The organism is Pseudarthrobacter sp. MEB009, assembly GCF_030208875.1.
In the GTDB taxonomy this organism is placed as follows: domain Bacteria; phylum Actinomycetota; class Actinomycetes; order Actinomycetales; family Micrococcaceae; genus Arthrobacter.
In genome coordinates, this window is sequence record NZ_JARVTC010000016.1 from 1 (window position 1) to 56,181 (window position 56,181).

The 56,181-nt window shown below is 67.1% G+C and carries 57 protein-coding genes (1 of these 57 only partly in view); 37 read left to right on the forward strand and 20 right to left on the reverse strand.

The genetic code is table 11. The features are described 5' to 3' along the window. Positions 1-88: 88 nt before the first annotated feature. From QRN07_RS16640 to QRN07_RS16665, 6 genes are all read right to left on the reverse strand, one after another. Positions 89-1,075 carry a sensor histidine kinase gene (locus tag QRN07_RS16640; RefSeq protein WP_285241657.1) on the reverse strand — a complete coding sequence of 329 codons (987 nt, stop codon included), beginning with the start codon at positions 1,073-1,075 and terminating at the stop codon, positions 89-91. After that, entirely contained in the window at positions 1,068-1,745 is a 678-nt protein-coding gene (locus QRN07_RS16645; RefSeq protein ID WP_285241658.1) for a response regulator transcription factor, read from the reverse strand. The genes QRN07_RS16640 and QRN07_RS16645 overlap by 8 nt, the downstream gene beginning before the upstream one ends. Before the next feature lie 4 nt (positions 1,746-1,749). Next, positions 1,750-2,418: a DedA family protein gene (locus QRN07_RS16650; protein ID WP_285241659.1), complete on the reverse strand. Its 669-nt coding sequence runs from the start codon at positions 2,416-2,418 to the stop codon at positions 1,750-1,752. A gap of 11 nt (positions 2,419-2,429) precedes the next feature. After that, positions 2,430-3,143: a phosphatase PAP2 family protein gene (locus QRN07_RS16655; protein WP_285241660.1), complete on the reverse strand. Its 714-nt coding sequence runs from the start codon at positions 3,141-3,143 to the stop codon at positions 2,430-2,432. 185 nt (positions 3,144-3,328) lie between these two features. Further along, entirely contained in the window at positions 3,329-5,743 is a 2,415-nt protein-coding gene (locus QRN07_RS16660; protein WP_285241661.1) for an Ig-like domain-containing protein, read from the reverse strand. Between the two features lie 96 nt (positions 5,744-5,839). Beyond that, the gene (locus QRN07_RS16665) at positions 5,840-6,466 is read right to left on the reverse strand and encodes a hypothetical protein (RefSeq protein ID WP_050683495.1); all 627 of its coding nucleotides are present in this window, start codon (positions 6,464-6,466) and stop codon (positions 5,840-5,842) included. Between the two features lie 246 nt (positions 6,467-6,712). Between QRN07_RS16665 and QRN07_RS16670 the strand changes: the two genes are divergently transcribed. Both QRN07_RS16670 and QRN07_RS16675 read left to right on the forward strand, forming a co-directional pair. Then, positions 6,713-7,099, forward strand: a complete 387-nt coding sequence (locus QRN07_RS16670; protein WP_285241662.1) for a PadR family transcriptional regulator — start codon at positions 6,713-6,715, stop codon at positions 7,097-7,099. After that, a complete protein-coding gene (locus QRN07_RS16675; RefSeq protein WP_285241663.1) occupies positions 7,096-7,812 on the forward strand; it encodes a hypothetical protein in 717 nt (238 codons plus the stop codon). Before QRN07_RS16670 ends, QRN07_RS16675 begins: the two co-directional genes overlap by 4 nt. A 29-nt stretch (positions 7,813-7,841) precedes the next feature. Here the strand turns inward: QRN07_RS16675 and aztA are convergent, their stop codons facing one another. Continuing rightward, on the reverse strand, positions 7,842-8,546 hold the full coding sequence (gene aztA / locus QRN07_RS16680) for a zinc ABC transporter ATP-binding protein AztA (RefSeq protein WP_285241664.1): 705 nt from the start codon (positions 8,544-8,546) through the stop codon (positions 7,842-7,844). Positions 8,547-8,603: 57 nt separating this feature from the next. Here aztA and aztB point away from each other — a divergent pair, with 57 nt between their 5' ends. From aztB to QRN07_RS16730, 10 genes are all read left to right on the forward strand, one after another. After that, positions 8,604-9,491, forward strand: coding sequence for a zinc ABC transporter permease AztB (gene aztB, locus QRN07_RS16685; protein WP_285241665.1), 888 nt, complete (start codon positions 8,604-8,606; stop codon positions 9,489-9,491). Beyond that, positions 9,484-10,689, forward strand: coding sequence for a hypothetical protein (locus QRN07_RS16690; protein ID WP_285241666.1), 1,206 nt, complete (start codon positions 9,484-9,486; stop codon positions 10,687-10,689). The genes aztB and QRN07_RS16690 overlap by 8 nt, the downstream gene beginning before the upstream one ends. 5 nt (positions 10,690-10,694) lie before the next feature. Then, positions 10,695-11,591 carry a zinc ABC transporter substrate-binding protein AztC gene (gene aztC / locus QRN07_RS16695; protein ID WP_285241702.1) on the forward strand — a complete coding sequence of 299 codons (897 nt, stop codon included), beginning with the start codon at positions 10,695-10,697 and terminating at the stop codon, positions 11,589-11,591. Between the two features lie 43 nt (positions 11,592-11,634). Then, positions 11,635-12,867, forward strand: coding sequence for a zinc metallochaperone AztD (aztD, locus tag QRN07_RS16700; protein ID WP_285241667.1), 1,233 nt, complete (start codon positions 11,635-11,637; stop codon positions 12,865-12,867). 76 nt (positions 12,868-12,943) lie between these two features. Next, entirely contained in the window at positions 12,944-13,585 is a 642-nt protein-coding gene (locus QRN07_RS16705) for a hypothetical protein (RefSeq protein ID WP_285241668.1), read from the forward strand. Between the two features lie 170 nt (positions 13,586-13,755). After that, positions 13,756-14,100, forward strand: a complete 345-nt coding sequence (locus QRN07_RS16710; RefSeq protein WP_157370887.1) for a hypothetical protein — start codon at positions 13,756-13,758, stop codon at positions 14,098-14,100. A 196-nt stretch (positions 14,101-14,296) separates the two neighbouring features. Further along, the gene (locus tag QRN07_RS16715; protein ID WP_285241669.1) at positions 14,297-15,274 is read left to right on the forward strand and encodes a patatin-like phospholipase family protein; all 978 of its coding nucleotides are present in this window, start codon (positions 14,297-14,299) and stop codon (positions 15,272-15,274) included. A 137-nt stretch (positions 15,275-15,411) separates the two neighbouring features. Beyond that, entirely contained in the window at positions 15,412-15,753 is a 342-nt protein-coding gene (locus tag QRN07_RS16720; protein WP_050683505.1) for a YciI family protein, read from the forward strand. Between the two features lie 490 nt (positions 15,754-16,243). Next, entirely contained in the window at positions 16,244-18,289 is a 2,046-nt protein-coding gene (locus tag QRN07_RS16725; protein ID WP_285241703.1) for a DEAD/DEAH box helicase, read from the forward strand. 100 nt (positions 18,290-18,389) lie between these two features. Next, complete coding sequence (locus tag QRN07_RS16730; RefSeq protein ID WP_056596761.1) at positions 18,390-18,623, forward strand: hypothetical protein; 234 nt, start codon at positions 18,390-18,392, stop codon at positions 18,621-18,623. A gap of 1 nt (position 18,624) precedes the next feature. Here QRN07_RS16730 and QRN07_RS16735 read toward each other — a convergent pair whose 3' ends face one another. Beyond that, the gene (locus tag QRN07_RS16735) at positions 18,625-19,446 is read right to left on the reverse strand and encodes a hypothetical protein (protein WP_050683508.1); all 822 of its coding nucleotides are present in this window, start codon (positions 19,444-19,446) and stop codon (positions 18,625-18,627) included. A gap of 81 nt (positions 19,447-19,527) precedes the next feature. Here QRN07_RS16735 and QRN07_RS16740 point away from each other — a divergent pair, with 81 nt between their 5' ends. After that, positions 19,528-20,061 carry a GNAT family N-acetyltransferase gene (locus QRN07_RS16740; RefSeq protein ID WP_285241670.1) on the forward strand — a complete coding sequence of 178 codons (534 nt, stop codon included), beginning with the start codon at positions 19,528-19,530 and terminating at the stop codon, positions 20,059-20,061. Here QRN07_RS16740 and QRN07_RS16745 read toward each other — a convergent pair. The 3 genes from QRN07_RS16745 to arsB are packed head-to-tail and all read right to left on the reverse strand — an operon-like array spanning position 20,036 to position 22,965. Next, positions 20,036-21,403, reverse strand: a complete 1,368-nt coding sequence (locus QRN07_RS16745; RefSeq protein WP_285241671.1) for an FAD-dependent oxidoreductase — start codon at positions 21,401-21,403, stop codon at positions 20,036-20,038. The two genes, QRN07_RS16740 and QRN07_RS16745, sit on opposite strands and share 26 nt — an antisense overlap. Before the next feature lie 15 nt (positions 21,404-21,418). Next, positions 21,419-21,841 carry an arsenate reductase ArsC gene (locus QRN07_RS16750; RefSeq protein WP_050683510.1) on the reverse strand — a complete coding sequence of 141 codons (423 nt, stop codon included), beginning with the start codon at positions 21,839-21,841 and terminating at the stop codon, positions 21,419-21,421. Then, positions 21,838-22,965 carry an ACR3 family arsenite efflux transporter gene (gene arsB, locus QRN07_RS16755; RefSeq protein ID WP_285241672.1) on the reverse strand — a complete coding sequence of 376 codons (1,128 nt, stop codon included), beginning with the start codon at positions 22,963-22,965 and terminating at the stop codon, positions 21,838-21,840. The genes QRN07_RS16750 and arsB overlap by 4 nt, the downstream gene beginning before the upstream one ends. A gap of 98 nt (positions 22,966-23,063) precedes the next feature. Between arsB and QRN07_RS16760 the strand changes: the two genes are divergently transcribed. Continuing rightward, complete coding sequence (locus tag QRN07_RS16760; protein WP_050683512.1) at positions 23,064-23,414, forward strand: ArsR/SmtB family transcription factor; 351 nt, start codon at positions 23,064-23,066, stop codon at positions 23,412-23,414. Between the two features lie 485 nt (positions 23,415-23,899). Here QRN07_RS16760 and QRN07_RS16770 read toward each other — a convergent pair whose 3' ends face one another. Further along, positions 23,900-24,217, reverse strand: coding sequence for a hypothetical protein (locus tag QRN07_RS16770; protein WP_056597433.1), 318 nt, complete (start codon positions 24,215-24,217; stop codon positions 23,900-23,902). A 209-nt stretch (positions 24,218-24,426) separates the two neighbouring features. Between QRN07_RS16770 and QRN07_RS16775 the strand changes: the two genes are divergently transcribed. Continuing rightward, positions 24,427-25,665: an integrase catalytic domain-containing protein gene (locus QRN07_RS16775; RefSeq protein WP_285241673.1), complete on the forward strand. Its 1,239-nt coding sequence runs from the start codon at positions 24,427-24,429 to the stop codon at positions 25,663-25,665. A 63-nt stretch (positions 25,666-25,728) separates the two neighbouring features. Here the strand turns inward: QRN07_RS16775 and QRN07_RS16780 are convergent, their stop codons facing one another. Next, complete coding sequence (locus QRN07_RS16780) at positions 25,729-26,070, reverse strand: thioredoxin domain-containing protein (RefSeq protein ID WP_285241674.1); 342 nt, start codon at positions 26,068-26,070, stop codon at positions 25,729-25,731. A gap of 200 nt (positions 26,071-26,270) precedes the next feature. On the opposite strand from QRN07_RS16780, the gene QRN07_RS16785 reads away from it, so the two are divergent. The 7 genes from QRN07_RS16785 (at position 26,271) to QRN07_RS16815 (ending at position 31,316) form a co-directional block, all read left to right on the forward strand. After that, positions 26,271-26,579, forward strand: coding sequence for a hypothetical protein (locus QRN07_RS16785; protein WP_285241675.1), 309 nt, complete (start codon positions 26,271-26,273; stop codon positions 26,577-26,579). 214 nt (positions 26,580-26,793) lie between these two features. Next, entirely contained in the window at positions 26,794-28,011 is a 1,218-nt protein-coding gene (locus QRN07_RS16790; RefSeq protein WP_050683517.1) for an MFS transporter, read from the forward strand. A 54-nt stretch (positions 28,012-28,065) separates the two neighbouring features. Beyond that, entirely contained in the window at positions 28,066-28,788 is a 723-nt protein-coding gene (locus QRN07_RS16795; protein ID WP_285241676.1) for an esterase/lipase family protein, read from the forward strand. Between the two features lie 184 nt (positions 28,789-28,972). Then, positions 28,973-29,521: an alternate-type signal peptide domain-containing protein gene (locus tag QRN07_RS16800; RefSeq protein WP_056596784.1), complete on the forward strand. Its 549-nt coding sequence runs from the start codon at positions 28,973-28,975 to the stop codon at positions 29,519-29,521. Between the two features lie 70 nt (positions 29,522-29,591). Next, positions 29,592-30,209, forward strand: coding sequence for a hypothetical protein (locus tag QRN07_RS16805; RefSeq protein ID WP_285241677.1), 618 nt, complete (start codon positions 29,592-29,594; stop codon positions 30,207-30,209). 1 nt (position 30,210) lies between these two features. After that, positions 30,211-30,834, forward strand: coding sequence for a signal peptidase I (locus QRN07_RS16810; RefSeq protein WP_285241678.1), 624 nt, complete (start codon positions 30,211-30,213; stop codon positions 30,832-30,834). Further along, complete coding sequence (locus QRN07_RS16815; RefSeq protein WP_285241679.1) at positions 30,831-31,316, forward strand: hypothetical protein; 486 nt, start codon at positions 30,831-30,833, stop codon at positions 31,314-31,316. Before QRN07_RS16810 ends, QRN07_RS16815 begins: the two co-directional genes overlap by 4 nt. A 546-nt stretch (positions 31,317-31,862) precedes the next feature. On the opposite strand, the gene QRN07_RS16820 is transcribed toward QRN07_RS16815, so the two are convergent. Next, complete coding sequence (locus QRN07_RS16820; RefSeq protein WP_050683523.1) at positions 31,863-32,774, reverse strand: phosphatase PAP2 family protein; 912 nt, start codon at positions 32,772-32,774, stop codon at positions 31,863-31,865. A gap of 120 nt (positions 32,775-32,894) precedes the next feature. Between QRN07_RS16820 and QRN07_RS16825 the strand changes: the two genes are divergently transcribed. The 3 genes from QRN07_RS16825 (at position 32,895) to menD (ending at position 38,031) form a co-directional block, all read left to right on the forward strand. Beyond that, positions 32,895-33,938, forward strand: coding sequence for an o-succinylbenzoate synthase (locus tag QRN07_RS16825; RefSeq protein WP_285241680.1), 1,044 nt, complete (start codon positions 32,895-32,897; stop codon positions 33,936-33,938). Between the two features lie 86 nt (positions 33,939-34,024). After that, entirely contained in the window at positions 34,025-36,094 is a 2,070-nt protein-coding gene (locus QRN07_RS16830) for a PhoX family protein (RefSeq protein WP_285241681.1), read from the forward strand. Between the two features lie 194 nt (positions 36,095-36,288). Beyond that, positions 36,289-38,031: a 2-succinyl-5-enolpyruvyl-6-hydroxy-3-cyclohexene-1-carboxylic-acid synthase gene (menD, locus tag QRN07_RS16835; RefSeq protein ID WP_502934796.1), complete on the forward strand. Its 1,743-nt coding sequence runs from the start codon at positions 36,289-36,291 to the stop codon at positions 38,029-38,031. Positions 38,032-38,128: 97 nt separating this feature from the next. On the opposite strand, the gene QRN07_RS16840 is transcribed toward menD, so the two are convergent. From QRN07_RS16840 to QRN07_RS16855, 4 genes are all read right to left on the reverse strand, one after another. Further along, the gene (locus QRN07_RS16840; RefSeq protein WP_285241683.1) at positions 38,129-38,932 is read right to left on the reverse strand and encodes an amino acid ABC transporter ATP-binding protein; all 804 of its coding nucleotides are present in this window, start codon (positions 38,930-38,932) and stop codon (positions 38,129-38,131) included. 12 nt (positions 38,933-38,944) lie between these two features. Continuing rightward, on the reverse strand, positions 38,945-39,736 hold the full coding sequence (locus tag QRN07_RS16845) for an amino acid ABC transporter permease (protein ID WP_050683528.1): 792 nt from the start codon (positions 39,734-39,736) through the stop codon (positions 38,945-38,947). 109 nt (positions 39,737-39,845) lie between these two features. Then, positions 39,846-40,646 carry an ABC transporter substrate-binding protein gene (locus QRN07_RS16850; protein WP_056596807.1) on the reverse strand — a complete coding sequence of 267 codons (801 nt, stop codon included), beginning with the start codon at positions 40,644-40,646 and terminating at the stop codon, positions 39,846-39,848. A gap of 198 nt (positions 40,647-40,844) precedes the next feature. Further along, entirely contained in the window at positions 40,845-42,242 is a 1,398-nt protein-coding gene (locus QRN07_RS16855; RefSeq protein WP_285241684.1) for an isochorismate synthase, read from the reverse strand. Positions 42,243-42,343: 101 nt separating this feature from the next. Here QRN07_RS16855 and QRN07_RS16860 point away from each other — a divergent pair, with 101 nt between their 5' ends. From QRN07_RS16860 to QRN07_RS16870, 3 genes are read left to right on the forward strand one after another with little or no spacing between them, the layout of a single operon-like run. Next, positions 42,344-43,120 (forward strand): demethylmenaquinone methyltransferase, encoded by a 777-nt coding sequence (locus QRN07_RS16860; RefSeq protein WP_082484014.1) that lies wholly within the window; start codon positions 42,344-42,346, stop codon positions 43,118-43,120. Between the two features lie 4 nt (positions 43,121-43,124). Next, positions 43,125-44,456 (forward strand): geranylgeranyl reductase family protein, encoded by a 1,332-nt coding sequence (locus QRN07_RS16865; RefSeq protein WP_056596813.1) that lies wholly within the window; start codon positions 43,125-43,127, stop codon positions 44,454-44,456. Continuing rightward, entirely contained in the window at positions 44,453-45,553 is a 1,101-nt protein-coding gene (locus tag QRN07_RS16870) for a polyprenyl synthetase family protein (protein WP_056596820.1), read from the forward strand. Before QRN07_RS16865 ends, QRN07_RS16870 begins: the two co-directional genes overlap by 4 nt. 280 nt (positions 45,554-45,833) lie before the next feature. Here the strand turns inward: QRN07_RS16870 and QRN07_RS16875 are convergent, their stop codons facing one another. Beyond that, on the reverse strand, positions 45,834-46,259 hold the full coding sequence (locus tag QRN07_RS16875; RefSeq protein ID WP_050683534.1) for a hypothetical protein: 426 nt from the start codon (positions 46,257-46,259) through the stop codon (positions 45,834-45,836). Positions 46,260-46,272: 13 nt separating this feature from the next. After that, positions 46,273-46,941 carry a trimeric intracellular cation channel family protein gene (locus QRN07_RS16880; protein WP_050683535.1) on the reverse strand — a complete coding sequence of 223 codons (669 nt, stop codon included), beginning with the start codon at positions 46,939-46,941 and terminating at the stop codon, positions 46,273-46,275. A gap of 61 nt (positions 46,942-47,002) precedes the next feature. Between QRN07_RS16880 and QRN07_RS16885 the strand changes: the two genes are divergently transcribed. The 9 genes from QRN07_RS16885 to QRN07_RS16925 form a co-directional block, all read left to right on the forward strand. Beyond that, positions 47,003-47,908, forward strand: coding sequence for a sirohydrochlorin chelatase (locus tag QRN07_RS16885; RefSeq protein WP_056596825.1), 906 nt, complete (start codon positions 47,003-47,005; stop codon positions 47,906-47,908). A gap of 55 nt (positions 47,909-47,963) precedes the next feature. Continuing rightward, on the forward strand, positions 47,964-49,709 hold the full coding sequence (locus QRN07_RS16890) for a nitrite/sulfite reductase (protein ID WP_056596827.1): 1,746 nt from the start codon (positions 47,964-47,966) through the stop codon (positions 49,707-49,709). Next, the gene (locus QRN07_RS16895; RefSeq protein WP_050683538.1) at positions 49,706-50,431 is read left to right on the forward strand and encodes a phosphoadenylyl-sulfate reductase; all 726 of its coding nucleotides are present in this window, start codon (positions 49,706-49,708) and stop codon (positions 50,429-50,431) included. Before QRN07_RS16890 ends, QRN07_RS16895 begins: the two co-directional genes overlap by 4 nt. After that, complete coding sequence (cysD, locus tag QRN07_RS16900) at positions 50,428-51,378, forward strand: sulfate adenylyltransferase subunit CysD (protein WP_056596828.1); 951 nt, start codon at positions 50,428-50,430, stop codon at positions 51,376-51,378. Before QRN07_RS16895 ends, cysD begins: the two co-directional genes overlap by 4 nt. Then, positions 51,379-52,788, forward strand: a complete 1,410-nt coding sequence (locus QRN07_RS16905; RefSeq protein WP_285241685.1) for a sulfate adenylyltransferase subunit 1 — start codon at positions 51,379-51,381, stop codon at positions 52,786-52,788. Positions 52,789-52,978: 190 nt separating this feature from the next. Further along, positions 52,979-54,109, forward strand: coding sequence for an ABC transporter substrate-binding protein (locus QRN07_RS16910; RefSeq protein WP_285241704.1), 1,131 nt, complete (start codon positions 52,979-52,981; stop codon positions 54,107-54,109). Positions 54,110-54,136: 27 nt separating this feature from the next. Beyond that, positions 54,137-54,862: an ABC transporter ATP-binding protein gene (locus tag QRN07_RS16915; protein ID WP_050683839.1), complete on the forward strand. Its 726-nt coding sequence runs from the start codon at positions 54,137-54,139 to the stop codon at positions 54,860-54,862. Beyond that, entirely contained in the window at positions 54,852-55,805 is a 954-nt protein-coding gene (locus tag QRN07_RS16920) for an ABC transporter permease (RefSeq protein ID WP_056596832.1), read from the forward strand. The genes QRN07_RS16915 and QRN07_RS16920 overlap by 11 nt, the downstream gene beginning before the upstream one ends. A gap of 80 nt (positions 55,806-55,885) precedes the next feature. Beyond that, a protein-coding gene (locus QRN07_RS16925) for an SRPBCC family protein (protein WP_285241686.1) crosses the window boundary here: on the forward strand, positions 55,886-56,181 show its 5' portion. 151 nt of this gene lie beyond the right edge of the window; only the first 296 of its 447 coding nucleotides appear in the window; it begins with the start codon at positions 55,886-55,888; its stop codon lies beyond the right edge, outside the window.

Consider the following 56,181-nt stretch of genomic DNA (forward strand, 5'->3'; position numbering starts at 1 on the left):
GAAAAGTTCAAGACTCCTTCAAGACCTCAACCCACCATCAACATCCCCGCCAGGAAGCGGCCGGGGGGAGCTCGTCACCGGCCGGCGGTCAGCTTGTTGCCAGGGGGAGGTCGATTCTCATGCCGGTGCCCTCCGGACCGGTGTGCAACACTTCGGCGGTACCGCCTGCAGCGGCCGCGATGTCGCGGACCAGGGACAGCCCGATGCCGAAGCTGCGGGGTTCCTGGCCGTCACGCTGGTGCGTGGTTCGCGCGAACCGGTCAAAGATCCGGTCGCGGTCAATGCCGGTGATGCCGGTTCCCGAGTCGGTGACGGTAATGGTTGCCCGGTTGCCCGTAGTGCTGGCAGCGATGGTGATATGTCCCCCGGGTGGTGTGTGGGCGAGTGCGTTTTCGGCCAGGCCCAGGATGGCGCGGTGCAGTCGTTGGGGCGGAATGTTAGCCCGCGGTTGCCCGCTGCCGGAGTACTCCAGGGTGATGCCCCGCTTTGCTGCCAGTGGCCGGATGTTGTCCATCACGTCTTTGGCGACGCCGGCAACGTCGGCAGGGGATCCGTTCGGTTGGTGTGGTGTCCCGGTGGCGGATTCGAGGAGTTCGTTGACGATTAATGTGAGGGAGGCGGTGTCGGCCCGGATCCGGGCCAGTGCCTGGCCGGTGGGTGTGTCCGGTGTGGTGGTGCGTTGGGCGAGCTGGATCCTGGCGTCAAGGATGGCCAGCGGGGTGCGCATTTCGTGGCTGGCGTCTTGGATGAAGCGTCGCTGCAGGGCCAGCGCTTCGCCGAGGGGACGGATGGCACTGCGTGCGCTGAGCCAGCCGATGCCGCCGGCGAGCAGCGTTCCGGCTACGCCGGCGATGATCATGGCTTTGACCAGGTCGTTGGTGTCCAGGTAGGCGTAGACGGCACCGGTTTCGATCGGTTCCGGGTGGCCGGCCTGGTTGAGCAGGTACAGGGTGGCTGCGGCCAGGAGGCAGAGCACCAGGAGGGCGCAGACAGCACTGATCCGCAGGGCAATTTTCAGGGCGGCTTTCCGCAGGACCTGCTGGTCCTGGTCTGTGGGGTCGGTGCTCCTAATCACGGGCTTCGCCGATCTGGTACCCGAGTCCGTGGACCGTCCGGATGATTGATTTGGAGATTTTCCGGCGGAGGTGGTGGACGTAGGTGTCAATCGCGCCTGAGAGTTCACCTTGGCTGTTCGTGGCGATGAGGAGTTCCTCCCGGGTGAAGACCCTGCCCGGTTCGGCGGCCAGGGCCGCCAGCAGCTCGGACTCCGTGGCGGTCAGGGAGGCATGGAAGCCGTGGATGGACCGGATGGACCTCGTGGCACGGTCCAGTTCCCAGTCACCAATCCCGGTGATCCTCGGCGCCCGTGTGTAGCTGCGGGTGAGTGCACGCAGCCGGGCCCCCAACTCCGTGGCGTCGAAGGGTTTGGTCATGTAGTCGTTCGCGCCCGCATCGAGCCCGCGGACCTTCTCATCGATGGCGCCCAGGGCTGTGAGGATCAGGATGGGTGTGGCAACCCCTTGGGAACGCAGCGAGGCGATCAACGCGATACCGTCCATGCCCGGCAGGCCCCTGTCGATGACCATAACGTCCCACGCCCGGACCCGTGCCTGCTGCAGGCCCCCGGGACCGTCGACGGCAAGATGGACCTGGAAATCGGGCCCGAGGAGCTCGGCGATCAAGGGCCCGAGGGCGGGGTCGTCTTCAACCAGGAGAAGCGACGGTTTGAGGTCAGCGGCGGTCACGGGTCTATTCTTGCGCGCTGTCCGCCCCCGACGTGCGGGCGCGCCTGTGTTTGAGGAACTCGATGCCCCACGGCAGCACGGAGACCAGGACCATAACAACGGCGATCACGTCGATGTTGTTTGCCACGAAATCGTAGTGCCCCAGCCAGGAACCAAGCAGGGTCACGGAAACTGCCCAGAGGACCGCTCCGGTGATGTTCCAGAGCAGAAAGGACTTGTAGTGGTAGCGGGCGATGCCGGCGCTCAGGGGCGCGAAGGTCCGGACCACCGGGACAAAACGGGCCAGGACCAGTGCAGGACCGCCGCGGCGCCGGAAGAACTCCTCGGCCTGCGCCAGGTGCGCGGTTTTCAGGATCCGGGCGTCATCGGAGAACCAGCGGCGTCCGAACCGGCGGCCCAGGAAGTAGCCCACCTGGTCGCCCGCGATCGCGGCAACACTGACCACCGTGATCAGCACGGGCAGTGTCAGGTTCAGTTGCTGGTGCAGGAGCCCGGCGGTGAAGAGCAGCGAGTCCCCTGGCAGGAACGGAAACAGGACACCGGACTCGATGAAGACCATCAGGGCCACGACGCCGAGGGTTGCCGGCCCCAGCCCCTGCAACAGGCTGGCAGGGTCCAGGATGGGCAGGAGTGCTGCCTGGTTCAGCGCCGGTGCGAGGGCAAGGGATTGCATAAGGGCTTCTTTCACTGGGGAGGGGTTGCGGGCCGGGACCGGAGGGCGGCCCCGAGGGCAGGCGCGTGCCGGTTCCAGATCCCGGCCATGATGAGGACAGCGGCAATCGTTGCCGGGAATGAGGCAACAACGTCCAACGGGTAATGGGCCCCGATGTAGACCCGGGACCAGGCGACCACCACCGCTGTCAATGCCCCTGCGATCAGGACCGGTTTGGCCCACCGGGTTCCACGGACCAGGAGGAACAAGGCCAAGGTCAGGGCCACGGCCAGCGACGTGTGTCCGCTGGGAAAGCTGTTGGACACCGGTTCCGGTACGAGCGGATCGAACAGAAGCGCGGGATCGGGCCGGATCCTGCCGATGACGACTTTGAACAGCTGGCAGGTCAACCACCCGCTGGCCACGGTGGCGGCAAACAGGGCAGCGCCCGGCCGGGAGTGCTTGATCAGCAGGAGATACAAGGTGGTGGCAGTGACCATCAGCCCGCCGGAGACCGGCCCGAAAAGCACATTCAGGACCAAGGCCACCCCGGTCAGCACAGGGCTGTGGTTACGGCTGAAATCCTCCACAGCCGCCAGCTCAGCTGTCGTCACCCCCGGGACAAACCGGATCACCAGCCCCGCAGCGATCACCGCTGCCGCGAGCACCAGCCCTATGGACAGGGAGTGTTTGGGCGCAGGGATGGGTTGAACCCGGGCAGGGTGGCGTGTGGACGGCGGAAACATGGGACCCTTCGGCAGGATGTATCGTTCCCTTGATTCTGTGCCGCGGCTTTTAAGAACTCGTTAAGAACCACGTTGTGCGGCGGCCAGGCAGGCTCAAAGGGCATAAAACCAGGCTGGCGGGCGTGGGTATGCCGCATCTTTGGGCAGGCTGTGCAGTTTCTGTGAAGCGAAGGGAAGCCGGACCTTTAGAAGTCGCGGTCCAGCGTTCCTGTCTCCGTGGCTGGTGCCAGGGAGGAGGCGACGCCGGCCGCGTTGGTGACGGCCGCCGTCGGCGTCCACACCATGTTCACCGGGGTGGTGTAGCTGCGCAGGCTGCCGGCGCCGCTTGCCACGGCGCCCACCGTCACGGTGACCACCGTGCGCGGAATTCCGTTCACCGTGACCGTGGCCGCCGTCATGCTGCCGTTCAGGGTGACGGTCTTGCGGTTCTTGACGTAGTTCCCCTTGGTGTTGACGGCCCCGAGGTTCACGGTGCTGCCGGTCCGCTGGATGTCCAGGGTGTCAACAGCGTTGCCCTGGCCCAGCAGGTTGCCGTCCCGCAGCCGGACCGTCACGGGAAGTGCGGCTCCGTTCCAGCCCGGCGTCACGGTGGCCAGGTTGACCTGCTGGCTGTAGCTGAAGCTGATGGTGTCCCCGGCGTCCACCCGGCCCAGCACCCCGCCGTTGGTGGCCTGGATGTCCGCCGCGCGCAGCGGGCTGTTGTCCACCCTGCGGCCGGACACTGTGGCGGAAATGGTTTCCTTGCCGGTGCTTTCAAGCAGGATGGCGCGGACGTCGTAGAGCCCGTCGGCCACGGCGGTGGAATTCCAGGCGCAGGAGTACGGTGCGGTGCCCACCGTGCAGCGGGTGGTCCAGGTGGTGGTTCCGGCCGGGGCCGTCTGGAGGCGCACGTTGGTGATGCCCGCCGTCGAGTTTGCCGCGGCCTGCAGGGCGACGGTTCCGGTGAGGTACGCTCCCGGATCCTCCATGGAGACCGAGCCCACCGTGTTGTCCACGGTCCGAAGAGACGTGGCGGAGGTGGTGGCGGTGTTGCCGGCGTCGTCTGTGGCGATGGCCCGGAAGCTGTACTGGCCGTTGGCCAGCTTGGTGGTGTCGAACCGGCAGGTGTACGGTGACTCCTCCACGGCGCACATGGTCACCCAGGTGCTGGTGCCTGAGCGGAGGTACTGGACTTGCACCTGGGCGACGCCGGACACCGCGTCTGCCGCCGTCGCCGTGAAGTTGGCGGTACCGCGGATGGTGGCGCCCGGGTCCGTCAGGGCCACCGTGGGGGCCTGGCTGTCCACCAGGATGTCCGGCAGGACCGGGGAGTAGGTGGTGGTGCCGCCGGAGACGGCTACCGCGCGGAGGTCATAGGATTCGTTGCTGTACGTGGCCGTTGCCCAGGTGCAGGGGGACGGCGCCACCTGGTTCGGGCATAGCGTTTTCCAGTTGGTGGTACCGGCCGCGGCGTACTCCACCCGCACCGTGTATGTGCCCGGGCCTGCGTTGCTGAGGACGGGGCTTAGGTTGACGTTGCCGCGGACCACTTCGCCGGGGTCGGGCAGGGACACCGCAAACGAGTTGGCCACGGAGGTGCTGATGGGTTCCGTGGTGGTGGTGAGGCCGGATTTATCCGTTGCGGTGGCGCGCAGCAGGTAGGCGCCGTCGGGCACGGCAGCGGTGTTCCAGCCGCATGAATACGGTGCGGACACGGCGGTGCACAGGGTCACGTAGACACCAGTGGCGGCGGGGGCGTACTGGATCACCACATTGCGGATGCCGCTCTCGGCGTCCGAGGCTTCGGCGGTCAGCGCCACGGTCCCCTTCACCGTGGGGCCGGGATTGACCAGGACGGCCGACGGCGGCATCCAGTCCAGTGCCGTGCCGAACGAATTCGCGGCGTTGGCCGTCGTGGCCGTGAACGCGGCCGAGGAGAACACGCTGGCGCCCATCACCACCACGGTGACCAGGACGGCGACGATGCCCATGGCGGTGCCGGCTTTCTGCAGCGGCGAGGGTTCGTCGTCGTCCGTTCCGCCGTCGTCATCCCCACCGCCATCGGGTCCGGAGTCGTCGCCCTCGTCATCAGGGCTGCCGCCGTCATCGCCGTCACCGGGGCGGCTGCGGCCGGTAACGCCGAAAACTGCGGCCACCACGGCCACCAGGGTAATGACGGACCACAGGGCCAGGGCGGAGAGGTTGCCGCTGCCGAGCCACAGCCCGGGCAGGCCCACGGCGGGGATGAGCAGGCGTGCCTGGCCTTTAATCTGGTCGCGGACAATGGGGGTGCTGTCCACGGTGATGTTGGCATCGCCGGCTGTGACAAACGTTCCATCCGTGTTCGCAGCGACGATGCGGTGCAGGCGGGTTTTTGCCACGCCGCCGGGCTCGGCCTCCGCTGGGCTGTGGTACTCCACTACGCCGCCCACGGGCACCGGGTGTTCCGGGTTCAACGCCGCGGCGAGCACCACGTCGCCGGGGGAGATGTGCGGCTCCATGGACCCGCTCTGCACCACGGTGCCGTGCCAGCCGAACAGCGCCGGGAGCACCGCGAACAGGGCAAGGCTCAGCAGCACACCCAGATAAAGCCGCGACGCGATGGATGCGATAAAACGCACCCAGCCGTCAGCGGAGAACAGTCCTGCTCCCCGGGAAAGACCCGGTGCAGACCCGGGCCTTACCCGGTTCACAGCGCTGTATTTGCCAGGCCGGAGTTACGGGGTGGTGGGAGCGTTGTCGGACTGGAGTTCCCATACGAGGTCGATGCTCACGCGGGCACCCTGCAGGGCGTTGACCTCGTCCTGGCTCAGGTTGGTGGTGTCGAAGCGCCAGGTGCCGCGGTAGCTCTGGGTCTCGCCGGGTGTGCCGGTGGTGTCCCACGGAGCCCCGCCGGTGGCGAAGTCGCGGTTGACGGTGGCCAGGGTGGAGAGCGGCAGTTCAGGGACCGTGTTGGCCGTGGGCGTGAACCCGGTGCAGTCGTTGAACGATCCACCCGTGCCCTGCTCCAGGTCGAAGAAGATCCGGTTTTCCAGGCCCTTTGAGGTGACCAGGTTCTGGGTGTAGGCCCGGACTTCGCCGGCCACATTGGACTGGGACGTAACAACGATGCACTTCTGGCCCGTCTGGCCCGGGACGATGTTTTCCACGTGGAACGCCGCAGCGCCGAGGTCATCGTCCGTAAGCACCACGTTGCCGGTGCTCCAGGAGTTGCCGGCGTTGCGGGTGGAGGCCGTAAAGGCAGCCTGCGAACCCTGCCAGACCATGCCGCCGGCAATCAGGAGGGCGACGGGAGCGGAAGCGAACATGGCGATTTTGCGTGTGCGTGATGAGGGTGTGTGCATTTCTGAGACCTTGCCTTGACCGATAGGAGAGACGTTTCCTGCTCGGTCGGCCCGCAAAGCACCCCAGGTGTCCGCGGCCCCCAAGCACTGACACGGTCAGGATACGGGAGTCTGCAAACCAAGACCAGACAACGTGACAGATGTGTCATTGGATTGTCATTTTCTTGAGCCGGGCCTTGCGCGCCTTCTTGATGCGGCAGGTTCCGTGGGCTTTACAGGCTAACTACTTAGAGTGACAATATAGCTATGGATGTTTCCACTTCACCGCCACAGCCGCCCGACGGCGCCGAGTGGCCCAGCGACTGGCTCCGGGCCACGCTCGGCTTTTTTGCCCTCCGTGCGCTGCAGGCTGGGCCCTCCTACGGTTACGCGATCATCAGCGAACTCGAGCAGCACGGGTTCGGCGTCATCAAGGGCGGCACCCTGTACCCGCTCCTTACCCGTTACGAGACGGCCGGCCTGGTTTCCACCGAGTGGAAGGCAGGCGTCAACGGGCCAGGGCGTAAATACTTCGCCCTGACCCCACTGGGCCGGACCGAACTGTCCCGCCTCAGCGCGGACTGGCTGCGCTTCACCCACCTCAGCACCCACTACCTCGACCCCGAGCGCCAAACAAAGGAGTCCACCACATGATGCAGGAAACCGCCGATAGAAAATGGTTTGACGACCTCGCCCTGGAGCTGCGTTTGCGCCAGGTGCACGGCAGCGCCATCGGCGACGCGGTGGCAAGTGCACGCGAACTCCTGGGTGACACCGGCCAGCGGGCCGAGGACGCCTTTGGGCCGGCGCGCGACTATGCTGCCGCCCTGGACCTGCCCGCTGCGCCGGCGCACCACTGGGTGCGCACGGCACTCTGGCCCGCGCTCCTGGGCCTGCTGGCTTTCCTGCTCTTCAATCAGGCCGTAATGGCCTGGGTCAGGTCCGAAACGATGCTGGTCTCGCCCGCGCAGCTGACCCTCCTGGCCCTGCCCGTGGTGCTTATCGCGTTCCTGCCGCTCTACCTCACGGCGGTCATCCGGCGCCTGTGGGTGCTGGCCTGCCTCGCCGCGGTGTGCGCGGCGGCCGGGCTGCTTTCCGCCATCGTGGCGCCGACAGAACGGGTGGACGCGTGGCTGGCCATTGAGCCGCTGCCGTGGGTTGTGGGCACCGCCGTGGTGATGGTGGCCCTGTCGGTCAGGAACACCGTCATCTCCCGCCGTCCCGGTCAGGATGACGACATCGCGGATCCACTGGCCGCTGCCGAGGCAACCGGCGGTGTAGGCGCCAAAGTGGGTGCAGTGATTGCCAACTGGCTGTTCCCGCTCTTCGCCCTGGCCATGCTGGGGCTTGCCCGGACACTCAGCTGAGCCGCTGAGCCAGGCGGCGGTGGAGCCGGCTATGCCGGTGAAGCTGCCGCCTGAAGGCTGCCGGGCGCTCCCTGCCGGCCCCGAACCGCGCCCGCCTTCGCCTTGCCAGCCGTCGCTTTGCCGCCCGCCAGCGTAATGACGCGGTGCGCCAGGGCGATGTCGCCGTCGTCGTGGGTTGCCTCCAGTACCGTCACCCCGCGCGCCAACTCCGAAGCAATGGCTTCCCTGATCAGTGTCCTGGCGTGGCTGTCCAGCCCGGCGGTGGGCTCGTCCAGGATCAGGATGCCGGCCTGCTGCGCCAGGCCCTGGGCAATCAAGGCCCGCTGCCGCTGCCCGCCGGACAATTCGGTCAACTGCCGGCCGGCCAGGTCCGAGATCCCCATCCTCGCCAGGGCCTCCGCCACCACGCGCCGGTCCGACGGGCGCAGCGGGAGCCAGCCCCTGCGGTGCGGCCAGCGGCCCATCTCCACGGCTTGCCGGACTGTGCACGGCATCACCTCCGGGGTGTGCGTGTGCTGGATGACAAACGCCGGCCGCTGCCCTGCGGGAAGCGTGACGGTCCCGGCTGACGGTTTCAGGATGCCGGCCGCCAGGCCCAGGAGGGTGGACTTGCCGGACCCGTTGGTCCCGGTCAGCGCCGTATGGGAGCCGGGCATGATGGCCAGCGAGATGCTGTCCAGTACCGGCCGGTCGGGGTAGGCGAACCCGGCCCCGTCAAAAATGATCCTGGACAATTGCGCTCCGTCGATGTGTTGCGAATGATTCTCATTATTAATGTATCGTGAACGGCGATGGAATGGTTACTTGATCCCCTGAACGCGTCCTTTTTCCAGCGTGCCCTCCTGGGCGGCGCCCTGGTGTCGGTCTTCTGCGCCGTTGTTGGCACCTGGGTGGTGGTGCGCGGCATGGCCTTCCTGGGCGATGCCATGTCCCACGGACTATTGCCGGGTATCGCCGTTGCCTCGCTGCTGGGCGGCAACCTCATCCTTGGTGCTGCCATCAGCGCCGCGGCCACGGCTGCCGGGGTCTCGGCCATCACCCGGAACCGGCGCGTCTCGCAGGACACCGCCATTGGGCTGCTGTTTGTCGTGATGCTCTCGCTCGGTGTGATCATCGTTTCCGCATCCGGGGGTTTCGCGGTGGACCTTACCGGCACGCTCTTCGGGGACGTCCTGGCCGTCCGGACGGAGCACCTGCTGGTGCTGGCCGCCGTCGGACTTGTTGTCCTCACCACCGCCGCGGTGTTCCACCGGTCCTTTATGGCGGCCGCATTCAATCCGCACAAAGCCGCCAGCCTGGGGCTGCGTCCCCGACTGGCCCACTTTGTGCTGCTGTTCCTGATCACCCTGGCCGTGGCCGCGTCCTTCCAGGTGGTGGGCACCCTCCTGGTGTTCGGCCTGCTGATCGCGCCGCCTGCCGCCGCGCTGGTGTGGGCCCGGTCCGTCCGCGGCGTGATGGTCCTGGGCTCGCTGGTGGGCATTGCCAGCGTGGCGGCCGGCCTCTGGATCTCCTGGTTCGCCGGCACAGCCGCCGGTGCCACCATCGCCCTGACCGCGGCCCTGTCCTACTTCGCCTCGGCTGCAGTCCGGTTCCTGGCCCGCCGGAACCGGCCCGCACCCCGCCCCACCGCACCCTCCACAGAAACGGAACCTTTCTCCCGTGCACCGCACCATGCCTAAGCCCGCGCTCCTCCTCGCCGCCCTGCCCCTGCTGCTGGCAGCCTGCGCCGCTCCCACTGCTGCTGAACCGTCCCAGCCGGCCGCCACACCCCACGGCTACGTGGCCGGCGCCCAGGAAAACCCGGAGCCGCAAACCGGCCTGCTCACTGTCGACAGCGCCACGGGGGAGGCCCGGCTGTTGTCGCTGCTCACCGGGGTTACGTCCGACGCCGGCCCGTTCGGCAAAGTGGACGCGCTCCACCAGGACGGCCGCTACGCCCTGGTCACCACGCCGGAGCACGTGGAGGTCTTCGACACCGGCGCCTGGACCGTGGACCACGGCGACCACGCCCACTACTACAGCTCCGAACCACGGACCGTGGGGACTATTGAGGTCCCGGACCCGGGCAGCATCGCCGGGGACGGCAAAGACCTTGCCGTCTTCTCGGACACCGGCGGCTACGCAGCCGTTTTCCGGCACAAGGACCTTGACGCGGGCAGCATCGACGAAGCTTTCCGGATCACCACCTCCGCGCACCGCGGGATGGTGGTTCCGTACGAAGGCCACTTCATTGCCAGCGTGGCGGCTGAGGGTTCAGCCGTGGCTTCCGGCGTGGAAGTGCGCGACGACGCCAATGCCACCGTCCTTGCCCGGCAGGACTGCCAGGATCCCGCTGCCTCCGCCACCACCCGGGTGGGTGTGGTGCTGGCCTGTGCCGACGCCGGCCTGCTGATCACGGAGGAGGACGGCACGTTCGCCGCCGAGCGGATACCGTACCCGGCGGCCAACGCGGGTGTACCGGAAGCCACCTCCCTGGAACACCGGGCGGGGTCCAACGAACTGGCCGGCCCTGCCGGTGACGCCGGCGTCTGGCACCTCGACGTGTCCGCGCGGACGTGGACGTTGCTGCCCACGCCCGCCCGGACCGTGGCCGCATCCGCCGTGGGCGACACACGCAGGGTGCTGGCCCTCGGCGTCGACGGCGTCCTGCGCACCCTGGACCCGCGGACTGGTGCAGTGACGGCGGAAGCTCCGCTGCTGGCGCCGCTCACGGGTTCCGAACCTGCGGTCCCCGCCCTTCGGGTTGATGCCTCCCGTGCCTACCTCAGCGATCCCGCCGGCTCCAGGGTCCTGGAACTCGACTACGCCGATGAGCTGCGCGCGGCCCGCACGTTCGACGTCCCCGCCGCGGACCTGGTCCTGGAGACCGGACTGTGAGGCGCCTGGTGGCCGGCACTCTGGCAGCTGCGTTGGCGGTGCTGGCGCTGGCAGGCTGTTCACCGGCGGCTGCCGCGAAGCCCACCGTGGTGGTGACCACCAACATCCTGGGCGACATCACCCGGAACGTCGTGGGCGACCAGGCCGAGGTGGTGGTGCTGATGGAGGCCAACGCGGACCCGCATTCCTTCGGCATCTCGGCGCAGCAGGCAGCGCGGATCGAAGCCGCGGACCTGATCATCCACAACGGCGGCGGGCTGGAAGAGGGCGTCCTCAACCACGTCGAAGCTGCCGCCGCGGCGGGTGTGCCGACGCTCGCGGCGATGGACGCCGTCGAGCCCCTTGCGTTCAGCCACGGGTCCGGCGCCCAGGACCCGCACTTCTGGACCGACCCCGCCCGCGTCAGCCAGGCCGTGGCGGCCATTGCGGACAGCTTGGAAGGGCACGTGGCCGGGGTGGACGCCGGGGTGATCCAGGCCCAGGCAGACGGCTACACCGCAGAGCTGACGGAGCTGGAAGCAGCCATGGAAGCAGGCTTCGCCGGCATTCCCGCCGCGCACCGCAAGCTCATCACCAACCACCACGTGTTCGGCTACCTGGCCCAGCGTTTCGGGTTCGACGTGATCGGCGCCGTGATCCCCAGCGGCACCACGCTGGCCTCGCCCAGCTCTGCGGACCTGAACGGGCTGACCGGCGCCATCCGCGACGCCGGCGTGGTGGCGATCTTCGCGGACTCCTCGCAGCCCGAGCGGCTGGCGCAGGTCCTGGCCGCCGAAGCCGGGATGGACATCGCCGTGGTCCCGCTGTTCACCGAATCTTTGGGCGCGGACGGCTCCGGCGCCCAGACCTACCTGGACATGATGCGGTCCAACACCCAGCGCATCACCGACGCACTGACCTGATCCTTTATTTTTTGCCATCACCCACCCAGAAAAGGAAGCACCCATGCACCACCGCACTTCACTTGTCCGATCCTCGCCCATCCGGCTGCTCTCGGCGCTCGCCGTCACGGGCCTGCTGCTGACCGGCTGCGGCGGAACCGCCGGCCCGGCCACCGGAACCTCACCTTCGGCGACTGCCGCCGCGACGGTTCCGGAAGCGGCACCGCGCATCGTCACCACGTACGACGGCGGCATCCAGGTCCTGGACGGCGCCTCCTTCAAGGTGCTGGGGGACTACCCCCTGGCCGGCTTCAACCGGGTCAACCCGGCAGGGGACGGGCGGCACGTCATCATCTCCACCACGGAGGGCTTCAAGGTGCTTGATACCGGTGTGTGGACCGACGGCTCCACCCACCATGCGCAGGACCCGGCCATGACGGACATCGTGTTCCCCACGTCCAAGCCCGGCCACGTGGTGCGGCATGACGGGAAGACCATCCTGTTCAGCGACGGGACCGGCGAGATCAGCATCTTCAACTCGGCAGACCTGGCCAAAGGCCAGCCTGAGGTTCAGACCCACCAGGCCGAGGAAGCACACCACGGCGTGGCCGTGGAACTGGCCAACGGCGAACTGGTCCTCACCCTGGGCAACGAAGACAGCCGGCCCGGCATTGTGGTCCTCGACAAGGACGGCAAGGAGATTGCCCGGAACGAGGACTGCCCTGGTGTGCACGGCGAAGCCACTGCCGAGGGTGAGGCCGTGGTGATCGGCTGCCAGACCGGCGTCCTGATCTACTCCGCCGGGACCATCACCAAGGTGGCCAGCCCCACGGAGTACGGCCGGATCGGGAACCAGGCCGGGTCCGATGAGTCCGCCGTGACGCTGGGGGACTACAAGAAGGACAAGGACGCCGAGCTGGAACGTCCGGAGCAGATTTCCCTGATCAACACCAAAACCAAGGAGCTTGCTTTGGTGGACCTGGGGACCAGCTACAGCTTCCGGTCGCTGGCCCGCGGACCGCACGGTGAGGCCCTGGTGCTGGGCACTGACGGTTCCCTGCATGTGATCGACCCCGACACGGCCAAGGTCACCAGCAGCATCCCCGTGGTGGGCGCCTGGGAGGAGCCGCTGCAGTGGCAGCAGCCGCGGCCCACAGTGTTCGTCAACGACCACACCGCCTTTGTGACCGACCCAGCCACCAACACCATTCATGCGGTGGACATCGAGGCCGGCACGGTGACCGGAAGCGGCACCCTGGACCAGACCCCGAACGAGCTCACCGGGGTGACGGGCTAGGTTCCGGTCCTCAGCTTGGCCGCAGATCCGGGCCTTGAAAGGTTAGGATCTGCGGACAAGGGATCGGGGATCTGGGATGAACTGGGACAATGACGACCCGGCGGTCCGGTGGGCGAAGACGGAGCGGGCCGTCATCGGGGTCACGGACGAAGGCGCCGGTCAGGCCGTGTGGAAGTTCTACAGGATTTACCTGCCTGTGGGGGTGGCGGTCCTTCTTGCTGCCGGTTTTGTGGTTGGCCTGTGGATCTACGGGAACGACCCCGACGAGCGGGTGGCCCAGTTGGGCGTTGGCCTCTCCTTCGCGGCTTTGGGCGCGTTGGTGGGTTCCATGGTTTATTCGGCCAAACGGGTCACGCCGCTGGTTCGGCCCAAGCACGCTGGCGGGCTCATCTGGCTGGAGAAACCGGAGCGTAAAGTCTTGATGGACCAGATCGAGGGTAAAAAGCCGACCATCCCCGGGCAAGTACCCGTGCTGAGGGGCACCGCTGCACTGGTGCGTAAAGGCTTGGCCCCCACCCTGCTGATGTTCCCGGGGTTCATGCTCCTTTACGTGTCCCAGTTGCTGACCACTTTCAGCGATGGGTGGACCTGGTTCCAGTGGCTGTGGTGCGCGCTGATCCCTTTTATGGCCGCCTTGTTTGTGGTGACGCTCAGGCAGTTCCGGCGGGCCGGTGATTTCCTGGCACGAACCGGGACAGCGCAGGAGGACAGCCTCTGACTCCATGGGGCCGGGCCCACTTGGCAACCGATCCTCAAGATGGCCCAAAGGTGGTTCAGTGTGTGTCCGATCCATGAGTTACTTGGTCTGTATCCGCTGCGATGCTGCAGCCCCGGACGGATTGGAACATGATGCAACTGTGGCGTGCTGTGAGGAAACTGCCGCAACCGGTGAAGGGCTTGTTTGTCCTCTACATGGTGGTGTTCGCGGTGGCCTTCCTTTCGGTGCCGCTGGCGGCATTCACCGGCCAGGCGCAATCGGCTGAGGTGGTGCCCTGGACGTTCGGCGCTGTAGGCGTTGCCGCGGTGCTGCTGGGGCTGGCCCTCGTCTTCGACGTGCGCGGATCCGCGCAGGCGTACGCCGGCATGGTCAAGGACTTCAAGCCCATGGGCGTTGACTACTCCAACTCGTTTTTCGCCAGGCCGGCCTACATCCGGGCCTTCGGTGGCCTGTTCGCTGTCATCGGGATCATGTTCATTGTGGCAGCCACGGTTTACGCCGGCCGGAACGGGTAGGCATGGGCGCACTTCAGTGATTGTGCGGATTTGTGCGAGGTGCTAGTTTCAAAACAATCGTGAACAACCGGCAGGAGGTGGGACCCGTGAACGCAGTACCAGCACCGGGTGCTCCCCTGGAGTCCACGGACGCGCGGTTTTCCTAGCCGCCACCGGGAGCGCCTTCCATTAGGCATTACGCGAAGAGGCGACTCCCATGAACACAACACATTCTCCAAGCCTGCATTCCGCCCTGGGAGCTGACGCGCCGACGGCCGGCAAACGGGCCCTGGTCCTGGGCGGCGGCGGATCAACCGGCAACGCCTGGCTGATCGGCGTCATCGCCGGTCTGCAGGACGCCGGCGTGAACGCAGCGGCGGCCGACCTCATTGTGGGGACCTCGGCCGGATCAACGGCTGCGGCACAAATCACCGGCGCGGACCCGGCTGACCTGCTGGCCGCCATCCTCGACGCCGGTGCCCCGCCGCCACGGCAGGCGGCCGGCGGTCCCGTCAGTGGCGCGCAAGCCGCGGCGCCGGTGCTCACCCAGATGGAACGGACGGCCGCCGTGATCGCCGCTGCGGCGGATGCTGCCGACATGCGCCGCAGGATGGGCGCGTCCGCGCTCGAGGCCGTGCCGGCGTCGTCCGCTTCAACGCAAGCGCGATGGCGCGCCACCGTCGCCTCCCGGTTGCCCAGCCTGGAGTGGCCGGAAAGGCGGCTGCTCATCACTGCCGTAGATGCGCGCACCGGGGACCCGGTGGTGTTCGACCGCCACAGCGGGGTTGACCTGGTGGACGCTGTTGCCGCGAGCTGTTCGAGCGGCGCCCCGTACAACATCGGCGATGGCCGCTACATCGACGGCGGCTACCGGACCAACGCGGACAATGCCGACCTGGCGGCCGGCTACGCGCACGTGCTGGTGCTGTCACCGTTCAGCGGCCGGTCACGGACACCGGTGGAGTGGGGCCTGCACCTGGCAACGCAGGTGGATGCGCTGCGGGCCGGAGGCAGCACGGTGGAGGCGGTCTTCCCGGACAGCGGATCCGCGCACCTCTTCGGGCCCAATGCCATGGACCTGTCATTGCGCCTGCCCGCTGCCCGGGCCGGATTCAACCAGGGCCGCGCCCTCGCCGGCAGGCTTGCCAGGCCGTTTACTTCAGGGCAGGCAGACCCCACGCAGGCCCCTGGGTGAGAAGGACCAGCCCCAGGACAATCGCCCCTTGATTCCACCGTCAAGATAACAGGCACCGGGAGGCCTGGATCCTTGCGTTGCCGCGCCGCCGTCGGCGAAGATGAACGCACCCAAGCTGCGAAGAAGGAGCCGACGCGATGGGAAAATACTTGATCTCGTTTCCGAGTGCCGCCATGGTGGTGCCGGAAGAGGACATGCCGGCTGTTGTTGATGCATCCCACGCTGTGGTCCAGGAAGCCAAGGACGCCGGAGTCTGGGTCTTCGGCGGCGGTATTGATGAGGGCATCCCACCAGTAATGGTCGACGGCGATGGGTCGGTGCACGAGGGAACCTACCCGCAGACCAGCCAGCTCGAAGGCGGCTATTCGGTGCTGGAGTTGCCTTCCCATGATGCGGCTTTGCAGTGGGCAGCAAAGATCGCTGCGGCGTGCAGGTGCGCCCAGGAAGTGCGCGCTTTCCACTACGACCCCGCCAGCTGAACCCGGCGGCGGTCCCCGGCCGAACGGAGCAAGGGTAAGTTCCCGCCGTCGAAAAAGCAGGAAGTCACGCATCAGCGGTGTGGACGGTACGATAGGGGGAGTACCGGCCCCTGCGCCGTTCCGCCCTTCTCGCCCTGGCTTCAGTCCGGTGCATGGCGGTCACGGCTCCCGGGGTTTTCCGGTCCCATCGCGGGGGCAGCACATCCGCTGCCGCCCCGGTCCCCCCGGGACCGATGGGTCCGGGCCGCGTCACCAAGGTCCTGCAAGGGGCCGATGGCATGCGCCTGATAGTCCCGGCTGTCCACGCCGGGTCCGCCCGTCCGCTCATTGCGGTCCAACGGAGGAGAAGTTTTTGGCTCGAGGCCAACGCCAACCCGGCGCCACCCGCAAGGGTGCCGCTACCGGCGGTGCCGCCCGCACCGGCGGCCAGCGCCGCGGCAGTGCGCAGCAGCGCGCACCCCGACGTGCCCGCGACCTTGACAACGAGGGGATGATCCCGGTCCTGGCCCGGGCCGTCCGGGAAGTCGAGTCCGCCGCGCAGAACGGCAAGGTCCGGCCCTCCGGCCGCACCACCTTCCAGGTGGTGGCCCTGCTGGTCCGCGAGGAGCGGGCCCGCATCAAGGCCGACGCCGACAGTACCGAGGCGCAGCGCAACGAGCAGCTCAAACGCCTGGACGGGGTGGCCACCATCCTGGCCAAGACCGCTGCGAGGGACACCTCTTTGCTGATCCTCCTGCCCGAGGACGCACCTGTCTCCGACGCTGCAGCCAGCCTGAAGCGTGACATGCAGCGTGCCGCAGGCGTGGAAATCACCGCCGCGCCGGAACCCGCACCCGAACCGGATGCAGCCCCGCTGGTTCCGGAACGCAGCGTGGTGCCGCAGTCGGTGGTGTCCCGGCAGCTGTCCAACCCCTTCCTGGCCCCCGATTTTTCGGCAGTGGACCACAAACGTCCCACCGGCCGGCTCAGCAGCTGGGAACTCCTGGGCCCACTGTTCAGGTCCTTCGAATACGGCGGCGCCTCCTCCTGCATGGACCTGCCCAACGACTCCCGTATCAGCGCCCCGGCCGGGCTGGAGCTTATGAAGCACCAGGCGCAGCTCGTGGCCGCCGCCAAGGATGGGCACCGGACATTCCTGCTGGCGGACGAGCCCGGCCTGGGTAAGACCGCACAAGCGCTGCTCGCCGCCGAAGCTGCTGACGCATTCCCGCTGCTGGTGGTGGTGCCCAACGTGGTCAAGACCAACTGGGCCCGCGAAGCCGCGCTGTGGGCGCCGCGACGGACCGCCACCGTGGTCAACGGCAACGGCGACACCATCGACGGGTTCGCCGACATTGTGGTGGTCAACTATGAGGTGCTGGACCGTCACGTGGGATGGCTGGGCAGCTTCGGGTTCCGCGGCATGGTGGTGGACGAGGCCCACTTCATCAAGAACAAAACCTCCCAGCGTTCCCAGCATGTCCTGCAGCTTTCCGAGCAGATCCGGGAGCGAACGGTCCGCCCGCTGCTGATGGCCCTGACCGGAACGCCGCTGATCAATGACATCGAGGATTTCCGGGCCATCTGGCAGTTCCTCGGCTGGATTGACGACAAAAAGCCCCTGGCCAGGCTTATGAGCTCGCTGGAGGATAACGGCCTCACCCCTGCCGACTCCGGTTTTTACACCGCGGCACGGGGCAGCGTGGTGGACCTGGGGATCGTCCGACGGCGGAAAGTGGACGTGGCTGCCGACATCCCGGCCCGGCGGATCGCCGACCTCCCGGTCGAGTTGGACGACGAAGCCGGCCGCTCCATCCGCGCAGCCGAACGCGAGCTGGCCCGCCGGTTGGTGCAGCGCTACGACTCGGCGATCGAAAACCGGAAGTCCAGTGTGCCGGTGGTGGGAATCGACGAGGAGCTTGTGCGCCGCGTGGCCCGCTGGGAACGGGAAGACACCAAGGCTGCCAGCTCCGAAGAGAACGTCTTTGGGGTCATGCGCCGGATCGGCCAGGCCAAGGCCGGGCTCGCGGCGGACTACGCTGCGCAGCTGGCCCGCAACGTGGGCAAGGTGGTGTTCTTCGCCAAGCACATCGACGTGATGGACGTGGCAGAAGAGACGTTCGCCAAGCGCGGCCTGCGCTATTCCTCCATCCGGGGCGACCAGACCGCCAAGCAGCGCCAGGAAAACATCGACGCGTTCATCAACGATCCGGACGTGGCAGTGGTGGTGTGCTCGCTCAGCGCCGCCGGCGTGGGCCTGAACCTGCAGGTTGCCTCCAACGTGGTCCTGGCCGAGCTGTCCTGGACCGACGCGGAGCAGACGCAGGCCATTGACCGCGTGCACCGCATCGGCCAGGAAGAGCCGGTGACCGCCTGGCGCATCATCGCTGCGCAGACCATCGACTCCAAGGTGGCGCAGCTGATCGATTCCAAGGCCGGCCTTGCGGCCCGTGCCCTGGATGGATCGGATGAGGATGTTTCCTCCTCCGAGGACATCCAGCTCGGTGCCCTGATTGCGCTGCTCACCGATGCGCTGGAGGCCCGCGTCGCGGTTTGACCTGCGAAGCCATTCCGGCCGGGCGCCCAGCGGTGCCTGGCCGGGAGTTGGCTGACAAGCAGCTGTGTACCCGATGCCGCATCGGTGGGATGCTGTGTTGATGGATATCCGTGTGTGGTGGCCGCTGCTCGACGCAGAAACCCGCGACTGGCTGATTGAACACAACGGCGAGCCGTTGCCGCCGACAGTGGTTGATGGCATCAAAGCCGCTGCGGGCGGCACCACTGATTCCCAGAGCTGGGCCAACGAATCACCACACGGCCTCCAGCTTTCTGACGGGGCTGTTGATTGGATCGAAACTGTGGCTAACGGCGAGGATCCGTCTGCCAGCTGAGTTACTGCGGCAGCACCAGCAGGTAGCCTGCCGGAAGCTCGCTGCTCCAGCGCCGCGGCTCGCGGACCACAAACTGGGTGGCCAACTCATCGGGGGTCAGCAGGCTGTTCGGGGCGGGCGACGGGCCCCACTGTCCACTGCCGTAGGGATACAGCGGGTCCACCACGCGGATGCCGGTCACCGGGAAATCTGCGAACTGTTGCGGATCGCCAACGGATTCGAACCCGCTCATCACCCAGGCGTGCCGGCCGCTCCACATCACCAGTCCCACTGGCCTGCCGGTCCCGGCGATGGCCCGCGCGGCAGTCCGCAGCGTCTCGCCATAGTCCGCGATGCTGACCACGGTGTACGGCCCCATGCCGCTTTCGGTGAGCACCTGGGCCCAGCCGAACGGGTTGGCGCCGTTGTAGGCATTGGTTGACTTTGCCCGGGCCTGCTCCCACAACGCGCTTTGCTGGGCACGGTCGTTCCACGTGCCGCCGCCGGTGTCGTCAATCAGGTTGTGCGCCATCTGGATGCTCGCGGCCACGCACCAGTCGAAGGTGTACTGCGGCACAAAGTCGCCTTCCTGGTACAGGTTGAGGGCAAATGGCTGGGGGACCGGCGGCGGGGGAGCCGGCGTTGTGCCTGGCAGCGGCTCCGGGGCGGCCGTCGGCGCGGGGGTAGGGACGACGGCGGTTTCCCCCGCGGCTGCAGCGGCGGCGGATGGTGACGGAGCCTGGGCGGTGCTGGGCGCTGTGGTGCCGGTCGCGGGCGTGCAGGCCGCGAGCAGGGTTGCCAAGGCAAAAAGCCCAGCGAAAAGACGGGAACGGGCGCCGGTCATGATGGCCCCATTCTATAGCGGGCCGGCCGGATCGGGGCGGGTGGAAGCCTTGATGCTCCCGGATCGGGCACCATGGAGACCATGACCGTTGAACTGCGCCCGTGGACCACCGATGACGCACCGGCCCTGGTGACTGCCGTTGCCGGCAGTCCGGAACTGGTGGTCCAGTTGGGCGGCGCCGGTCCCGCCACCGTGGGACAGGCCCGGGACATCATCTTGGCCCAGCTTCCGTTCAACGATTCCCGTCGCAACTGGGCCATCACCGTCCACAACGCCGTGGTGGGAAACGTGGGCCTCTCAGCGATCGAACGCCGCCACGGCACCGCCTGGGCATATTACTGGCTGGCCGGTCCGGCCCGCGGTCACGGGTACGCGGCACGGGCGTTGGCCACGATGGCAGGCTGGGCGTTCGACGACGGCCTGTTCCGGCTGGAACTGGGCCACCGCGCCAACAACCCGGCGTCCTGCCGGGTGGCGGCCCGCGCCGGGTTCCTCGCCGAGGGTATCGAACGCGGCAAACTGCTGTACGGATCCGAACGATACGACGTGGAAACCCACGCCCGGCTGCGCACCGACCCGGAACCGGATATTAAGCCGATATCGCTGGCTTCCTGACCTGCCGGAAGCTCGGCCTGGCCGGTTCCGGCGCGGCGCAGCAGCCCCGCTCGGGCGCCTGCGATCCTGTGGTGGCTGCGGCGGGAACCTCGCAGCTGTTACCGGCGTCCGTGGAGCAGACCCCGGTTTCGGGCAGTTCAAGGTGGACGGTGTCCGCCGATTCCTGGTCACCGGCGAGGGCTGCGGCGACGGAGCGGACCTGCTCGTAGCCGGTAGCGAGCAGGAAGGTCGGTGCCCGGCCGTAGGACTTCATCCCGACAATGTAGAAGTCCTTTTCGGGGTGGGCCAGAACCTTCGCTCCGTGTGCTGGGACGGTGCCGCAGGAGTGGAGTTCAGGGTCGATCAGCGGGCCGAGTTCGGTAGGGGCTTCAACAGCGGGGTCCAGGTCCAGGCGCAGTTCGCGCAGGATCTCCAAATCGGGGCGGAAGCCGGTGCAGGGGACGATGACGTCGGCTTCGATGGTGCGACCGTCCACGGCTTCGACCCCCACGTGTGAGTCGAGGTTCTTCAGGGCTGCGATGCCGAATCCAGTGTGCAGTTCGATGATGCCGGCTTCGACGAGGCGGCGGAGGCGGGAGCCGAGTTGGCCACGTGCTGGCAGCCCGTCTGCCTCGCCGCCGCCGTAGACCTTATCGGCGGACGCGCCACGGACGGCCCAGAGGATGCGGGTGCTGGATTCGTCTTTTGCGAGGGCGGCAAGGTTGATCAGGGTGTTTGCTGCCGAGTGGCCGGACCCGACGACGACAACGCGGCGGCCGGCGAAGGCCGAGCGGTCGCGGTCAACAACGTCGGGCAGGGGAGATGAGATCCGGTTCCCTGCGGTGGTCTCGCCGATGGCCGGCAGGCCGGAGGTGCCGACAGGGTTGCGGGTGGACCAGGTGCCGGAGGCGTCGATGACGGCAGCCACGGTGTGGTCCCGTGTTTCGCCGCCGTGGTGTTCGACCCGGACAACGAAGGCAGTGGTGTCGCGGTCCCGGACATGGGTTTTGTCCATGCCCTGCCGGGTCACGGCGATGACCCGGGCGCCGGTCTGAAGCCGGGAAGCGATCTGCGGGGTGGCGGCAAACGGGATGAGGTAGTTATCGATGAGTTCCCCGCCGTTGGGCAGGGCGGTGAGGCGGGGAGACTCCCAGCCAGTGGCTTTTAGGACCCGGACGGCTGCGTCGTCCAGGTTGAACCGCCAGGGGGAGAACAGGCGGATGTGTCGCCATTGCTCAATGGCTGCGCCCGCCGTACGGCCAGCTTCGAAGATGACCGGTTCGAGTCCCCGTTCGAGCAGATGGGCGGCAGCAGCCAGACCAATGGGTCCGGCGCCGATGACCGCGATGGGAAAGGTCTTCACTGGATCGTGGGTGGTTTACTTGGCGGCCGGGACGAGCGAAGCGATCAGGCCCTCGATGCGGGTCCTGATCTCATCACGGATGGGGCGGACGGCGGCCACGCCCTGACCGGCAGGGTCCTCAAGGACCCAGTCCTCGTAGCGTTTGCCGGGGAAGTAGGGGCATTCGTCCCCGCAGCCCATGGTGATCACAACGTCGGATTCCTTGACGGCCTCGGTGGTGAGGATCTTGGGGATTTCAGCGGACATGTCGATGCCGAGCTCGGCCATGGCTTCCACGGCGGCCGGGTTGACCTTCTCGGCGGGCTGGGAGCCGGCTGAGCGGACTTCGATCTCACCCTTGCCAAGAGTGGTCAGGAACGCGGCGGCCATTTGGGAACGTCCGGCGTTGTGGACACAGACGAACAGGACGGAAGGCTTCTTGATGGGTTCGGTGCTCATGGTGTTCTCCAAGTGACGTCGCGGGGGCTAGAGGCAGCGGGTTCGGCGGGGAAGAAGCGTTTGCGGGCCCACAGGGCCGCGTAGACGAGGGCGACCAGGACGGGCACCTCGATCAGGGGACCGACAACCCCGGCGAGAGCCTGGCCGGAAGTGACCCCAAAGGTGCCGATGGCCACGGCGATGGCCAGTTCGAAGTTGTTGCCCGCTGCGGTGAATGCCAGGGTTGTGGTCTTGGCGTACCCGAGGTTGAGCACCCGGCCCAGGACCATTCCCGCGCCGAAGACAACCAGGAAGTAGACCAGCAGGGGCACGGCGATGCGGACCACGTCCAGGGGGCGGGACGTGATGGTGCCGCCCTGCAGGGCGAACAGGAGCGTGATGGTGAAGAGCAGCCCGTAGAGTGCCCAGGGTCCGAGCTTGGGCAGGAACCTGTCCTCGTACCAGTCTCTGCCTTTGGCCTTTTCGCCGAAGGTGCGGGTCAGGAAGCCGGCCAGCAGCGGGATCCCCAGGAAGATCAGCACCGAGGCGGTGATGGCCCAGAAGGAGAAGTCGGCGCTGGTGGTCGGCAGACCCAGCAGCGACGGGAGCCACTGGAGGTAAAACCAGCCCAGGGCACCAAAGGCGACAACCTGGAAGACAGAGTTGATGAACACCAGAACGGCCGCGGATTCGCGGTCACCGCAGGCCAGGTCGTTCCAGATCATCACCATGGCGATGCAACGGGCCAGGCCCACGATGATGAGTCCCGTGCGGTACTCGGGCAGGTCCGGGATGAAGATCCACGCCAGGGCGAACATAAACGCCGGGGCCAGGAGCCAGTTGATGACCAGGGAAGTGATCATCAGCTTCCGGTCAGCCAAAACGCGGTGCGCCTGATCGTAGCGGACCTTCGCCAGCACCGGATACATCATCACCAGCAGTCCCACGGCGATAGGCAGGGACACCTCGCCGACCTTCACTGCCTCCAACGCCGTATTCAAGCCGGGGACCACGCTGCCCAGCAGCAAGCCAAGGGCCATCGCGGCGATGATCCACACCGGCAGGAAACGGTCCAGAGCGGACAGTTTGCCAACGACGGCGGCCTCGTCATGGCGGCGTGGCAGTGTATTGGTCCGGATACTCACGGGTCTCCTGTGCAGTTCAGCAGTAAATTGATGAAGATCAATACAGGAGTATCACCATCTATATCGATGATTGTCAATCTGCATGCATAATGGAACGCATGAACTCCCTGCAAACTCTTGAGCCCGCGGTCGACGCCTCATGCTGCGTCCCCTCCGAAAGGCCGGCACTGAACGCTGAAGAAGCGCAGCAGAAAGCTCTCATCTTCAAGGCCCTGGCCGACCCGAACAGGCTGCGGCTGCTCTCCATTGTCAAAGCAGGCGAGTCAGGTGGGTCCTGCGTCTGCGACCTCACCGAACCGCTCGACCTTGGCCAACCGACCGTTTCCCACCATTTGAAGATCCTGGTCGAGGCCGGTCTGTTGCATCGCGAAAAGCGCGGCACCTGGGCCTATTACTCACTGATCCCAGGGGCGTTGGACGACGTCGCCGGCATCCTGGCCACTCTGTGACTGTGGTGAGCGTTCCCTGCATGACGCGGGCTGACTGGCCGGCCGTCCAGCGGATTTAACAGCTGCTAACACCCGGGGCCTCGGCGTCGGCAAGATCCTCCCGCACGCCCTCATCGGCTCCACCGAGAGCACCGGAATTTGGACCATCCAAGCCAGCGTATTCCCCAAAAACCACTCAAGCCTCCGTCTGCACGAAACGGCGGGGTTCACAATCGTCGGACGCAGAAGCCGCATCGCACTGATGCCACCCGGCCCACACGCGGGACTATGGCGCGACACAGTACTCATCGAACGCCGCTCCTTGGCGATCTGACCACAGCCGGATTCGGTCATCGGTCCGGGCAAAGAGGGTTTCCATGACCCCGGTGCGGCTACCCGTGTATTCAGGTACGGCCGCACTCGCGGGTGATGGAAGCTTTGAAAGATGAAGGTCACGTGGATCCCTGGGGCCCGAAGGGCGGGCGCTGGGGGATTCCTTGCCCTGGCTACGCGGCCAGGGCGCCCGGATGGTACTGGTGCATCGGGGCCAGGACGCTGATGGTGCAGTCGGACTGCTGCGGATCCACCCGGACGGGCAGATGGTGCTGCTGCGACGATGCCTGCAGCATCTCCAGGGCTTCCCGGTCCACACTTGCGTGGGAAACGTCGAGTTCCAGCTGGAGGTTCTGCTTCAGTGCGTTGGCCCGCTTGGCCACCACGTAGATTGCGTTGACGCTGTGGACGGTGACATGGCCTTTGGCGATCACCTGGGCACGGGCGCGGTCCAGATCCACCCGCACCACAATGTTGAGCTTCGAATTCAAAAAAACGGCCTTCCCCTGCCAAAGCTGCGACGCTGCAGCTTTGTGCTTTGGCCTCCTGCATAAGCCTCTACAAGGTTAGGTGGGAAATGTGATCTGCGCAACACCGCGCATTGACTCATAGGAAAGGTCCGTGGAGCGGGATACGTTGCCTCACCTGAAAAGGTCCGGGAATGCCGTGGTGCGGACATCCTTGAGGGATGGGTTTGACGATGAGTCAGCGCAAGGCGGTCACGTTAGTCAAGGCGCGGGCTTATGTCCGGGCGAACCGTGCCGGGAAGGTGCGGATCCTGGATGAGTTGGTGGAGCTGACGGGCTGGAACCGTGATTATGCGCGGAGGGCGTTGCGGCAGGCGCTGGAACTGCGGCCGGTCCGTGCCCGTCCGCCCCGTGCCCCGGTGTACGGGCCGAAAGTTATCGACGCGCTCGTGGTGTGCTGGGCGGTGCTCAGGGCGCCGGCGGGCAAGCGGCTGGCGCCGATGTTGCCGGTGCTGGTGCCGTTGCTGCGGCGGGACGGGGAGTTGGCCTTGACGGATGAGGATGCGGGGCTGCTGATGCGGATGAGTGCGGCCACGATCGACCGGCGGCTGGTGCCGGAGCGGGCGAAGCTGGTGCTGCGGGGACGGTCCCATACCAAGCCTGGGTCGTTGTTGAAGTCCCAGATCCCGGTCCGGACCTGGGCGGACTGGGATGATGCGGTGCCCGGGTTCGTGGAAATCGATCTGGTCGGCCACGAAGGAGGCGTCGCGTCCGGGGAGTTCTGTTTCACCCTGACAGTTACTGATATCGCCACGGGGTGGACGGTCAACAGGTCGGTGCCGAACAAGGCCCAGAAGTGGGTGCTTATGGCGCTGGAGTACGCGCTGGCCCGGTTTCCGTTCCCGGTCGTGGGGATTGATTCGGATAACGGATCCGAGTTCATCAATGACCATCTGCTCGCTTACTGCCACGCCCACCAGATCACGTTCACCCGGTCCCGGCCGGGGAACAAGAACGACGGGGCCCACGTAGAACAGAAGAACTGGGCCAGAGTCCGTGAACTTGTCGGCTACTACCGGTATGACACGACTGCGGAACTGGAGAAACTCAACGCCATCTGGGAACTGGATGCGCTCTTCACGAACTATCTGCTGCCACAGCAGAAGCTCATCTCAAAGGAACGCCACGGCGCAAGGGTGGTCAAGAAGCACGACGCCGCACTCACCCCGCATCAGCGCGCAGGCAGGGACCCGGGCATCCGTAAACGTCCCGTGATTGCCATGAACGCCCAGTTCAAACGCCTCAAACCCGCAACCTTGTCGCGGCAGATCCTGGCCCTGACCGGTCAGCTCGAGACCCTGACCCAAGCCAAAGCCGCACCCCGGGACTACAAGATCAACACCTGGTTCAACCCCTCACTGAACCGGACCATTTCACATGAGGCAACGACTCACCGTTCCCGGACCTATTGACATGAGGCAACAGGCACCGGATATCCGGCCGGTTTCCCGGGGCTGCCCGGTGCCGGGACCGGATCAGATGGTTTGCGGCAACCGGCCGGTCAAGGCAGCCACGGGAACGGCGGACCAGCGCCCGCTCTCCGGCTCGTAGGCGACCACCGTGGCGGACCCCGCGCCGCGCGCCTCGTCGATGGCCAGAAGCAGGGCATCCTCAAGGTGCCGCGCGTATTCCAGCCGCCTGTCCGGGGAACCCGGCAGGTCGCCGTCGTCAATCACCACATGGCCCTTCCCGTCCACGATGACCTTCAAGGAGTAGCCCCGGTCCTCGTGCAGCGAGCCGCGGGTGGACGAGATTTCGGTGACCCGGTCCGCCCGGACCAGTCCGTTTCCCAGCGTACGGATCCACACGTCACCCATGAATTTCCTCCTTCGGCGGTGGGCGCGGAGCAGCGCCCCATATGGCGAACGCTACTCCTCCGGGAGTCTTTTGTGACCCCTCCCGCAGCCCCCTCATGTTCGTCCGCCGGAACAGGTAAAGTTCCCGGCAGGCCGCCCCAAAGGGCCGCCGCCGGGGTTTGGGGGGACTTCCAGCAACATCTCTTGTTGGGGAGTCGGGCATGCGCGCTACACAGCAATCCATCACGGCCACAAAAGTACGACGGCGGCTGGCCAGATTGGCGGCCGCGCTCGCCGCCCTGCTGGCCACGGGGCTGATTGTCGCGGCCCCCGCGGGTGCCCTCGCGCCCGCGGATCCTCGGGCACCGGTGACGATCAACGCCTTCCTGGACGAGCCCAGCTGGGCCTATCTGTACCGGCCCTCGCTGGTGCAGATATCCCTGGTGGTGCCCGGCAGTATGACGCCTGTTCCAACAACGACTACTTTGGCCACGTCGGAGTTGTCCGCGGCTATGCAGCGCTGGCGCTGATCAGCGCGGACGGGTCACGCCAGCTGGCCATGATCGTGGCCCGGGCCCCGCGGCAGGACCCCGCGGGATTTGATGATCCAGAGTCCCTGGAGATGGCGGAGGCGGCGCTGGCGGCGCTCAATTCGGCCTGCTAAGGGGGCCGCGAAGGAGGGCCCGGGACAGGCCGCTGCCGCCCGGTCACGGAGGCCGCCCGGGCCGCCATAGGATCATTCTGATGACAGCTCCGGAAAACCCCCAACCGTTCAGCCTGCGCGGCATTGCCGTGGCGGCCTTTGGCCCCACGCTGCTCTACGGAATAGGCACCGGCGCCATCCTTCCCGTGGTGGCCCTCACGGCCCGCGACCTGGGCGCCTCCGTGGCGGTGGCCGCGCTGATCGTCACCGTGATCGGCCTGGGATCCTGGTTCTTCAACCTCCCGGCCTCGCTGGTGACCCTCAAATACGGCGAACGCTGGTCCATTGTGGGCGCCTCGGTGGCCTCCGCGCTGGCGCTGGCGGCAGCGGGGCTGACTCCCGTGGTCCAGAACGGGCTGTGGCTGCTGGCAGCGGCGATGGCCGTCGTCGGCATGTCCGGCAGCGTGTTTGGGCTGGCCCGCCAGAAGTACCTTACCGAGGCCGTGCCGGTGGAATTCCGGGCCAGGGCCCTGTCAACGCTTGGCGGCGTGAACCGGATCGGCGTTTTCATTGGGCCTTTCCTGGGCGCCCTCGCCATGCAGTTCGGCGGGATGAGCGCTGCCTACTGGGTGGGCGTGGTGGCGCTGGTGGCCGCAGCCCTGCTGTCCCTCACTATTCCGGACCTCGCCGCCGTGGAAAGCACCAAAGGCGCAGACGCCGGCCCGCAGCCCACACTCCGCAGTGTGGCCGTCTCCCACGCGGGCGTGCTGCTGAGCCTGGGCGTGGGCATCCTGCTGCTGAGCGCCCTCCGCTCCTCCCGGCAGGTGGTGATCCCGCTGTGGGCGGACCACCTGGGCATGGACGCCACATCCGCCTCCCTGATCTACGGGCTGTCCGGGGCCATTGACATGCTGGTGTTTTACCCAGCCGGCAAGCTGATGGACCGGAAAGGCCGGCAATGGGTGGCCATTCCCTCCACCCTGATCATGGGTATTGCCTTGCTCCTGATCCCGCTCACCGGATCATTTGTGGGGCTGCTGCTGGCGGCGCTGCTGATCGGCTTCGGCAACGGCATCAGCTCCGGGCTGGTGATGACCCTGGGCGCTGACTTCTCGCCTGACCGGGGCCGGGGCCAGTTCCTGGGGCTGTGGCGTTTTATGGCGGATGCCGGCAGCACCGGCGGCCCGGTCCTGCTCTCCGGGGTGACGGCGCTGGCTTCCCTGGGCGCGGGGATCTCAGCCACCGGCGTCCTGGGCTTTGCCGCGGCGGCCGTGTTCGCCGTCGTGATTCCCCGGCTGCGGCACAGGCGCAATTACTGACGGGTTGGGCGCGCGTTTGGTGGGTAGCCCGGCCCGCGGCGCTATCCTCGACAGATGAGGACACCGGGCCCCGGCCGCCGCATCAGCCCGCTGCAGAAAGCCGTGTGGTGGCTTCAGGACTACGCCTACGCCGCCAGCTGGCAAGTGCGGGGTTTTTTGTCGCGCGTGCAGCCGGGCTCGTTCCATCAGGGGCACCGCAACCCAGTGGTCATCATTCCCGGGGTCTACGAAAACTGGCAGTTTATGCTGCCGCTGATCCAAGCCATCCACGACGCCGGCCATCCCGTCCACGTGGTGACTGTCCTGCAGCGCAACCAGCTTGAAGTACCGGAGGCCGCCCGGCTGGTGGCGCAGCACCTTGAGGAGGCAGGACTCCGCGACGCCGCGCTGGTGGCCCACAGCAAGGGCGGGCTGATCGGCAAATACGCCATGCTGTCGCTGGACCCCGAGCACCGCATCCAGCGCATGGTGGCGGTGTGCACACCTTTTTCCGGTTCAAGCTATGCCCGGTACATGCTGCTGCCCAGCCTGCGGATCTTCTCGCCCCGCAACGCCGTGACGCTGCAGCTGGCCCGCGAGGAAGCCATCAACAGCCGGATCACCTCCCTGTACGGCCCGTTCGACCCCCACATTCCGGAAGGCAGCGTGCTTCCCGGCGCCACCAACATCGAGCTGCCGGTGGCCGGGCATTTCCGGATCCTGGGGGATCCCGGGACGGCGCGGATCATCGTTGAACAGCTGGATCTGCCTGCCGGGCCGGCGGCCACCGGGGCATAGCCGGCCCCGCAGGATTACGGCTTGAATCCTTTCATTCCTTGCTGACCTGCGGCTTTGATCTTTCGCAAATCTTGAGAAACCCTTTCAGCAACCCTGACGGTATCCCCTCCCTGTTCCTGATTTTCCTTGTGCAAAGTAGTCATCAGCAAGACAACAACCACACAAAAACTTTCAAGGGGTCATCATGAAGAACAGCACGCTGATCAAGGGAACCGCAGCCATCGCCGTAGGCGCCGCACTGTTGCTGGGCGGCGGCGGCACCCTGGCCGCTTGGAACGCGGAAGCCACCGCAGCGCCGGGCACCATCGTTGCCGGCGACCTGAACGTGGTCAAGACCGCTGCCGGCGTCTGGAAGGACCGCGCCGGAACCACCATCAACAACATCGGCTCCTACAAGGCGGTTCCCGGCGACAAGCTCACCTTCACGCAGGAAGTTGATGTCACCCTCACCGGCGACAAGATGGCCGCCAGCATCGTGGCCGAGGGCGTGGGCGCTTCCAACGGCTTCAACCCGGCCAGCGTTTCCGTCTCAGCCCCGGCCCTCTCCGTGGGCGGCGTGGCCGTGACCAACAACCTGGGCCCCAACGCCGCCGTCCAGAAGGTCACCGCCACCGTTACCTTCGAATTCCTCTCCACCACCACCGGCCGCACCGATGTGACCAAGTCCTACGACTTCGGCAACGTAAAGTTCACCCTGCAGCAGGTAGTTGCAGGCCAGGCCGGCCTGCTCTAGCCAGGCGCGGCGGGCGGACCATCCGCCGCCCGCCACCTGCCCGGACCGAGGAACAGCAACAGGAGGACGCATGCGCATCAGGCGCACACTGCAGGCGGCAGCCCTCATCGCCGCAGCGGTCCTCCTGGGCCTCCTCACGGTCCAGGGCACCTACGCCCTCTGGAACGCCAGCGCACTCACCGCGCCGGGCACCGTTTCCGCAGCATCCTTCGACGTGGCCATGACCTCCACCCTGGCAGGGCAGGCCACCAGCAACATGACCCTGCCGTCCGGCCAGTCGGCCAACCTGAACCTGGGCCCGACGGCGGCACTCCAACCGGGCGACAGCGTCCAGGCGGGGGTGGTGGTCACCAACAACTCCAATGCGTCCGGGGCCTTCAGCACCGCATTCACCGTGGGCCAGCCCTCGGTGACCGATACGCCAACTGTGGCCGATCCAAAAGCAGGCCTTGCCCACTACCTCACGGTCACGGCAAAAACCGCGGCCACGGCCGCGCAGTGCAATGACACCACCGGCTACGGAGCCGTCACCGGCCTCAGGTCGCCTGCGGTGGCCAAAGGCGGGGCTACAGTCTTTTGCTTCCGTGTCAGCCTAAGCCAGGAACCCGACTCATCCGTGAAAGGAAAAGCTGTGAACATCACGCTTCCCATGACCGCCCGTCAGTGCGGGGTGTCCGGTGACTGCTGACGTGGGTGAGGCACCCTTTGCCGGAACAACCGCTGACGAAACCGCTGCTGGCCCGGCCAAATCTGGAGGTGACGCCAAAAGCGGCGGCGCCTGGGCCGCCGTCGGCCGGATCCTGAGCATGGCCGCCATGCTGGTGGCGATGTTCGCCGCCACCGTACTGATCATTTTGCCCTTCGCTACCGGGTCGCAGACGTACACGGTGCTGACCAAGTCGATGGCACCCAAGTTCCCGCCCGGCACGTTTATGGTGATGAAGCCGGTGGCGTTCGATGCGCTGCAGTACGGCGACGTTGTCACATTCCAGCTGTATTCCGGCCGGCCCGATGTGGAAACGCACCGGATCGTCGGGTTTGGCGCCACGCAGGAAGGCGAAAAGACGCTCATCACACGGGGCGACAACAACGGGGCCAACGATCCCGAGCCGGTCCGCGCCATCCAGGTCAAGGGCAAGCTGTTCTACGCCGTTCCCTACGTCGGCTTCGCTGCCAACGCCCTGGGCAACGCCGACCGCGACACCTGGACCACTGTGGCAGCTGCCGGCCTGATCGGCTACGGCTCCATCCTGGTGTTCAAATCGGTCCGGAAGTCCCGCAAGTCCCGGTCCGACGTACCGGCTGGGCCATGAGCATGAAGCGGCTGCGCAGCCTGCCCGGAGCGGCACTGGCCGTTGGGGCGTTTGTCCTCACAGTGTTGCTGGGGGCGGGCGGCGCTCCGGCGTTGGCGTGGTGGGACCAAAATGGCTCGGTCAGCATGACCGTTACCGCCTCGAATACCTGGACCGGGCCAACCGTGACGCTCGGCTGCGCCGCGGACGGGACCAATGCTAAGAAGGTCAACGTGACCTACACGCTTTCCAGTGCGACGCAGTCGTTGAAGGTCGTGGCAAAAAAGGCCGACGGGAGCACCGGGCCCACCAATACGGAGCTGGCAAAACCCGGCGCCACCGGCAGTATCACTATTGGTGGCGACGATGACTTTGTTACCGCGAACCGGGTGGGTAGCGTGCTGACCCTCCGCGTGATTGCGACCTTCGCGAATCAGCCCCAGGTTACGGCCGACATTGTGCTTTCGCTGGGTGGTAGCAACGGGAAGATCTCCTGCCCCTGACCCGCCGTTTCACCCTTCCGCCGCCAGCCCGGCGGCAGCAGGCGCCGCTGTGCCCCCACACAGCGGCGCCGGCTGCTGCCGGGCTTGCGGCGTTTTAGGTGCATTGGTGAAACGTTGCTGCCGGGTGTCGCCAGCCAGGCCGCACCTGCAAAGGGCCCGCCTGTCCCAGGGCATAAAAAAAGCCGGCGGGATGCGCCGGCTTGAGCTGTGGTGGGGTCAGTGCGGCACTATGTTGGGAGCCGCCGTCGTGCGTCCTGAATTCCCAAAATTAGAAGTCCCGGCGCCGCCATATGGGGGGCAAAGGCGGCGCCGGGACGCTGGGGTAAGGCTGCAGGACCAGCCTCTGCCAAGCCGGTTTTCGGTTATCCCGGCGGCCCCCACTTCTGGAGGCCGCCAGGGCCCTGATGGCTGCACCATCTGTATCGGCCTGACAGGTATAACTATCCTCCGGGTGGCTCAAAATGCCTGCCGGAAATGAGTCAAGTTTCCCTCAAGCTTGCTGGCCCAGCCCCGGGTGCCACGCTTCCGCCACGGGCGGGGACGGAGCTAACGCGCCGGTACCGGCGCGGTCCGGCGCCGTGCGGCAAAAGCGAACAGCGAGGTCATGGCTACGGTCGCGAGGTAGCCGGCAATAACAATCAGGGCGATGCCGGCCCAGAAATAGTGTGTGGTGCTGACTTGCTGCCACGGACCGGGGGCGATCCGGACCAGCGAGTACACGGCCACCGCCGCCCAGGCCAGCCCGATCAGCACCGGCAGGGTCAACCAGATCCTGGCCGAGCCGAGGTGCCCGCCAAACCCGTCCCACGAATTCCACGAGCCGCGGCGAATGATCAGCCAGCCGGCGGGGATCATAAACGCGCCCACCAGGAGGAACGCGGCCACCACGTCCGCAGGCCGGTGCCACTGGTTGATCAGCGTTGACGCCCCGGACGCGATGGCAAACGTACCGCCCACAAAACCGGCCAGGGGCCGCCATTTGGGGGAGGACATCAGGAACAGCGCCGCTGCGGCGGAAGCGGCCAGGGTGGTGTGCCCCGACGGCAGCGAATTCAGTTCGAGCGTGACCACGCCCTTGTCCGGGCGGACCGGCAGGAATTCCTTCAGGATCTGGGTGGCAGCGTTCGCGCCGATGCAGGCCGCCACGGCAATGCCCGCCTCGGTCCAGCGCCGCCGGATCACCGTGACAAACAGGACCACCACAGCCGAGGCCACCAGGGAGATGGCAGGCAGCAGGTCCAGGAACCGGGTGCTGGCCTGGCCGGCCTGGCCGCTGATGTCCGCGGCTTCCACCAGGGCGGACTCGTCGATGAACTGTCCGGTGGTGGTGCGGACAAAGAAGTAGTAGGTGGCGATCAGGCCGGCGATGCACCCGAGGGTAGCCAGGACGAAGAGCAGGCCCGATCCCGGAGCGGGTCGGGCTGCAGTCCTGGAACGTGCGGGGTGTGAGACGGCCATGGCTTAAGGGTGGCACAGAAATCTGGGAGGCGGCTCGACTGTGCCGGCCAGGGCCGCCGCCGGCTTGGGGCGCCAAGGCTGCAGTCTTGTGGGCCGTTGCCGCGCCGGTACAGTGAATGCATGCCTGCTGACGCCGCCCAGCCGTTATTGCCGCCTCTGGAGGAGCTCCTGGCCGGGGCGAAGGTGGTGAGCCTGCCCATGCGCGTCCGGTTCCGCGGGATCCTGGAGCGGGAGACCCTTCTGGTGCAGGGGCCCGCCGGCTGGGGGGAGTTCTGCCCGTTCCCGGAGTACGGCGATGCGGAGGCTTCCCGCTGGCTCGCAGCAACCATTGAGGCCGCCTGGCACGGCTTTCCGGCACCCCTGCGCGGGCGGATCCCCGTCAACGCCACGGTGCCGGCCGTTTCCGCTGACCGGGTGCCGGAGGTGCTGGCACGGTTCGGCCGCGTGGACGCGGTAAAGGTCAAGGTGGCTGAGAAAGGCCAGCCCCTGGCCGACGACGCCGCGCGCCTGGACGCCGTCCGCGCTGCCCTGCCGGACGCCGCGATCCGGGTGGATGCGAACGGGGGCTGGGACGTGCCTGCCGCGGTGGCGGCACTCACCCGGCTCTCCGCCGTCGGACTTGAATACGCCGAGCAGCCCGTGCCCACCATCGAGGGGCTGGCCGAGGTCCGGACCCGGTTGTCCGCTGCGGGCACCCCGGTCCTGGTGGCCGCCGATGAGAGCGTACGGAAGGAAGAGGACCCGCTGAAGGTGGCCCGGGCCGGCGCCGCCGACCTGATTGTGGTCAAGGTGGCGCCGCTGGGCGGGGTCCGCAGGGCCCTGGACCTGGTGGCGCAGGCCGGACTGCCGGCAGTGGTCAGCTCCGCCCTGGACACCTCGGTGGGCATCCGGGCCGGCCTGGCCCTCGCCGCTGCGCTCCCGGACCTTCCCTACGCCTGCGGGCTGGGGACGGTGTCATTGTTCGAATCCGACATCACCCTTGACCCACTGGTGGCCGACGACGGCGCCATCACCCTCCGCGACGCCACCGCGGACGCCGGGCTGCTGGAGCGGTATGCGGCAGCGCCCCACCGCACCGAATGGTGGCTGGCCCGCCTGCGCCGGGTCCACGCAGTCCTGGCCGGCCAGGACACCGCCCGGCGCCTGCACGCCACGGGCGGTTAACCTCGACTTCACCTGCCCGACGGATGTCCGTAGGAACCGGCTGGCAGGGTGGGCCCGTCCCCATGACGACCTTTTGGAAGGCCCCCATGTCTGAAACGACCGCCCGCAAGTTCCCCCTGCTGCCCATGCTGGGCCACACCAAAGGCAAGCGCAGCGCCGTTACCTGCGCGCTGAAGTGCGACAACGCCTGCGCCAGCGAGGTCTGCAACACGAGCGAGAACGGCTACTTCCGCGACATCGCCTCCGCGACCCTGTCCCGCCGTGCCGCCCTGGGCTTCGGCGCCGCCGGTGCGCTCGCCGTCGTCCTCGGTTCAGCCGTGACCTCTGCGGAATCCGCCAGCGCCGCCGGACTGTCCCCGGCCGCCAAGGAGGGCTTCGCCAAGTCCAAGCTCCAGTTCACGCCCATCGCCGCCGTTGACGCCAGCGTGGATGCCGTGACGGTCCCCGACGGCTTCACCTGGCAGCCGGTGATCAGGTGGGGCGACCCGATCTTCGCCGACGCGCCCGCGTTCGACATCGCCAACCAGACGGCTGCCGCGCAGGAAAAGCAGTTCGGCTACAACAACGACTACACGGACATCCTGGAGATCCCGGGCAGCAAGGGCCGCCGCGCGGTGCTGTTTGCCAACCACGAATACACCAACGAGACCATCATGTTCCCGGCCACCATGCCGGCCGGCCAGGTGCGCGCTGTGGGGGCTGCCGCGCACGGGCTGTCGGTGGTGGAGCTGGAACGCAAAAACAAAAACAAGCCGTGGTCCTACGTCAAGGGCGCCGGCCTGAACCGCCGCTTCCTGAACAGCACCGCCTACGAACTCACGGGCCCCGTGGCGGGATCGCCGCTGGTCCGCACCGTCCAGGATCCCGCCGGCCGGACCATCAAAGGCACGCTGGGCAACTGCTCGGGCGGGACCACCCCCTGGGGCACCATCCTTTCCGGCGAGGAGAACTTCAACGGCTACTTCGTGGCGAAGGGCACCTCGGCCGCGGACAAGCGCTACGGCCTGGGCGCCAACCCGACGGTACGCCAGTGGGAGCTCGATGACCCGCGCTGGGATACCCGCAACCCCGGCTACGAAAACGAGGCCAACCGGTTCGGCTGGATCGTGGAGGTTGACCCGTTCGACCCCACCTCCACCCCGAAGAAGCACTCCTCCCTGGGCCGCTTTAAGCACGAGGGCGCCAACGTCATCGTGGCGAAGTCCGGGCACGTGGTGGCTTACTCCGGTGACGACGAGCGCTTCGACTACCTGTACAAGTTCGTCTCCGCCGGGAAGTACATCGAGGGCGACCGCAAGCACAACATGACGCTGCTCTCCGAGGGCAACCTTTACGTGGCCAAGTTCACCGGCAACTCGCCTGCCGCCGAGATCACCGGGGTTGGCAACGTGCCGGCCGACGGTGCCTTCGACGGCATCGGCCAGTGGCTGCCGCTGGTGGTGGACGGTGCGTCCGCGGTGCCGGGCATGTCCGTCGAGGAAGTCCTGGTCTACACGCGCCTGGCCGCCGACAAGGTGGGCCCCACCAAGATGGACCGCTGCGAGGACGTGGAGCCGAGCCTGCTGACCGGCAAGGTCTACGTGGCCTGCACCAACAACTCCAACCGCGGCGTCGGCGCCAACGAGGCCGCCACGGAAATGAACCCGCGCAACCAGAACCGCGACGGGCACATCGTGGAGATCACCGAAACCGGCGACCAGACCTCCACCACGTTCAGCTGGAACCTGCTGATGGTCTGCGGCGATCCCGCGCAGGGCGACGTCACCTACTTCTCCGGCTTCCCGGTGGACAAGGTCTCGCCCATCTCCTGCCCGGACAACCTCGCCTTCGACTCCGTGGGCAACCTCTGGATCTCCACCGACGGCGCCCCCTCCGGCATCGGCAAAGCGGACGGGCTGTTCAAGGTCACCGTGGCCGGCAAAGACCGCGGCAAGGTGGAACAGTTCCTTGCGGTCCCGCGGGACGGCGAAACCTGCGGGCCCATCATCCACGACGACGAGCGCACCGTCTTCGTCTCGGTCCAGCACCCGGGGGAGGACGGCTCCTTCGGCGCGCAGGTCTCGTTCTTCCCCGACTACGTTGCAGAGGGTACGACGCCGGCACCCGGCGCGGTGCGGGCGCCCCGTCCCGCAGTGATCCAGGTTTTCCGCGGCTAACCCGGTCCCTGCCCCGGCCCTTGCCCCTGCCCCTGCCCCGCTCCCTCCTCCCGTTGCGCTATCACCTATGGTCGTCATTTGGGGGTTTTGACGACCATAGGTGATAGGGCAACGCGGGGGGAAGGGCATGGCGCGTCTGGTTGGTGGGGCAACGCGGGGGACGGGCGGGCCGTGCCGGGTGGCAGACTGGGTTGGTGACTTCGCACAACGAACCGGCTCCCCACCCCACCCCTGATCCGACCGGCCTGAGCGCCCTCCAGGCGGCGCGCGCCGCCGTCGAAACCCTGCTCGACGGCGGCGTGCGGCACGTGGTGGTGGCGCCCGGCTCCCGGTCCGCGCCCATGGCCTACGCCCTGGCCGAAGCGTCCGCCGCCGGCCTGGTGGACCTGCTGGTGCGCATTGACGAACGGGCCGCAGGGTTCACGGCCCTGGGCCTGGCACTGTCCACCGGCGCCCCCACCGCCGTGCTCACCACGTCCGGGACCGCTGTGGGAAACCTGCTGCCTGCAGTGATGGAAGCCAACCACGCCGCGGTGCCCCTGATCGTCCTGTCCGCGGACCGGCCGGACGAACTGCGCGGCACCGGCGCCAACCAGACCACCATCCAGCCGGACCTGTTCGGGGAGCACGTCCGGTTTGCTGCTGACATTGCGGCGGGCAGCAACCCGAAACGGGCCATCCGGGCCGGCCTCTCCGCGGCTACCGGCGCCTTCCCGGACATCCCGCCCGGGCCCGTCCAGCTCAACCTGGCGTTCCGGGACCCTCTGGTCCCGGCGGCCGGGGACCGGCTGCCTGCCGCGGTGGACCGGAAGCGGTTCCGGATCGGCACGGACCCCTTGGTGATGAACCTTCCGCCCGCCGCAGACCATCTGCCGGAGCGGCGCACGGTGGTGCTGGCCGGGCACGATGCCGGCCCGGTGGCCGAGGCGTTCGCCCGCGCGCACAACCTGCCGTTGCTCGCCGAACCGTCCTCCAACGCCCGGTTCGGGCCCAACGCCGTGGGACCCTACCGGCTGCTGCTGGAGCATTTCGGAGCCGGATCAGCCATGCCCATCGAGCGCGTTGTGCTGTTTGGCCGGCCCACGCTTTCGCGCCCGGTGGCGGCGCTGCTGGCCCGCGCCGACGTGCCGTCGGCCTTCTACCAGCCCGTTCCGGTGGCCTGGTTCGAACCCGGCCGGCGCACTGAGCTGCCGCTGGACAGCCTGGCGGACCTCGCCGATTTCGCCGGCCGGGGACCCGCCCCGTGGCTGGACAGCTGGCTCCTGGCCGGCTCAGCAGCGCAGCATGCCCTGGACGGCATCCTTGCCGGCGTCCCTGCCGCGACGGGCCCGTCCACGGCGGCGCTGGTCTGGAAGCATGCCCGCGGCCAGCTCCTGCTGGGATCCTCGAACGGGATCCGCGACGCCGACCTGGCCGGCCTGCCCGCACCGGATCCTGCGGCTACCGTCTACGCCAACCGGGGCCTCGCCGGGATCGACGGCACCATCTCCACCGGCACGGGCATCGCCCTGGGCGGCGACCAGGAAACCACCATCCTGCTGGGCGACGTCACGTTCCTGCACGACGCCGGCGGCCTGCTGCTGGGCGCGGGGGAGGAACAGCCGGCGCTGCGGATCGTTGTCCTGAACGATGCCGGCGGTGCCATCTTCGACCTTTTGGAGCACGGGGAAGTAGCGGCCGCCGGAAACTACGGAGACGCCGTCGAGCGCCTGTTCGGTACCCCGCACGCCGTGGACATCGCGGCACTTGCGGCGGCGTACGGCGTCGGCCATTCCCTGGTGAGTACGACGGCGGGACTCGCCGAGGCATTGTCCCGGCCGGTGGCGGGGCGCAGCATTGTGGAGGTGCGCACCGAACGGGCGGGCCTGCGGGCGCTGCATGAGCGGATCAAGGTTGCCGTGGCTGCCGCTGCCGGGGGAGTCCTGGCCGGGCGCTAGGGCCTTCAGGACGCGCAAATCTACCCCCGACGCGCAAATTCCCTGGCGCCCCCCGAATATTAGGGGCGACAGGGAATTTGCGGGTCGAAAAGGCAGGCTACTCCTGGATGTCGATATGCGTGGGATCCAGGACCCGGCGCAGGAACTCCTGGGTGCGCGGCTGAGTGGGAGCGCTGATGACCTGCTCGGCCACGCCTTCCTCCACCACCACGCCGCCGTCCATGAACACCACACGGTCCGCCACTTCGCGGGCAAAGCCCATCTCGTGGGTGACCACCAGCATGGTCATGCCTTCCTTGGCCAGGTTCCGCATGACCGAGAGGACATCGCCCACGGTTTCCGGGTCCAGCGCGGAGGTGGGCTCATCAAACAGCATCAGCTCGGGGTCCATGCTCAGCGCCCGGGCGATGGCCACGCGCTGCTGCTGCCCGCCGGACAGCTGATCGGGGAAACGGTCGGCGAGGTGGCCCAGGCCCACCCGCTCCAGGTTGTGCAGCGAGACCTTGTCCGCTTCCGCCTGCGACCGCTTGAGCACCTTGGTCTGCGCGATCGAGCAGTTGCGCTTGGCGTCCAGGTGCGGGAACAGGTTGAACTGCTGGAACACCATGCCCACTTTGCGGCGCATCTTGTCGATGTCCACATCGGGGTGGGTCGCCTCGAAGCCGCCCACCTGGATGCTGCCCTGGTTGGGCTGCTCCAGCAGGTTGACGCAGCGCAGGAGCGTTGACTTGCCGGAGCCGGAGGGCCCGATCAGGCACACGACCTCGCCCGGTTTCACCTCGAGGCTGATCCCCTTGAGGACCTCGTTGGAGCCGTAGGACTTGCGCAGGTCCTTGATGTCGACCCCTGCTGCGTGGACTTTTGCGGCTCCCCCGCGGGGGCCGTTTACGACGTCGTTCATTGTCTTCCCTGCCTATCGCTTGGTCCGCGCGGAGCGGCTTTCGAACTTCCGGGCCAGGAGGCTCAGCGGGATGGTGATAACGAGGTAGAAGGCGCCGGCCACCAGCAGCGGCGTGAGGCCCGCACCCAGGCTGGAGATGCCATCACGGCCGAACTTGGTGAGCTCGAACTGCGAGGCGGTCAGGCCCAGCACGTAGATCAGCGAGGAGTCCTTGGTCAGCAGGATGACCTCGTTGGTCAGCGGCGGGAGGACGATCTTGAAGGCCTGCGGAATCACGATGGACACCATGGCCCGCCACTGCGGCATACCCAGCGACCGGGCCGCTTCCAGCTGTCCCTTGGGGACGGCCTGCAGGCCGGCGCGGAGCGTCTCGGCGATATATGCCGAAGCCACCATACCGAGGGAAATCATCACGATGATGGTCACGTTCCACTGGACGCCGAACGCCAGCGGGACGCCGTAGCCGAAGGCGATGAACACCAGCAGCGCGGGGATGCCCCGGAAAAACTCGATGTAGCCGGTGGCGATCCAGCGGTACAGCGGGAAGCTGGAGAGCTTCATCAGGGCCAGGAGCAGGCCGCCGCTGAGGCCCACCACAAAGCCCAGGAACGTGTAGATCAGCGTGTTTTTCAGGCCAACCAGGAAGATGTCCGGGAACATGGGCCCGATCTTGCCGAAGTTGAAGACGCTGTTGGCCATGGTCTTCCAGTCCGTCGCCAGGATCAGCGCGGCGATGGCCACCACGAATATTCCGGCCTGGACATACAGGCTTACTTTGGCTCGCTGACGTGCGGTCAATGCCATGGGGTGCTCAATTCGTTGTGCGTGGCGAAGGCCCCGGACGGACGTTCATCCGTCCGGGGCCCCATTACCTGTATCTGCTGACCGGGGCCGCGAGGGCTCCCGATGCTGCTTACTTAGCGGTTTCGCCGAACCAGGCGGTCTGGAACTTGGCCAGGCTGCCATCATCGGTAAGGCGCTTGAGCGTGGTGTTAACCTGCTCCAGCATGGCGGTGTTGCCCTTCTTCACGGCAATGCCCAGCTTCTCGCCCGTGGTGTAGTCCTCCACGCGGGTGAACTCGGTGTTGTCCTTGATGGCGTAGCCCAGGACCGATTGGTTGCCCAGTGCCGCGTCGATGGTGCCGGCTTCGAGGGCCTGGACCAGGAGGCCGGAATCCTCGAACTGCTGCGCTTCGATGCCCTTTTCCTGCGCGTACTTGGCGCCGGTGGTGGCCTGCTGCACGCCAACCTTCTTGCCCTTGGCTGAGTCGACGTTCTCTACGCCGGAGCCTTCCTTCGCCACGAGGGTCAGGTCGTCGTCCATGTAGGGGTCGGAGAAGTCCATGACGTTTTTGCGGACATCCGTGATGGAGACGGAGGAGATGGACACGTCGCAGCCGGTCAGGGCGGTGCCGGTCTCGATGGCCTCGAAGGAGCTGTCAACAATGTTGAGCTCGGCCTTCAGGTCCTTGGCGAGCTCGGTGGCGATGTCGATATCGAAGCCCACCGTCTTGCCGTCCTTCTGGAATTCGAAGGGCTCGTAAGGCACATCCGAGCAGATGGTCAGTTTGCCGGAGTTGATCAGCGAGATGCCGCCTTCGGAAGCTGCCGGGGTTGAACTGCCGCCGCACGCGGTGAGGGTGAGGGCACCCACGGCGAGGACTGCTGCTGCCTTGGCGGTCAATTTGGCCGTGGCCAGGGACTTGAGCTGCATGTTTCTTACCTTTTGTTGCAGGAGTATGCGGTACTAAATCGGTTCATAGTGTAGCGCCGATTATGAGATGTGCATCACAGGAAACTTAGTTTCACTATTGGATAACTAAAGCACAGTCGAAATCAAGGCCCCAGCCCGCGGGAGTGTCTGACATCCCGGACTAAGGTCCGCCACAGCTATAAGAGGGGGCGGCATGGGTCAGGAGCTGATGCCCAGGGACTCCAGCATGGGACGGAACTTGGCCCACGTCTCAGCCAGTTCGGCTTCCGGCTGGGAGCCTTCGACGATGCCGCAGCCGGCATACAGCCTGATGGTGTCCGGCGCTTCAATCACAGCCCCGCGCAGTGCGATGCCCCACTCGCCGTTCCCGGCCGCGTCCAGCCAGCCGACAGGTCCCGCGTAAGGCCCGCGGTCCATGTGTTCGAGCTTGCGGATCAGGGCACCGGCCACCAGCGTGGGGGTGCCGCACACGGCGGCCGTGGGATGCAGCGCGTTGATCAGGGCCAGGCAGGTGGGAACGTGCCCCTCAACCTCGGCCAATTCCGCCTTAACGTCTGACGCCAGGTGCCACACATTGGGCAGTTCCAGGATGAACGGCTCGTCGTGGGCGTTCATGGCTTCGGAAAACGGTGCCAGCTGCGTGGTGAGCGACTGGATGGCGATCTCGTGTTCGTGCCGCTGCTTCTCCGAGCCCGCCAGCACCCGCTCGGCAAATTCCAGCGGCGAGCCGGCCATGCCCTCGGCGTCACGCCGGTCCAGGGTTCCGGCCAGGACGCGGGCCTGCGCGGTCCGGCCTTCCACCTGGATCAGCATCTCGGGGGTGGACCCCACCAGCCCGTCCACGCCGTAGGTCCAGCATTCGCGGTACCGGACCGCCAGCTGCTGCAGGATCGCCGCCGCGTTGACACCCTCCGGAATGGTGGCAACAACGTCACGGGCCAGGACCAGCTTCTCCAGTTTCCCGGCGCGGATCTCTTCGACGCCGGCCGTCACGGCTGCCATCCAGTCGTGCTCGCTGAGCGAACCGGATTCGAGCTTAAGCGCGACGGCGGCAGCAGGTTCCGCCGGCAGCGCGGCGCCGGGACGGCCGGCGTCGCCGTGGCCGGCAGCAGGGGAGCCGGAGCCGGCGGAGTCGGAGCCAGCGGAGTCGGCAGCAGAAGGGGCGTCGGACTCCAGCCACCCCGCAAGCGCGGCGCGCGCGCCCGCTTCGGTGAGTGGGCCGCCGTCGAACGCCATCTGGGTGAGCCAGGCGCGGCCGTCCCGGACGCCCACCACAATCTCCGGCACAATCAGCCGGGAGCGGTGGCTGGAGACCTTGGAGAATGCGAAGGAACCGAACGCCACGGGACCGGTGCCGGGCAGCTCAACGGAGTCCGTGATCTCAGCCTCGAGGACCAGGTGCCGCCACCAGATGTCCGCTTCGAGGAAGCGGTCGGGCCCGCTCGCGGTGAAGCGGGTTATCTCGCCAAAACCCACCAGGCCGGCCTCGCGGCGGGTCCAGCAAAGGACGTCGTCCCGGACCAGAAACGAGGGCAGCCCCCCGGGGAAAGTGGTTCCATCCAGGGGGACTGTCAGGGTGCGGAACGTGCTCGTCATGATGAGACAACAGTACTCCCGCGTACCCCGCCCCCGGTCAGTGCCTGAATTGGGCGCCGAAGGTGGTCCGCAGCCTGCTGAACATTTGAGACAATGGACTGGTGAACCGAGCATCCTTGGATAAGCGTCCGGACGAAGTAGCCACGATGTTTGACGACGTCGCACCGAAATACGACGTCGTCAACGATGTCCTGTCCATGGGACAGACGCGCCGCTGGCGCAAGGTTGTGGTGGACGCGATGGAAGTCTCCAAGGGCCATCGGGTCCTGGACCTCGCCGCCGGCACCGGCACCTCCAGCGAGCCATATGCGGATGCGGGCATAGACGTGGTGGCCTGCGACTTCTCCCTGGGCATGCTCAAGGTGGGCAAGCGCCGCCGCCCGGACATCAACTTCATCGCCGGTGACGCCACCAACCTGCCGTTCGCGGACAACACTTTTGACGCCAGCACCATTTCCTTTGGCCTGCGCAACGTCAACGAGCCGCGCAAGGCCCTGGCCGAGATGCTCCGCGTCACCAAGCCCGGCGGACGCCTGGTCATCGCCGAGTTCTCCTCGCCCGTGGTGCCGCTGTGGCGCACCATGTACACCGAATACCTGATGCGCGCGCTGCCCGCCATCGCCGTCAAGGTGGCCTCCAACCCGGACGCCTACGTCTACCTCGCCGAGTCCATCCGGGCCTGGCCGGACCAGGACCACCTGGCCGCGTGGCTGCAGGAAGAGGGCTGGGAAAACGTGACCTACCGCAACCTGACCGGCGGCATCGTGGCCGTCCACCGCGCCTTTAAGCCCGCAGATTCGGCTCCGGACAGCGCGGCCGCCGCCATCGCCGCGCACAAGGGCCCGGTGGCAAAGCTGCGCCGCAACATCGTCCGCTAAGACTGTGAAGGTACTGATAGTCGGCGCAGGCCCGGCCGGATCCACCGCCGCGTACTACCTGGCCAAGGCCGGCCTGGACGTCACGGTCCTGGAAAAGACCAGCTTCCCCCGCGAGAAGGTCTGCGGCGACGGGCTCACCCCCCGCGCCGTCCGGGAAATCCAGAAGCTTGGCCTGCCGCACCCCGAAGGCGAAGGCTGGCGCCGCAACAAGGGCCTGCGCCTGATCGCCGGCGGCCGCACCGTCGAACTCCCGTGGCCCGAGGTCTCGGACTTCCCGCAGTACGGCCTGATCCGCACCCGCCTGGGCTTCGACGAGGAGCTGGCCCGGCACGCCCAGGCTGCCGGCGCCGAAATCCTGGAACGGCACAGCGTCACCGAAGCCCTCCGCGACGACAGCGGCCGCGTCACCGGCGCCCGCGCCGCGATCCTGGACGGGAACGGACGAAAGACGGGGCAGACGCGCGACTTCAGTGCCGACGTCGTCCTCGCCGCGGACGGCAACTCCACCCGCACCGCCGTCTCCCTGGGCATGCACAAACGCGACGACCGGCCCCTCGGCGTGGCCGTCCGCACCTACTTCACCAGCCCCCGCACCGACGACGACTGGATGGAAGGCTGGCTGGAACTTCCCGGCCGCGACGGCAAGCTCCTTCCCGGTTACGGCTGGGTGTTCGGCGTGGGCGACGGCACCTCCAACGTGGGCCTGGGCATCCTGAACTCCTCCAAGGACTTCGGCAAGCTGGACTACAAGCAGGTGCTCCGCGAATGGACCGCCGGCATGCCCGCCGACTGGGGCTTCACGCCCGAGAACCAGGTGGGCGAAATCCGCGGCGCCGCGCTGCCCATGGGCTTCAACCGCACCCCGCACTACTCGCCGGGCCTGCTCCTGCTGGGCGACGCCGGCGGCATGGTTTCCCCGTTCAACGGCGAAGGCATCTCCTACGCCATGGAATCCGCGCGGTTCGCCGCCGAGTTCATCATCGACGCCTCCTCGCGCACCGCCTCCTCCGGTGGAACGTACGACGCCGATGCGCACCTTTCGCGGTACGCGGACTACGTGCGGGACCAGTGGGGATCCCACTTCACCCTGGGCCGGGCCTTCGCCGCGCTGATCGGCAAACCCGCCATCATGAAACTCGCGCTGCGCACCGGCATGCCCATTCCGGTGCTGATGAAGTTCGTGGTGCGCCTGCTGGCCAACCTCACGGATCCGTCAGCCAAGGGCTTCGAGGACCGGGCCATCCGGCTCCTGGAATCGCTGGTTCCCGCCACATCCAACACCCCGTCTGCTTCGAACCAGCGGTATCCGCAACAAAAAGTTAGGGTTAACCCGTGACCAACGCCGCAGACCACAGCTGGACCCATGCCGGACACGGCAGCACCGACGCTGAGCCGTCCCTGAATACCAGCGCCATCGCCACCGGGCTCCAGCTGCCCGCAGGGTTCGCAGCCATCGCCGAAGATGCCGACCTGGGCCCCGCCATCACCACCAACCTGGCCAAGGTGGAGAAGAAGCTGCGCGAGGCAATCGCCAACTCCGACCCCCTGGCCGACGCCACGTCCCGGCATTTGGTGGAAGCCGGCGGCAAGCGCATCCGGCCGCTGCTGACCCTGCTCTGCGCACACCTCGGTGACGCTTCGCTGCCCGCCGTGGTGCAGGCCGCCGTGGTGGTGGAACTGACCCACCTGGCCACGCTGTACCACGACGACGTGATGGACTCCGCCCCGTTCCGCCGCGGTGCTCCCACCGCCCATGAGGTGTGGGGCAACTCCGTGGCCGTCCTGACCGGGGACCTTATTTTCGCCCGGGCCTCCATCCTGGTGTCCGAGCTCGGTTCCCGGGCGCTGGGCATCCAGGCCCGTACGTTTGAGCGGCTGTGCCTCGGCCAGCTGCACGAGACCGTGGGGCCGCGGCCGGACGAGGATCCGGTGGAGCACTACCTGTCAGTCATTGCGGATAAGACCGGTTCGCTGGTTGCCGCTTCCGGGCAGCTGGGTGCCATCTTTGCCGGCGCCGACGAAGCCTATGAATCCCTGCTGGTGGAGTACGGCGAGAAGGTAGGTGTTGCCTTCCAGCTCGCCGACGACGTTATCGACGTCACCGGGGTCAAGGTCAAGTCCGGGAAGTCCCCCGGAACCGACCTCCGCGAAGGTGTCCCCACGCTGCCCGTCCTGTTCCTCCGGCGCGATGCGGCTGCCGGCGACGAGTCCGCCGTCGAACTCCTGAAGCTCATTGACGGCGACCTGACCTCGGACGAGGCCCTGGCTGCCGCCGTGGCGGGCCTGCGTGGGCACGCCGTGACAGCTGAATCATGGGTGGTGGCACGCCGCTGGGCCGATGAGGCCATCGCCGCGCTGGCGCCGTTGCCCGAAGGTGTGGTCAAGTCCTCGCTGTCCAACTTTGCGCTGGCAGTCGTGGACCGGGCCAGCTGACATTTTGTGTGGAGCCCGGCGCCCGTTACGGGTGCCGGGCTCTTTTTGTCTGTTTGTTATGCGGGGCCTGCGCTAAGGGGCCTGTTAAACGGGACAGCCCCGGTTCGCAGCAAGGGATACGAGCTATCCGTTGCGTAGAACCGAGGCTATCTCTCCGTTCGCATCAGATCCGCCGGAGGCGTTTAGCGGATCCATGAAGAGTCTATGACAGTTTTGTCATATTGCGCAAGAGGTTTGTTATTGGGATTGTCACGAAGAGGTGTGTGCTGAAAGCCCGAGGCTAGGACTCGTCGTCCTCGAAGGCCCACTCGAACATGTCAAAGACGAACTCAGAGAAGGTTCCCTCTTCCGACTTCCACTGCGCGCGGGCATTGTTGCGCCGGTAGACGATGGGATCCGGGACGCCGAGGTCGCCGATCCGGAAGCCCCAGGTGAACTGTTCTTCCTCGTCCTCGAGGAACATCAGGAAGCCTTCGTCATCAACCTCGAGCTCTTCAGGGTCCCAGAAGTAGTGGTAGGCCTCCATGAGGTCCTCGCAGCCGCCGATGGCCAGGTAGAACTCGCGCAGCACCAGGGGAATCTCGAACTGGTGGTCGGCCAGGGCGGTGTCCAGCTCCTCGGCGGTGAGGCCGTCAGCTTCCTGCCATTCATCCTCGAGATACTTCGGAACCAGCGCGCGGAATTTCTCGAGGAACATGTCAGTCATGCTCATATCCTAGCTAATTCCGGGTGCCCGGTTTGCCGCCGCCGGACTGCCGTCGGTGCCGTCCATGGACCGCCATCGGCATGGTCCACGCACGGCGCCAGGCCACAACGCGGAATGCAAAAACCAGGGCGGCGACGCCGAAGGCCGTCAGGCCGTTGAACAACCCGCCCAGCCAGAGCAGGGTGGTCAGGGCGGCGCCGGTGAAAGCCGGGACTGCATAGAGGTCACCGTTGTTGAAAAGCTGGGGCACCTCGTTGGCCGTGACGTCGCGCAACAGACCGCCGCCCACGGCCGTGGTGACACCCAGCAGGATGGCCGAGTACGGGTTCATGCCCAGCGAAAGCGCCTTGAGCGTGCCGGTGATGCAGAACAGTGCCAGCCCGCCGGCATCAAAGAGGACCAGCAGCGAGGTGAAACGCTGGACGCTGGAATACAGCGAGTAGACCAGGAACGTGGCCAGCAGCGGCGGCAGCAGGTACGCCGGATTGGTGAACGCGGCCGGAACCGTGTTGAGGATGATGTCACGGATCACCCCGCCGCCCAGCGACACCAGGGACGCCAGCAGCAGGGAGCCCACTAAATCGAACTGTTTCCGGGCGGCCAGCAGCGACCCGGAGACGGCAAAGAAAAAGACGCCGGCCAGGTCCAGCCAGACCAGGGCGATGTCAAAAGGGAATGTCATTGGAACGTCCCGGTCATTCTCGGAGGGCGGACAAGGCGGCTCCAACGTTACGCTAGCCCGTATGAACAGCCCGATCATGATCGCCTGCGCCCACGGAACGTCCAGCGACATAGGGGGTGCCGAAGTCAACGGCCTCCGCGCCGGAATCTCCGCCCTGCGGCCCGGCCTGGACGTCCGCGAGTCTTACGTGGACGTGCAGGACCCGGACCTGGTGGACGTGATGGCCGGCCTGCCTGAAGGGGAGGCCGCGGTGGTGGTCCCGCTCCTGCTGAGCGTGGGATATCACACAAAAGTCGATATCGCCCGGGCCGTGGGCAGCCGCGCCAACAGCCTGGCCTCAGCGCCGCTGGGGCCGGACCCGCGGCTGGCGGAGGTCCTGGACCAGCGTTTGCGGGAAGCGGGAATCACCGCGGACGACGCCGTGGTGCTGGCCGCCGCCGGATCTTCCAACCCAGCCGCTGCAGTCAGCGTCCAGGAGGTGGCAGCGCACCTGCGGAAACTGCGCGGCAACAGGATTGTGCCGGCGTACGGTGCAGCCGAGAAACCTTCCGTGCCGGACGCCGTGGCCGCGCTCCGGGCCGAATATCCCGGGGGAGAGGGCAAGGGGCGGGTCATCATCGCTTCCTACCTGCTGGCACACGGGTTCTTCCACGACCAGCTGGCCAAAGCCGGGGCCGACGTGGTGGCCGAGCCGCTGCTGCCCTCCGACGTGCTGGCCCAGGTTGCCTTGGACCGCTACGACCACGCCGTCGCCGGCCACACAGCGCCCCAGGCCGGAGCACCTTCAGCGGCAGCGCCCCAGGCCAAAGCACCCCAGGCGACGGCGCCCCATGCTGCAACGCCGGCGGTAGCACCGGCGTCGGCCGCGGCGGAAACCGAGGCGGCGGAGGCACCTGCCGGTCCTGCACAGAAGCGGAGCCTGCCGGGCATCGTGAAGCGTTTCGTGACGAAATATTTCCCTAGGTGACTTAGCGTTTCCCGAACCTTTGTGACGCCATTCGGGCGGGACCTACAGTCGATGCATGACTGATACAGCTCTAGCCGGAGCGTCTGCGGATTCCGCTGGCGCCAAGCGCCCTGCCCGCTCGTCCCGTCCCGCCGCAAAGCCGCACGGGCAGTGGAAAGTGGACGGCAAAACGCCGCTGAACGCCAACGAAACCTGGAAGCAGGAAGACGATGGCCTGAACGTGCGCGAGCGTATCGAGTCCGTCTACTCCAAAGAGGGTTTCGACTCCATCCCCGGTCAGGACCTGCACGGCCGGTTCCGCTGGTGGGGCCTCTACACGCAGCGCAAACCCGGGATCGACGGCGGCAAGACCGCAACGCTCGAGCCGCACGAGCTCGAAGACAAGTATTTTATGCTCCGGGTCAGGATCGACGGCGGTGCGCTGACCACCGAGCAGCTGCGCGTCATCGGGCAGATCTCCGTTGATTTCGCCCGGGACTCGGCCGACCTCACGGACCGGCAGAACATCCAGCTGCACTGGATCCGGGTGGAAGACATCCCCGAGATCTGGACCCGGCTCGAAAGTGTTGGCCTGTCCACCACCGAAGCCTGCGGCGACGTGCCCCGCGTCATCCTGGGCTCGCCCGTGGCCGGCATCGCCAAGGACGAAATCATCGACCCCACGCCGCTGATCGCTGAGCTGGGCGAGCGTTTCATCGGCAACCCGCTGCTGTCCAACCTGCCCCGCAAATACAAAACGGCCATCACCGGGCACCCCAGCCAGGACGTGGTCCACGAGATCAACGACTTCGCGCTGGTGGGCGTCAAGCACCCCGAGCTGGGCATCGGCTACGACCTCTGGGCCGGCGGCGCCCTGTCCACCAACCCCATGCTGGGCAAGCGGCTGGGCGCGTTCGTGAAGCCGGAAGAGGCCGCTGAAGTATGGCTCGGCGTCACCAGCATCTTCCGCGACTACGGCTACCGGCGCATGCGCACCAAGGCCCGCCTGAAGTTCCTGATGGCCGACTGGGGCCCGGAGAAGTTCCGCCAGATCCTCGAAGACGAATACCTGGGCTACAAACTGGCGGACGGCCCGGCCGCGCCCAAGCCCACCACCCCCGGCGACCACATCGGTGTGCACGAACAGAAGGACGGCAAGTTCTTCATCGGCGCCACCCCGATGGCCGGCCGGCTGTCAGGTGCCGCGCTGGTCAAGCTCGCGGACACCCTCGAGGCCCGCGGCTCCTACCGCCTGCGCACCACCCCGCACCAGAAGCTTGTGGTGCTGGACGTTGCCAAGGACCAGGTGGAACCGCTCGTGGCGGAGCTCGACGCGCTGGGCCTCTCCGCCCGCCCGTCCGTGTTCCGCCGCGGCACCATTGCCTGCACCGGCATCGAATACTGCAAGCTCGCCATCGTGGAGACCAAGCTGACGGCGGCAACCGCCGTGGCCGAGCTGGAACGCCGCCTGGCGGACCTCGCCGGCTCCGGTGAACTGCCGCAGGCACTGTCCCTGCACATCAACGGCTGCCCTAACTCCTGTGCCCGCATCCAGACCGCGGACATCGGACTCAAGGGCATGATGCTGCCCACGCCCGACGGCGATCCCACCCCCGGCTTCCAGGTCCACCTGGGTGGCGGGCTGGCTTCCAACGAACGCGAGGAAGCAGGCCTGGGACGCACCGTCCGCGGCCTCAAGGTGTACGTCAACGACCTGCCCGACTACGTTGAGCGCGTTGTCCGCACCTTCGTGGCCCAGCGTGCCGAAGGCCAGACCTTCGCCGAATGGGCCCACGCAGCAGATGAGGAGGCACTCCAGTGAGCACACACGTTGCACCTGCCAAACTCCGCTCCCACGATGAGCTGAAGGCCCTCGCCGAAGCCGGCGCCGCCGAGCTGGGCTGGGACGCCCCCGCCCGGGACGTCATCGCCTGGGTGGAGCGGAACTTCGAACTGCCCGCCGTGGCCGTGGCCTGCTCCATGGCCGACGCCGTCCTGCCGGCCCTCGTGGCCGACCAGCTTCCCGGCGTCGACGTCCTGTTCCTGGAGACCGGCTACCACTTCCCGGAAACCTACGCCACGCGGGACGAGGTGGCCGCGAACCTCCGCGTCAACGTGGTGGACGTGCTGCCCGAGACCACTGTGGAGCAGCAGGACCGGCTGCTGGGCAAGGACCTGTTTGCCCGGGACGCCGCCCAGTGCTGCGCGCTGCGCAAGGTGGGCCCGCTGCGCCGCACCCTGTCCGGCTACGAACTCTGGTTCACCGGAGTCCGCCGCGACGAGGCCCCCACCCGCACCAACACCCCGCTGGTGACCTGGGACGAGGCCAACGGCCTGGTCAAGGTCAACCCGGTGGCGGCCTGGACCTTCGACCAACTGGTCCAGTACTCCGATGACAACCTCCTTCCCGTCAACCCGCTGCTGTCCCAGGGCTACCCGTCCATTGGCTGCCAGCCCTGCACCCGGAAGGTGGCGCCGGGCGACGACCCCCGCGCCGGCCGCTGGGCAGGAACCGACAAGACAGAATGCGGACTTCACACATGAGCACACCCATCACAGCTGACGCCTACGCAGCAGATGCCGCCCCTTTGCAGTCGACCCGGCTGAGCAGCCTGGACACCCTCGAATCCGAGGCCATCCACATCATCCGTGAAGTGGTGGCAGAGTTCGAGAAGCCCGCGCTGCTGTTCTCCGGCGGCAAGGACTCCGTGGTGATGCTGCACCTGGCCACCAAGGCGTTCTGGCCCGGCAAGGTACCGTTCCCCGTGCTGCACGTGGACACCGGGCACAACTTCCCTGAGGTCCTGGACTTCCGGGACCGCACCGTGGAGCGCCTGGGCCTGAAACTGGTGGTGGGCTCCGTGCAGGAATTCATCGACAGCGGCGAGCTCGCAGAGCGCGCCGACGGCACCCGCAACCCGCTGCAGACGGTCCCGCTGCTGGACGCGATCCAGCGGAACAAGTTCGACGCCGTCTTCGGCGGCGGCCGCCGCGACGAGGACAAGGCCCGCGCCAAGGAACGGATCCTGAGCCTCCGCGACGAATTTGGCCAGTGGGACCCGCGCAACCAGCGCCCCGAACTGTGGAACCTCTACAACGGCCGCCACACCGTGGGCCAGCACGTCCGCGCGTTCCCCATCAGCAACTGGACCGAGCTGGACATCTGGCGGTACATCGAGCGCGAGAACATCGAGCTGCCCGGCCTGTACTACGCCCACGAGCGTGAGGTTTTTGCCCGGGACGGCATGTGGCGCGCGGTGGGCGAGGTCAGCCAGCCGCTGCCCACCGAAAACGTCATCACCAAAACGGTCCGCTACCGCACCGTGGGCGACATGTCCTGCACAGGCGCCGTGGAATCCGACGCCTACACGGTGGCCGACGTGGTGGTGGAGGTTGCAGCCTCCACCCTGACCGAACGTGGCGCCACCCGGGCAGATGACCGCATCTCCGAGGCAGCCATGGAAGACCGCAAGAAGGACGGGTATTTCTAAATGAGCACCGAAACTTCACTCCTGGCCGCCGAGCTGGAGACAGCCCTGCCCACCACTTTGTTCCGGTTCGCCACCGCAGGATCGGTCGACGACGGCAAGTCCACTTTGGTGGGCCGGCTCCTGCACGACTCCAAGGCGATCCTTGCTGACACGCTCGACGCCGTGGCCCGCACCTCCGCGGACCGTGGCTTCGGCGGCGCCGCCGGCGGCATCGACCTGGCACTGCTCACCGACGGCCTGCGCGCCGAACGGGAACAGGGCATCACCATCGACGTGGCCTACCGCTACTTCGCCACCGACCAGCGCAGCTTCATCCTGGCCGACTGCCCCGGGCACGTCCAGTACACCAAAAACACGGTGACGGGCGCGTCCACGGCGGATGCCGTCGTCGTCCTTATCGACGCCCGCAAGGGTGTACTGGAGCAAACCCGCCGGCACCTTTCGGTGCTGCAGCTGCTGCGGGTGGCCCACGTGATTGTGGCCGTGAACAAGATTGACCTGGTGGACTTCAGCGAGTCCGTGTTCCGCGACATCGAAGCCGACGTGCAGAAAGTGGGCCGCGAGCTGGGCCTGGGCTCGGACGGGATCACCGACCTGCTGGTGGTTCCCGTGTCGGCCCTGGACGGCGACAACGTGGTGGAACGCTCGGCGCGGACCCCCTGGTACACCGGACCCGCCCTGCTGGAGGTCCTCGAAACCCTGCCGGCTGCCGACGAACTCGAAGGCCACCTGGAAAGCTTCCGCTTCCCGGTCCAGCTGGTGGTCCGGCCGCAGGGTGCGCTGGCTCCCGACGCCGTGGCCGCCGGGCTCGACGTGGAGGCCTACCGTGACTACCGCGCGTACGCGGGGCAGATCACCGAAGGCTCCGTCAAGGTCGGGGACCAGGTCTCCGTGCTCACGCCCGGCCAGGCCCCCCGCACCACCACGGTAGCGGGCATCGACTTTGCCGGCGCTGAACTGACCGAAGCCGCAGCGCCGCAGTCGGTGGCCATCCGCCTGGCGGACGAGTTCGACGTGGCCCGCGGAGACACCATCGCCGCCGCAGGGACCGTCCGCGAAGCTTCCGCAGACCTCTACGCAGCGCTGTGCTGGCTCTCGCCCAAGCCGCTCCGCGAGGGCGCCAAGGTGCTGGTCAAGCACGGTACCCGTACCGTGCAGGCGCTGGTCCGGAACGTCAGCGGCAAGCTGGACCTGGCATCGTTCCAGCTCGAGGCCGCCTCAACGCTGGAGCTCAACGACATTGGCCACGCGCAGCTCCGGCTCGCAGCGCCGCTGCCGCTGGAGAACTACCTGCACCACCGCCGGACCGGCGCGTTCCTGGTGATCGACCCGCTGGATGGCAACACCCTCGCCGCCGGCCTGGTCAAGGACCACCCGGGCGACCATGAGGACGAGCGCTACTCCATCTGAGTTCCGCCCCGAAATCGCCGGAGCGCTGCGAAATCGCCGGAAATTTCCAGCGACCCCGCAGCGCTCCGGCGATTTCGCGTTTCCGCATGAATGTGACGCCAGATGAACCCCCGTGACCCCCCGTTTCCGCGTCGTTGAACGGGTTTGGGTCACTCCCTATGGTGAAACAATGACTAGTTCCAAGCCCGGGATGACCCGCATCGTGGCAGGCGAAAGCGCTGCACCCCAGCGCAAGCGCGCGCTCGAAGCCGCCCTGGCCATCGGCCTGGTCCTGCTGATCGTGGTCGGGGCCGTGGTGTCGTCCACCGTCTCCCGCAACGCCAGCGCGGAAGCCGCCGAGCCCACACCCGCCGCCGAACTCAAACTCGGCTACTTCGGCAACGTCACGCACGCGCCGGCGCTGGTGGGCATCAAGCAGGGTTTCCTCGCCGAAGCCCTGGGCAACACCACGCTCAGCACCGAAACCTTCAACGCCGGGCCCGCCGCCATCGAGGCGCTGAACGCCGGCGCGATCGACGCCGCGTACATCGGCCCCAACCCCGCCATCAACTCCTTTGTGAAGAGCCAGGGCCAGTCCGTCAAGGTCATCGCCGGGGCGGCAGCGGGCGGCGCGCAGCTGGTGGTCAAACCGGAAATCAAAACCCCCGCCGACCTCAAGGGCAAAACCCTGGCCTCCCCGCAGTTGGGCGGCACGCAGGACGTGGCGCTCCGCGCCTGGCTGGCCGGCAACGGCTACAAAACCAACGTGGACGGCAGCGGCGACGTGGCCATCAACCCCACCGAAAACTCCCAGTCGCTGAAGCTTTTCCAGGACGGAAAGCTCGACGGCGCGTGGTTGCCGGAGCCGTGGGCTTCGCGCCTGGTGCTGACCGCCGGCGCCCAGGTTTTGGTGGATGAGAAGGATCTCTGGGACGGGGCGGAGACCGGCAAGCCGGGCGAATTCCCCACCACCATCCTGATCGTCAACCAGAAGTTCGCCGCCGACCACCCGGACACCGTGTCGGCCCTCCTCCGCGGCCATGCCAGGTCCGTGGACTGGCTCAACACCGCCCCCACCGCCGACAAAGCCGCCGTCATCAACGCAGCCCTGCAGGGATCGGCCGGCGCGGCACTGCCTGAGGACGTCCTGGCCCGGTCCCTGGCCAACATCACCTTCACCCTGGACCCGCTGGCCGGCAGCTACCCCCGGCTGCTGGCGGATGGCGTCACGGCGGGCACCACCAAGCAGGCCGACATCACCGGCCTGTTCGACCTCCGCGCCCTCAACGGCGTCACGGAGTCCGCAGCGAAGATTTCCGCGGCCGGCCTCGGCCAGGACTGACCACACCCCCTACCTAAGGACGGCACCATGCCAGTCGTACTGGAACATCTGGGCAAACGCTTCGGCGACGGCGCCCCGGTGCTGGACGACGTCAACGCCACCATCGGCAAAGGCGAGTTTGTCGCCCTCCTCGGTGCGTCCGGCTGCGGCAAATCCACCCTGCTGAACATCATCGCGGGACTGGAAGCGCCGTCGTCGGGCGCCTTGGAAGTACCCAGCGACGGCGCCGCGTTTATGTTCCAGGACGCCGCCCTGTTCCCCTGGCTGACCGCCCGGGAAAACATCGAGCTGGCGCTGAAGCTGCGCGGCGTGGGCAAATCCGAGCGCCGCATCAAGGCGCAGGAGCTCCTGGAACTGGTCCACCTGGGCACAGCCGGCGACAAGCGCCCGCACGAACTCTCGGGCGGCATGCGGCAGCGTGTGTCGCTGGCGCGTTCGCTCGCCCAGGACCGGCAGCTGCTGCTGATGGACGAGCCGTTCGCCGCCCTGGACGCCATCACGCGCGACCTGCTGCACGACGAGCTGGAGCGGATCTGGAAGGAAACCGGGCGCACCATCGTCTTTGTTACGCACAACGTCCGCGAGGCTGTACGGCTGGGCCAGCGGGTCCTGCTGCTGTCCTCACGCCCCGGCCGGGTGGTCCAGGAATGGGCCGTCACCGAGGAACACCACACCGATGCCGGACTCGCCGGCCAGCTGACCGGGGCCATCACGTCCCGGCTGCGGGAGGAGATCCGCCGCCATGCCAAGTAACCCCACGCCCCTCGCCGAGGCGCACCCGGACGCCCCCGATGAGGGCCACCGCTCCGTCCACGCCGCCCTGACCCGTTCGTCGTCCGGCCGGGAGGACCTGCGCGAGCTCGAAGCCGGCCTCGACTCCCTCCAGTCAGACGCCGACCGGAAGCACCGGATTGAGTGGAGCCGGATCCTGCTGCCCGTCGCCGCCCTGGTGGTGCTGGTGCTGATCTGGCAGTTTTACGTGTCCCTGGGCCTCAAGCGCCGCGACCTGGTGCCCGGCCCGCTGGACGTCCTGGGCCAGATCGGAGTCCTTTGGGGCGAGGGCAAACTGCAGGAGGCCGTGTGGACCTCGCTGCAGCGTGGCCTGGTGGGCTTCCTGATTTCGGTTGCCATCGCCACGCCCATCGGCCTGTTGCTCGCCCAGGTGGCGCCCCTGCGCCGGGCGTTCGGACCGCTCATTTCCGGTCTGCAGGTGCTGCCGTCCGTAGCCTGGGTGCCGGCCGCTATCATCTGGTTCGGGCTGACCGACGCCACGGTGTACTTTGTGGTGTTTATGGGCGCCATCCCCTCCATCATTAACGGGCTCATCTCCGGCGTGGACCAGATCCCGCCGCAGTACCGCCGGGTGGGAACGGTGCTGGGCGCCTCGCGGCTGCAGATGGCGCTGCAGGTCATCCTGCCCGCCGCGCTGCCGGGGTACCTGGGCGGCCTGAAGCAGGGCTGGGCCTTCTCCTGGCGGTCCTTGATGGCTGCGGAAATCATTGCTGTGGGCGGCACCATTGGTTTCGGACTCGGCTCGTTGCTCGACCAGGGCCGCGTCCTGTCGGACATGACGATCGTGATGTCAGCCATCCTGCTGATCCTGGCCGTGGGCATCCTGATCGAACTGCTGGTGTTCGGGCCCATTGAGAAGCGGCTCCTGCGCAGCCGTGGGCTCCTGGCCGGCAGCACCCGCTAGCCCCCATCCAACCCGTGCAAAGCCCGACGGCCGGACACCAGCCGCCGGGCTTTGCCGTTTAAGCGTGTAAGACTGGCCTGGTGACCGTCAGCTTCGTGTGCCGTACCGAATCCACCCTGCCGCGGGAGCGGCTGTTCGACTTGGCGCGGAGCATCGACCTGCATGTCGAATCGCAGCGCGGCTCAGCGGAGCGGGCCGTGGCCGGGGTGACGTCCGGGCTGATTGGCCTGGGCCAGCAGGTGACCTGGCGGGCGCGGCACTTCGGTATCCCGCTCACCATGACCAGCAATGTCACCCGGCTGGACTTCCCGGAGAGCTTCACAGACGAACAGGTCCGGGGCCCCTTTGCGTCCTTCCGGCACGTCCACGGTTTCGA

Excerpts from the sequence above, each read along its gene's own strand:
- QRN07_RS16650 (WP_285241659.1), bottom strand. The coding sequence starts at position 2,418 with ATGCAATCCCTTGCCCTCGCACCGGCGCTGAACCAGGCAGCACTCCTG.
- QRN07_RS16655 (WP_285241660.1), bottom strand. The coding sequence starts at position 3,143 with ATGTTTCCGCCGTCCACACGCCACCCTGCCCGGGTTCAACCCATCCCT.
- QRN07_RS16665 (WP_050683495.1), bottom strand. The coding sequence starts at position 6,466 with ATGCACACACCCTCATCACGCACACGCAAAATCGCCATGTTCGCTTCC.
- QRN07_RS16670 (WP_285241662.1), top strand. The coding sequence starts at position 6,713 with ATGGATGTTTCCACTTCACCGCCACAGCCGCCCGACGGCGCCGAGTGG.
- QRN07_RS16675 (WP_285241663.1), top strand. The coding sequence starts at position 7,096 with ATGATGCAGGAAACCGCCGATAGAAAATGGTTTGACGACCTCGCCCTG.
- aztB (WP_285241665.1), top strand. The coding sequence starts at position 8,604 with ATGGAATGGTTACTTGATCCCCTGAACGCGTCCTTTTTCCAGCGTGCC.
- QRN07_RS16690 (WP_285241666.1), top strand. The coding sequence starts at position 9,484 with ATGCCTAAGCCCGCGCTCCTCCTCGCCGCCCTGCCCCTGCTGCTGGCA.
- aztD (WP_285241667.1), top strand. The coding sequence starts at position 11,635 with ATGCACCACCGCACTTCACTTGTCCGATCCTCGCCCATCCGGCTGCTC.
- QRN07_RS16705 (WP_285241668.1), top strand. The coding sequence starts at position 12,944 with ATGAACTGGGACAATGACGACCCGGCGGTCCGGTGGGCGAAGACGGAG.
- QRN07_RS16715 (WP_285241669.1), top strand. The coding sequence starts at position 14,297 with ATGAACACAACACATTCTCCAAGCCTGCATTCCGCCCTGGGAGCTGAC.
- QRN07_RS16720 (WP_050683505.1), top strand. The coding sequence starts at position 15,412 with ATGGGAAAATACTTGATCTCGTTTCCGAGTGCCGCCATGGTGGTGCCG.
- QRN07_RS16725 (WP_285241703.1), top strand. The coding sequence starts at position 16,244 with ATGATCCCGGTCCTGGCCCGGGCCGTCCGGGAAGTCGAGTCCGCCGCG.
- QRN07_RS16730 (WP_056596761.1), top strand. The coding sequence starts at position 18,390 with ATGGATATCCGTGTGTGGTGGCCGCTGCTCGACGCAGAAACCCGCGAC.
- QRN07_RS16735 (WP_050683508.1), bottom strand. The coding sequence starts at position 19,446 with ATGACCGGCGCCCGTTCCCGTCTTTTCGCTGGGCTTTTTGCCTTGGCA.
- QRN07_RS16740 (WP_285241670.1), top strand. The coding sequence starts at position 19,528 with ATGACCGTTGAACTGCGCCCGTGGACCACCGATGACGCACCGGCCCTG.
- QRN07_RS16750 (WP_050683510.1), bottom strand. The coding sequence starts at position 21,841 with ATGAGCACCGAACCCATCAAGAAGCCTTCCGTCCTGTTCGTCTGTGTC.
- QRN07_RS16760 (WP_050683512.1), top strand. The coding sequence starts at position 23,064 with ATGAACTCCCTGCAAACTCTTGAGCCCGCGGTCGACGCCTCATGCTGC.
- QRN07_RS16775 (WP_285241673.1), top strand. The coding sequence starts at position 24,427 with ATGAGTCAGCGCAAGGCGGTCACGTTAGTCAAGGCGCGGGCTTATGTC.
- QRN07_RS16780 (WP_285241674.1), bottom strand. The coding sequence starts at position 26,070 with ATGGGTGACGTGTGGATCCGTACGCTGGGAAACGGACTGGTCCGGGCG.
- QRN07_RS16785 (WP_285241675.1), top strand. The coding sequence starts at position 26,271 with ATGCGCGCTACACAGCAATCCATCACGGCCACAAAAGTACGACGGCGG.
- QRN07_RS16790 (WP_050683517.1), top strand. The coding sequence starts at position 26,794 with ATGACAGCTCCGGAAAACCCCCAACCGTTCAGCCTGCGCGGCATTGCC.
- QRN07_RS16795 (WP_285241676.1), top strand. The coding sequence starts at position 28,066 with ATGAGGACACCGGGCCCCGGCCGCCGCATCAGCCCGCTGCAGAAAGCC.
- QRN07_RS16800 (WP_056596784.1), top strand. The coding sequence starts at position 28,973 with ATGAAGAACAGCACGCTGATCAAGGGAACCGCAGCCATCGCCGTAGGC.
- QRN07_RS16805 (WP_285241677.1), top strand. The coding sequence starts at position 29,592 with ATGCGCATCAGGCGCACACTGCAGGCGGCAGCCCTCATCGCCGCAGCG.
- QRN07_RS16815 (WP_285241679.1), top strand. The coding sequence starts at position 30,831 with ATGAGCATGAAGCGGCTGCGCAGCCTGCCCGGAGCGGCACTGGCCGTT.
- QRN07_RS16820 (WP_050683523.1), bottom strand. The coding sequence starts at position 32,774 with ATGGCCGTCTCACACCCCGCACGTTCCAGGACTGCAGCCCGACCCGCT.
- QRN07_RS16825 (WP_285241680.1), top strand. The coding sequence starts at position 32,895 with ATGCCTGCTGACGCCGCCCAGCCGTTATTGCCGCCTCTGGAGGAGCTC.
- QRN07_RS16830 (WP_285241681.1), top strand. The coding sequence starts at position 34,025 with ATGTCTGAAACGACCGCCCGCAAGTTCCCCCTGCTGCCCATGCTGGGC.
- QRN07_RS16840 (WP_285241683.1), bottom strand. The coding sequence starts at position 38,932 with ATGAACGACGTCGTAAACGGCCCCCGCGGGGGAGCCGCAAAAGTCCAC.
- QRN07_RS16845 (WP_050683528.1), bottom strand. The coding sequence starts at position 39,736 with ATGGCATTGACCGCACGTCAGCGAGCCAAAGTAAGCCTGTATGTCCAG.
- QRN07_RS16850 (WP_056596807.1), bottom strand. The coding sequence starts at position 40,646 with ATGCAGCTCAAGTCCCTGGCCACGGCCAAATTGACCGCCAAGGCAGCA.
- QRN07_RS16855 (WP_285241684.1), bottom strand. The coding sequence starts at position 42,242 with ATGACGAGCACGTTCCGCACCCTGACAGTCCCCCTGGATGGAACCACT.
- QRN07_RS16875 (WP_050683534.1), bottom strand. The coding sequence starts at position 46,259 with ATGACTGACATGTTCCTCGAGAAATTCCGCGCGCTGGTTCCGAAGTAT.
- QRN07_RS16880 (WP_050683535.1), bottom strand. The coding sequence starts at position 46,941 with ATGACATTCCCTTTTGACATCGCCCTGGTCTGGCTGGACCTGGCCGGC.
- QRN07_RS16885 (WP_056596825.1), top strand. The coding sequence starts at position 47,003 with ATGAACAGCCCGATCATGATCGCCTGCGCCCACGGAACGTCCAGCGAC.
- QRN07_RS16890 (WP_056596827.1), top strand. The coding sequence starts at position 47,964 with ATGACTGATACAGCTCTAGCCGGAGCGTCTGCGGATTCCGCTGGCGCC.
- cysD (WP_056596828.1), top strand. The coding sequence starts at position 50,428 with ATGAGCACACCCATCACAGCTGACGCCTACGCAGCAGATGCCGCCCCT.
- QRN07_RS16905 (WP_285241685.1), top strand. The coding sequence starts at position 51,379 with ATGAGCACCGAAACTTCACTCCTGGCCGCCGAGCTGGAGACAGCCCTG.
- QRN07_RS16910 (WP_285241704.1), top strand. The coding sequence starts at position 52,979 with ATGACCCGCATCGTGGCAGGCGAAAGCGCTGCACCCCAGCGCAAGCGC.
- QRN07_RS16915 (WP_050683839.1), top strand. The coding sequence starts at position 54,137 with ATGCCAGTCGTACTGGAACATCTGGGCAAACGCTTCGGCGACGGCGCC.
- QRN07_RS16920 (WP_056596832.1), top strand. The coding sequence starts at position 54,852 with ATGCCAAGTAACCCCACGCCCCTCGCCGAGGCGCACCCGGACGCCCCC.